Here is a 57,014-nt window from a genome sequence, read left to right as displayed (position 1 = left end):
TTCTGGATATAGGCGGGATCGTTCATCGTGATCTGAAGGGAATTTAAAACAGGCGCGAAAAAGGGGTTTTCGCTGCAGATGTCCGCAATATGCCCCATCGTCAGGGCATAGCCCTTGCGGCGCTGCGCGACAATGCTGTCGCCGAGTTCCTTGATGGAATTCCAGTCGACCTTCATAATTTCCCCTTCAAAATGCTGGCGGGCGGCTTTATCCGGCTGGACGCCGGCCATGATGGCCTGTTCGAAAGCCTGCGCTGCGGATTGGAGCGCGCTGGCGCACCAGCCAAGAATTTTTCCTTCGCTCAGATTTTCGTTCTGCATGTTGGCTGCGTTCAGAAGCGCCCGTCCGCTTTCTTCCTGAAGCCCGAGCGTAATGGCCCCTTCAAAGGTCTGTTCCATCAACTCGCGGTGCAGAATCTGGTTTTTTTTCTGGTTGGCGAAACTGTTATAGGTTTCGTCTTTTTCGCTCAGGCGGCGGGGCGTGATTCCCGTCACTTCGGAGACAAGATATCCCGTGGCGCGGACATAAGGATTTTCACTTGTAAAGACAGCGGCCCCCAGAATTTCTTCCTCGTTGTGTCCGCGCCAGGCCATATCCTGAGCGGGCTCCGCAAAAGACCACCACTGGCGGATACTTGTTTCGTCAAAGGTGATGCCGACTTCCAGAGAAATCTGTTTGGCTGTTTCCACATATTTGCTGCGGGGGATTTTGTTTCGTTCCAGCTCGGAATAGACAAATTCGCTGGCTTCCATCGCGATGATAAAAGGAAAGTCTTCCGCGCGCTGGTGCGCAATCGGAACAAGCGAATTCCATCCGCGGCTCTGGGCTAGCGTGTTGATCGTTCCCGCATTCCCGTGCAGGCCGGTCATGACGGCGGCAAACACGTCTGCCTGCAAATTGGCTTTGGCCAGATTGATGGGAGAGCGTTTGGGAATCATGGGGCCGTTGTAGAATTTCCGGCGATGTTCCGGCCTTTGCCGGATTTCCGTGAGGTCGATCGCGTGCCAGGCCAAGTGATAAATATGCGTTTTGGCTTCGCTGATATCCGCATAATCGTCAATATTGATGTTAAAAAGGGCCAGGACACTGTCCTTGGAAGAAAAGCCGAGCATCGTTTTCCGGCTGGCCACGGCCATGCCTAAAAAGGAGGAGTGATCCGTTTCCAGGGTGCGCTGTAAAATCATCCGCCCTGTATCTCCTGCGGGGTGGCGGATGATCTCATGTTCGCTGAGCGCAATGCTTTCCCTAAGCTGGCCTTTGGTGTGGACGATAAAATGCAGCGTCAAATCTGTGTAGACGTCTTGAATCTGCCGCGCAATCAGGTTGCAGGCATGCTCGACATTATCAATCTGCAAAGACATGATTTTGGCCGCAGCCCCCCTTTCTTGCCTTAAAGTATAGGAAATTAAGGTTAACAGAATCTCAAGACAGGGCGCAAAAACGGGGAAAAACGCACTTGCAGGCATCTTTAAGTGTAAGGGAGACTGGACGGATGCGCGGAAAGGTGTAGGATGTCCGCTCGCAGTATAATCAGAGGATTTATATATCGATGGCACAAGGTGGTAAAAACTGGCTGGAAGGCAAGCGGGGACTTGTCATGGGCGTTGCGAACGAACGGTCGATTGCCTGGGGGATTGCGCAGGCGGCCCATGAAGCGGGCGCAGATCTGGCCTTCACGTATCAGGGGGACGCGCTGAAAAAGCGGGTTTGTCCGCTGGCGGAGAGCGTCGGGTCGGACATCATGGTGCCCTGCGACGTTACCGATATGAAGAGTGTCGATGAAGCCTTTGAAAATATTGAAGAAAAATGGGGGCAGCTCGATTTTGTCGTGCATGCGATCGCTTTTTCCGACAAAGGGGAACTGGACGGGCTGTATCTGGACACAACGCGCGATAATTTCCTGAAAACAATGGATATTTCCGTTTATTCCTTTACGGCGGTGGCGCAGCGGGCCGCCAAATTGATGAAGGAGGGCGGAAGTCTTCTCACCCTGACCTATTACGGCGCGGAGCGCGTCATGCCGCATTATAATGTGATGGGGGTGGCCAAGGCGGCGCTGGAGGCCTCCGTGCGCTATCTCGCGGCGGATCTGGGGGACCGGAATATCCGTGTGAACGCAATTTCCGCCGGTCCGATTAAAACGCTGGCAGCCAGCGGTATCGGCGATTTCCGCTATATCCTGAAATGGAACGAACTGAACAGCCCGCTTCGCCGGAACGTCACGATCGAAGATGTGGGCCGCAGCGGCCTGTTCCTTTTGTCCGATCTGGGCAGCGGGGTTACGGGGGAAGTCATGCACGTGGATAGCGGGTATCACACCGTGGGCATGTGCAGCGTGGACAGCGCCGCCGAAACGGCCGAGCTTTTAAGCTCTATCGCACCCAAAAAACCCAGGGACGAAGCGGCTTAAAGGCATAAAAGGGTACGGTTTATGGGCCTTTATCTTTTAAAAAGCCTCGTAAGTTAAACCGCGCCTTTCCAGATATCCCCGCATGTCATTGCGTGCACCTTTCATCCTGAGGGAGGTTGCAGGGGCTGATAAGTTTAAATGTGCTGCAATGTCTTTGGTTTTCTCTCCGTCCCATTTCATCATCATCATGATCCGGTTTTGGCGATCAGGCAGAGCATTGATCGTTTTCATGAATATTTGACGTATGCCTATCCTTTGGGCGCTCCTGTGGGCGCTGCGTGTTGTGTCCGCTCTTCTATCTACATGCTCGGCAGGGGGTGGTTGGTTTTCCGCATAAACAAGCGCTTCGGCATCCCTTACCGTTTCTTTTGTAAAACCGTTTTCCATCCTTTCGCGCAAGATGGAATATGCAAGCTTTTCCTCGCTTAACTCTTTGTACGCCTCTATGGCATCGCGCATTGTACTTCCATATATATCCAGCCTCCGGCTGGTGTCCTGAAAAGAGCCGTTAATGCGAAATATGGCGAAGGGGGTTAACATGCTGCCTTTTTCAGGGGCATAATTTCTAAGAACCTGAGCAAGGACAAAATTTGCGTCCCCGATAGCTTCTGCGTGCAGCAGCGTGTTTCGGATAAATCTTCCGTTCGCAAGCCGTTCAGTCAGCCTTAAAAGCTCCGTAGCGAGGGCGTTATGGGCCGGGGAGTTAAAGACTTTTCCGCTTTCAACCCAATTTTCATAGGACATCTGGAGTCTATCTGTCATTCTTTCTTCTTTTATCGTTTTTGAGTTTTGTAACGATCGAAACACAAAAAAACATTTACGTAACGTTAGTTTTTATGTCAAGTTTTTTGTGTACTACGTCAACAATAAAACCCTGTGCCCTTCCGGGCGTGTATGGTAAAAAAGCATATGTCTGGTAATCGTTTCGGCACATTATTTCAATATCAAAGCTTCGGGGAGAGCCATGGCCCGGCCATCGGGTGCGTGGTGGACGGCGTACCGCCGCGTATAGCCTTGTCGGAAGCCGATATCCAGGCCTTTCTGGACCGCCGGAAACCGGGGCAGAGCAGGTTCACGACCCAGCGCAAAGAACCGGATGAGGTGAAAATTATCTCCGGCGTGTTTGAAGGGCGAACGACAGGCACGCCGATCGGCCTTTTGATCGAAAATGTCGACCAGAAATCAAAGGATTACGGGGAGATCAAAGACAAATTCCGCCCCGGCCATGCGGATTTCACCTATGAGGCCAAATACGGCATCCGCGATTATCGCGGCGGCGGGCGCTCTTCCGCGCGGGAAACGGCCATGCGCGTGGCTGCGGGCGCCATCGCCCGAAAAATCTTAAATAATGCTATTAGCGACAATGTGTCTATTCGTGGCGCCGTGGTGCAGGTGGGTCCGCATAAAATCAACCGGGACAATTGGGACTGGGCGCAGGTGGAACAAAATCCGTTCTGGTGCCCCGATCAGGAGGCCGTTGCGGTCTGGGAGGATTATCTGGAAACGCAGCGCAAAAAAGGCTCCAGCGCGGGGGCGGTCGTGGAAGTGGTCGCGCGGGGGATTCCCGCAGGATTGGGCGCGCCTGTCTATGACAAGCTGGATGCGGATCTGGCCAAAGCCATGATGAGTATCAATGCCACCAAAGCCGTTGAAATCGGGGCGGGGTTTGATGCGGTCGAATGGGGCGGAGAGCAAAACGCCGACGAAATCCGCGCCGGGGAAGCCGGCGCACCGGACTTCCAGTCCAATAACGCAGGTGGAATCCTCGGCGGGATATCTTCTGGGCAGGATATCGTCGTGCGGGTGGCATTTAAACCCACCAGTTCGATCCTGATGCCCGTAAAGACGATCGACAAAAATGGTGCTAATTGCGACCTTGTTACTAAGGGGCGACATGACCCTTGCGTCGGCCTGCGCGGCACGCCCGTTTGTGAAGCCATGATGGCGTGTGTCCTTGCCGATCACTATCTCCGCCATAAGGCGCAGTGCTTGTAAGGTAAAAATAAGGAGCAGGTTTTTATTTAATGGGAAAATATGCGCCATTACGGGAACATTTATTAAACAGACAGCAAAAAGTCTGGCACGCACACTTTACAGAGATTGAAAAAATCATTGGCCAGTCGCTTCCAAAAAGCGCAAGGCATTATCACGCTTGGTGGGCAAACCAAGAGTACAGTCCGCAATGCTCTGCTTGGTTAGAGGAAGGTTGGATAACAAGTGATATTGATTTGCCCAATGAAACGGTTGTTTTTAAAAAGGATAGAACGGGCAAAATAAAAGGTGCCCGCAAATCTTCTGATCAAGCAAGGGAAGGTAATGTTTCAGAACCTTCTTTTCATTCTTGGGATACAAATAAAATTGTAACCTGTTCTTTGGGAATGGAGTGGTGTCCTATTGGGCAGGTACAGCTTGATAAAATAGGCCGCATAGTTTTCCCTGACGTAAAAAAAACGCCTGCTTTATATCGTTTTCGTATTCGAAAAAGTCGAAAAGAAACGATGTATATCGGGGAGACTGTTAATTTAAAACGCAGGTTTGGAAATTATAGGAATCCTGGCTCGTCTCAGCAAACGAGCAAGCGTATAAATAAAATTCTTGTAACCATGTTAAAAGAAGGGGCAGAAATTTCTGTATCTGTTATGATGTCGGGCGCATGGGTTGATAAAGGAAATGGTCAAGAAGTTTTGGATTTATCATCCAAAGTAGCCAGATGTTTTCTGGAAAATGCAGCTATTTTAGAAGAGCACGCATTGGATGTAGAAAGTTTAAATAAAGCAAATTTATAGTGTCTATTCATCTGCTTGTTTTAATGAAAGTAGGACGTTCAGAGTAAGAAAGGCTAACTTCATGTCCCTAAATCGCGGATCCCTTTTTTACAAACCGAAACCCCGGACCAAAGAAATCCGGCGTAAGCGCTGGAACTGGCCCGTCATTATCTGGGAGGCGGTAAAAAAGAGCTGCATGGTTATCGGCGCGGTTGTCCTGTTTTCCGCTTTTACGGGCGCGGTGATCAGCACAAAGGTCGTCCGGCAATCGGCCCCGTCTCTGCCGGGCGAGATGATCCTGTTTCTGGATTTAAAAGACGGGCTCGGCGAAACCTCTCGAAGCCCTAGCCTTTCGGATCCTTTCCCTTTCCACCGCCCGACCGTTCGCGTCATTGTGGAAGCCCTTGATAACGCCCGTGAAGATGAAGACGTTCACGGTCTGGTGGTCAGTGTGGCCGGCGGCGGGCTTTCTTCCGCGCATGTTCAGGAAGTGCGCGCCGCCATCAAGCGGTTCCGGGCGAGCGGGAAGTTCGCCAAAATTTACGCCACGTCCTATGACGGTTTCGGGAGCGGGCTCGGCGTTTATTATCTGGCGTCCGCGTTTGATGAAATCTGGATGCAGCCTGTGGGCATGCTTTCGATTGCGGGAATCGGGTTTGAAATGCCTTATGCCCGCGCAGCGCTGGACAAAATCGGGGTCCGGCCCGATTTCTACCAGCGGGAAGAATATAAAGGCGCGATGGAAAATATGACGGCCAGAAAAATGTCGGGGCCGAGCCGCGAAATGCTGGGCTCTATCGTTAAAAGTTTATCCGGACAAATGCTTTCCGAAATTTCTGCAGACCGGAACATGGCGCCGGCAACCCTTAAAAAATATATCGATCAGGGAATCCTGACAGGGCCGGAGGCACTGGAGGCGGGGCTGATTGACCATCTGGATTACGCCGATGTCCTGATGTCGCAGGCACGGGAAAAAATTACGGGCGAAAAAGATCAGGATAAACCGGACCTCGTTTCGCTTTCCCATTACCATGCATCCAAACAGGCAAAAATTCTGGCGCGGGGCGAAGAAGAAATCGCCATCGTGTATGCTGTCGGCGCGATTGTGCCGGAAGCGCATGAAGGCACGGCGGGCGCAGACGAAATTTCCGCCGCCATCAAAGAAGCGGCAAAAGATAAAAAGATTAAAACCATCGTGCTGCGGATTAATTCGCCGGGCGGAAGCCCGACCGCGTCTGAAACCATCCGCCGTGAAATTGTGCGGGCGAAGGAAAAAGGGAAAAAGGTGATTGTTTCAATGGGGCCGGTGGCGGCCTCCGGCGGATACTGGATCGCGGCGGATGCGGACCGGATTTTCGCGCTGCCTGCGACGCTGACCGGGTCCATCGGCGTGGTGATGGGGAAATTTTCCCTTCAGGGGGTCTGGGATAAAGTCGGGGTCCACTGGGACGATATCAGCTGGGGAAAAAATGCGGGGATGTGGTCTTTTAACCGGGGCTTTAGCGATAGCGAAGGCACGCGCATGAACGCCCTGATCGAGAGCGTCTATCAGGCCTTTCTGACGCGCGTATCGGAGGGACGGAAAATGCCGAAAGCGGAGGTTCGGAAAATTGCCAAAGGCCGTGCATGGACAGGGCAGCAGGCGCAGGAAATCGGCCTGGTAGATGAACTGGGCGGCCTGGACGATGCGCTGGATTATACCGCCAGGGATCTGGGACTGAAAGACCGGAGCGAGCTGAAAATCGTCGTTCTTCCAAGGCCGCAACGGCCGATAGAGCAACTGCTCGAAATGCTTGGCGGACAGGTGGCACTCGGAAAGTTTATGGGCAAGTTTTTTGGCGCGCATAGCGAGACGCTGGATCGACTCGAACCGTTTCTCACAAAAATGGAAAATTCCGCGCGCGAAGATTTCAGTGTCTATGACGGCGATCTGGAGTTTGTGCGGTAGGTTTTGGATTTTTACGTCGGTCTGACGGCCTTCTCGAAATGACGGTTATTGGAGGATCGTTTTCACAATATCCCGTGCGGTGAGTTGTGCCTGTTCATATTGTTTTTCGGGGGCGTTATGATCCTGAAATTTATCGGGCAGGTGCATCGTGCGGACTTTGAGGTTTCCCCCATTCTTTTTAGAGTCCAGAAGGCCCTCGCGGGAGAGAAATTCCAGCACGAAACTGCCAAAGCCGCCGACAGATCCTTCTTCAATCGTGACGAGCGTTTCGTGGTTTTTCGCCAGCGCGCGGATTAAATCTTCATCCAGAGGCTTGGCAAAACGCGCATCGGCAATCGTGACGGAGGCGCCTTTGGCTTCCAGCATTTCGGCGGCCATTTTGCATTCCTCAAGGCGGGTGCCGTAAGAAAGCAGCGCGATATCGCTTCCTTCTTTAACGACGCGGCCTTTCCCGATCTTGAGAATTTCCGCCTGTTCCGGCAGTTCCAGACCGACTCCTTCGCCGCGCGGATAACGGAAGGCGATCGGGCCGTCATTATAAGCGGCGGCAGTGGCCACCATATGCACCAGTTCGGCTTCATCCGAAGGGGCCATTAAAACCATATTCGGCAAGCAGCCCAGATAGGCGGTGTCAAAACTGCCCGCATGGGTCGCGCCATCGGCCCCGACCAGCCCGGCCCGGTCAATGGCAAAGCGCACCGGCAAATTCTGAAGGGCGACATCATGCACAAGCTGGTCATAGGCGCGCTGCAGGAAGGTTGAATAAATCGCCGCAAAAGGCTTAAAGCCTTCGGCGGCGAGCCCCGCGGCAAAGGTCACTGCGTGCTGCTCGGCAATGCCGACATCAAACATGCGGCCTGGAAATTCCGCCCCGAATAAATCCAGCCCCGTGCCGTCGGGCATCGCCGCCGTGATTCCCACGATTTTTGGGTCTTTGCGGGCCTCCTGAATGAGGGCTTTGGCGAAGACTTTGGTGTAAGGCAGGCGGGCGGATTTTGGTTTATGTTGACTCCCGGTAACAATGTCGAATTTAGCGACCCCATGCATTTTGTCCGCCGCATTTTCTGCCGGATGATAGCCTTTTCCCTTCTGGGTGATGACGTGAATCAGGACGGGGCCGGAGCTTTTGTTATCGCGTACGTTCCGCAGGACGGGCAGCAGATGATCCAGATTGTGCCCGTCGATCGGACCGATATAGTAAAATCCCATTTCTTCAAAGAGCGTGCCGCTGCCCATCGCCATGCGGGCGCTTTCTTCCGCCCGTTTGGCAGCATGGCGGAGGGGCGGTGGTAACATTCCGGTCATTTTTTTACCCATTTCCCGCGCGCTGATATAGGGACGGGAGGACACAATCTTTGTCAGGTGGCGGCTGAGCGCGCCGACGGGCGGGGCAATCGACATATTGTTGTCGTTTAGAATGACGATCATTTTGCTTTTGGCCGCGCCCGCATTGTTCATGGCCTCGTAAGCCATCCCGGCAGACATGGCGCCGTCCCCGATCACGGCGATGATGTTGTTGGTTTTGCCGCTCAGGTCGCGCGCGGCGGCCATTCCCAGCCCTGCGGAAATAGAGGTGGAGCTATGGCCTGCGCCGAAGGGGTCATAAGCGCTTTCGCTGCGCTTGGTAAAGCCGGAAAGTCCGCCGCCCTGCCGCAATGTATGGATGCGCTCGCGCCGCCCGGTGAGGATTTTATGGGGATAGCATTGATGCCCGACATCCCAGATCAGGCGGTCTTCGGGCGTGTTAAAAACGGCATGGATGGCCGTGGTGAGCTCAATGACGCCAAGACCCGCGCCCAGATGCCCGCCGGTTTTGGAGACGGTTGCAATGGTTTCCGTGCGCAGTTCATTCGCAAGCTGCTTGAGCTGCGTATCGTTAAATCCGTGCAAATCGGCCGGAAGGCTGATCCGGTCCAGAAGAGGCGTTTGACTCTGCATGTTCTGAGAGCCTTCAACAGTTTGAAGCTGCACTTTTGTCATGGAGGCTATTTAAACCATTTGACGGTGTAAAAAGCCAAGGTTTTTCTTCAAAGGAGGTTTTGTCGAGGTGTTCTTTGCCTGAGAATACGGAAACCTGCCCGTCAGGCGCGCAAAACGACGAGCGTCAAAATCGTCAGAGCGGTTTAATAGAAAAGATCAGATCAAGAAGGAAACATCCTGGCTGCCAGAGTATGATTAAAATCATGGCTTTTTTCCATGTCGACAACATGTTTCGGCACAACCACCATGACAGGAATTCCCAGTTCTTCCCTTGTTGTATAAATACGTTGAAAAGGAACCGTCGCTTTTCCTTGCGCCTCTTTTTCCGATAACTCAAACCCCATCGGATCAACCAGCAATCCAAAGTCATCGAGAGAAACACAAGAAGAAGCACGTTCTAAAAACTCCCTAACCTTTGGCAGTACCGCATCCCTGTTACGTCTGCCGTACGTAGAAAAAGTTTTGCGGATAAGCTCTTCTATCTCCGTATTTATACTGACGGACATTTCTGCAAGAAACAGTTTCAGCAAGTGTTCCTGTAACCTGTTGCGGGTTCCATCAAGATTCTCGCTATGGAACAAAATATTATGCCCGGAAAAACCGTGCTGCGTTTTTAAGACATCTTTTTGTAAGCTATCCCCTTCTAACGCAACTGTCAGTTTTTGCCGGGACACCAATCTGGCCCATAAGACGGCATAACATGAAGAGTTTGCACTCCCTTCAAAAAATTTCCGCATACCGGGCCCTTGATTAACAATTTCAGGAATACGCCGACTGTTGCTGAAAAGAAGCTTGAAACGGGTATCCTCATTGTATCTGTCCGGAGACAGGTCCACATCAGGTTCCGGCAATCTATTAACGAGGGTTTTCAGATGTTCCAGCGTCGCAGCCATTGAATCCTTAAGCTTTGACCGGTATCGCAGATCAGCGGCAATATACTGCATTTGCCTCACCATGAGATCAAACGCCGCCTCTATTTCCTTATTTGTTGCCGTATTGCCGTTGCTGCAAGAGTGACTGTCTTTGGTAAGACGCTTTGTAAAAATCTGTTTTAAAAGCATACTCTTGCCTCTTATTTTTTATATTACATAATTTATAACATGCGTCTTACCAAAAAGCTATCGACAACATAGTAGAGAACCCTAATATACTGTCGAGAGTTTTTTTTAGAAGAGTTTGTTTTTTATGTCAACTGCTTATTAAGCGCGGCGTTCCAGCACATACATTGCCAGTTCCTTGAGCATTTCCGCCCGCCCGTCGAAAAGATGCAGGTGCCGGATGGCCTGGTGCACAAGCATTTCGGCGCGCGCTTTGGCCTGTTCTTTTCCCATCGTGGAGACGAAGGTGGCCTTGCCGGATTTTTCATCCTGATTCGCAGGTTTTCCCGTTTCCGAAGGGTCTGCTTCCACGTCCAGAACGTCGTCCGTGACCTGAAAGGCGAGCCCCAGATCATGGGCATAGCTGCGCAGGGCGCGGCGGTGCGGCTCATCCGAGCGCCCTAAAATGGCCCCGGATTCGCAGGCAAAGGCAAAGAGCGCACCCGTTTTCATGCGCTGCAGGCGGCTGATGGTGCCCAGATCAAATTCGTTTTTCTCCCCGATCAGATCGAGCATTTGTCCGCCGACCATGCCGTGGCCTCCGGCGGCCAGCGCAAGCTGGTGCACCAGTTCAATCCGGACATGGGGGTCCGGGTGGGTTTCGTTGTCGGACAGGACCTCGAACGCCAGCGTTAAAAGCGCGTCGCCGGCTAAAACGGCCGTTGCTTCGTCATACTGGATATGAATGGTCGGTTTTCCCCGCCGAATGGGGGAATTATCCATGGCCGGAAGGTCGTCATGGACCAGGGAGTAGCAATGCATGAATTCCAGCGCCGCAGCGACGCGCCGCGCCCGGGCCGGGTCCACATTGAACAGCAGCGCCGAATGCATCACCATGAAGGGCCGCAGGCGCTTTCCGCCGGCCAGAACGCCATAACGCATGGCGTCGTAAAGACGGTCTTCCGCCAGATCCGTTTTGGGCAGCAGCCTTGAAATTGTTTTCTCAACGGTCGCCGCCGTTTCGTCCATCGCGTCCTGCAGCCGGGGGGAGGCGTCTCTTGGGGAGGGGGCCATTTTTTTCTATCTCCGATTTATTGTTGTATATCAGAGGCTTCGACGGATATTTTTCCGTCAGGCCCAACCGTTATTTTCTCGATTTTAAGTTGTGCTTCATGCAGCTTTTTTTCACAATGTTTTTTTAAAGCCGTTCCGCGTTCATATGCGTTAATGGATTGATCCAGCGTCACTTTTCCGTCTTCGAGGTCGCGAACAATCTCTTCCAGCTCCGCAAGGGCCTCTTCAAAGGTCATTTTTTCAACGTCACTGTTTCCGCTCATCTGAAGCAACTCTTTTTTAACTTTAAGACGGGTGAGTGTATGTCAGATAAGCTTATTTCTCAAGGCTGATCGTCAATCTTTGCAAAACAAACCACACAAAAACTATGTATAATAATAGGAGGTAAAGAAGAAAATAAGCGTATTTTATAAGGAGGGATCAATGGGTAGAGAGCAAAAAGTAGAAACGCAAAACAACCCGTTGAAAAGTATGAGTTTTTTAGCGTGGCGCGTATCAAAAGCAAAAGAAATGCAGCAGCGGAAGGAAATAAACCGCAGCCTGTTCGGGCGTGATCGTCAGCGCGGCGCAACGCAGCATTAAGCGGCTTTCCATCTTTACTTACTTTCCGGCCCTGTTATAGGCCAGTTGTTCCTCGGCCAGTTGAAACCCGATCAGGATCGTGTAATCCGGCAGGCTGCCGTCTTCATTAAGAGGCATGCGCTGCGTGATGGTGTCCGTCCGGGAGATTTCGTTTTCTTCCGCCCCGTATGATACAGAAGCCGCGAAAAGTTCTTTTGCCAGAATGTTCCCGTCCGGGCCGGACACGGCAACAAAATAGGGAAACGCGTAGCTGGGCTTGTCCGTCTCGCGGATGCGGGCTTTGGGACCAAGCCTGCCGTCAAAGGAAATATCAAGCCTGACGGCCAGTTCTTCTTCCTTATAGGTGCAGTGCCTTTGTACGCTGCGGATACGCAGGCGGGAAATTTCCGTTTTAGGGGAAGGGTTGGACAGGTCGGGAAATTCGACGATCTCCTGTAAGTCCGGCGTAATTTTTGCCGGCGGACAGGCAGGCGGCCCGAACAAAGGGGATGTGCCGGCATCGGCTGTTTGCTGCTTTTGACCGGCATGTTCCAGTGTTTGACAGGCGCATAACGTCAGCAGGCCGAAAAAGGAAAGGAAAAGCCGTTTCATGGGGAAAAGACTACTGTGAGAGGTAGCGCAAAACAAGGCTTTTCACTGGATTTTGAAGAAGCGCTCTTGTAAGAAGAACCTGATGACGAAACCGCCCTTGAACATCCTTCTGGCCGCGCCGCGCGGTTTTTGCGCCGGTGTGGACCGCGCAATCCAGATCGTTGAAAAGACGCTGCAGAAATACGGCGCGCCCGTCTATGTGCGTCACGAAATTGTCCATAATAAATTTGTCGTCGAGTCCCTGCGGGCCAAAGGCGCCGTTTTTGTCGAGGAACTGGATGAAATTCCCGATGATGGCGCACCGGTTGTTTTTTCGGCTCACGGGGTGCCGAAATCCGTGTCGGAAAAAGCGCAAAAGCGCAAAATGTTTTATATCGATGCAACCTGCCCGCTGGTGAGTAAGGTCCACAAGGAAGCCGAAAAACATTTCAACGAAAAGCGGCAGATTGTTTTGATTGGCCATGCCGGGCACCCGGAAGTCGAAGGCACGATGGGGCAATTGCCGCAAGGGGCCGTTATTCTGGTGGAAAAGGTCGAAGATGTCCGGCAGTTGAAGGTGGAGCATCCCGACCGGCTGGCCTATTGCACCCAGACAACCCTGTCGGTCGATGATACGGCGCAGATCGTCGCTGCGCTTAAGGAGCGTTTTCCGAAAATTGCCGAGCCGCATAAAGAAGATATCTGTTACGCTACGACAAACCGGCAGGCGGCTGTCAGGGAAATTGCCCCGAAGGTGGATGTCCTGATGGTGATTGGCGCGCCCAATTCTTCCAATTCAAACCGCCTGGTGGAGGCCGGTAAAAATTACGGTTGCGGGAAAACGTTGCTTGTCCAGCGCGCCGCCGAAATTGATTGGGAAGCTCTTGGAAAGATGGAAAGTCTCGGTTTAAGTGCGGGGGCGTCCGCGCCGGAAGTCCTGCTGGACGAGGTGATAGATGCGGCCAAAGAGCGCTTTGAGGTGCGCGTGAAAGAGCTCGCTATCACGCAGGAAGATGTCGTTTTTAATATTCCGCGTGTGCTGCGGGAAGAAGTGGCTTAAGAAGGTTTGGTTATGCCGATTACGATTACAGAATTCAACGACATATCGCACAAGGTTATCACCCTGATGGGAATGTCCGGTGTGGGAAAGACCTATCTGTCTACGATGCTGGCGGGGCAGGGATGGAAGCATTATTCCTGCGACTACGAAATCGGTACGCGCTATCTGGGCGATGAAATTGTACGCACCCTTTCGGCTGCAAGGGGAGAAAGCGTTCAAAATGAAATTACGGCGGAAAACTTATCCATGCTGTCCGAATATGTCGGCAGGCTGGGGGACCCCCGAAAAGGCGGCCTGCCTTTGGAAGAGTTCAAACGCCGCCAGCAAAAATATTTTGAAGCGGAATGCCGGAGTCTCAGCAAGTTAAAGGAGGTCGTGCAACAGGCCCATCAGGACGGCTTTACAAGCGTGGTGAACGATTCAACGGGAAGCCTTTGCGAAATAGACGATAAAACGCTTCTGGACAGCATCGATGAAAATTCGTTGATTGTTTACATCAAGGCCAATGCCGAAGAGGAAAAAGAAGTTTTAAAACGGGCGCAGGACTACCCGAAACCTCTGTTCTTTTCACCGGAGCGGTTCGATTTCTGGCTCGAAGAATATCAAAGCGACAGGAATATCCGTGACGTGGAAGAGATGGATCCGGACGATTTTTCCCGCTGGGTTTTCCCGCGCCTGTTCGAAAACAGGCTGCCGAAATATCAGCGCATCGCGGATAAATACGGCACGACCATCCCTTCCGAAGCCTTCCAGAATATCGCGAGCGAGAAAGAATTTCTGAAGGTCATCGTGGACCATCTTGAGGATTGACGTGCGGATTCAAATTTACACCGACGGCGCATGCAGCGGAAATCCCGGTCCGGGCGGCTGGGGCGTTTTGATGCGCTGGAACGGGCACGAGAAAGAACTCTCCGGCGGGGAACCGGAAACAACTAACAACCGCATGGAAATGACGGCCGTGATTAAGGGGCTTGAAGCGCTCAAAAAAGAAAGCCGTGTGGCCCTGTATACGGACAGCAAATACGTCAAGCAGGGCGTCGAGGAATGGCTGGCCGGCTGGAAAGCGCGCGGCTGGAAAACGGCCGCGAAAAAGCCGGTCAAGAATCAGGACCTTTGGGAGCGAATCGATTCGCTTCTGGCCGTGCATGAGGTCGAGTTTCACTGGGTCAAAGGCCATTCCGGCCATGTTGAAAACGAGATTGTGGATAAGCTGGCAGTCGCAGCGATTCCAAAGGCTTAAAAGTTTCTATTCACAGAAAATCCACAGCTTATCCACAAACCGGATTGGCGCGTTAAGGTTCCGTTAAGAGATCCTGAACACAGTGGTAGTGAGAAACTTTTTCCTCGGTTTCCCCGCTTATGAATGAAAGGAGATACTTCGATATGACAGAGCATGTCCTTAAGAGCAACGACAACAAAAAACACCGGAACAATCATACGGTGCTTCCCATTCCCCTCATTGAAAACGGCGCCAGAATGGAGATGGAAATCTATACCCGCTTCATGCGGCATTTGCGGATGGTGCCCAACAGCCGCACGGAAATCAAAGTTCTCTCCGCGATCCAGTTCACCGCCGACATGATGGATTTGACGGATGCGCTGGTGGCCAAAACGCTGGTGGATATGGGGCTGTACGCGCCAAGGCGCGCTTTTCCCGCCAGCTATCTGGAGCATGTGGACCGCAGCCTGATGCGCAGCGGGTGGGAGGTCGGTGGCCCGAGCGCCTCCACGCTGGCGCTGAAAAAACACTGGGATAAAATCGGGGAAGACCGCTTTGCCGCCTTTCGCCGGGAGTATCCGAAAGTGGAAGAGCCGGCGACGGTTTAGGTTTTTTAACACGAAGCACTTGAAGCTTTCACGAAGACCACAAAGAAGAAAAAAGCGCAGCAAAGCTGCGCAGAAAAGAGGATTCATGTTCTTCGTTTGGCTTCTTCATCTTCGTGTTAAAAACAGGGTAGAAATAAAGAGGCAGATCAATCGTTAAAGTCCCATTTATGGCGCCCGAGGGGGGTATAGTCCTCCCCTTCGGGCGTGTTTCTTTTCGACAGGCCGGACCCGCCTTCTCCCTCTCCGAGCAGGCGGCCCATCAGATCGTGGAAACTGAAGTCCGAGGAAACGTCCGTGTAGCTGCCGTAGGAGCGGGCGCGTTTTTGCGTGGCTTTGGTCATGATCTCCCGCCACACCCGCGCGGGCGTCGCGCCGCCTGTGACCCGCTTCATGGGGCTGTTGTCGTCATTGCCGAACCAGACGGCTGCCGCATAGCGGTCCGTAAAGCCGATAAACCACGCATCCCTGAAATCCTGGGACGTGCCGGTTTTCCCTGCGGCGATATAGGGCCCTTGCGCGCCGCGCCCCGTTCCGTTTTCCATGACGGATTGCATCATGGTGGTGAGGTCATACACGTTTTGCCGGTCTGCAACGCGGCGGATCTGGTGGTGCGCCGGGCGTTCATAATAGACTTTGTCTTCGCTGTCTTTAATGCGGATGATAGAGAAAGGCTCGACCGCCATGCCCCCGCGTCCCAAAGACGCGTAGGCTGTGGCCATCTGGATGACAGGGACGCCGGAGCTTCCCAGCGCCAGACTTAAGTCGGGCTCAAGGTCGGCGGTAATGCCAAGCCGCCGGGCCATGCCGATGACGGCGGGGGGCTTTACCTCACGCATCAGACTGATCGCCACGGTATTGAGGGAATAGGTAAGGGCTTCGATCATCGTGACTTCGCCGTAATATTGTCCGCCGTAATTTTTGGGGCGGTAACGGCCTGTGGTGATTTCTTCGTCTACGATGGTATCGTCGATTTTCCAGCCTTGTTCCAGCGCGGTCAGATAGACAAAAGGTTTGAAGGAAGAGCCGGGCGGGCGCAAGGCGTTTGTGGCCCGGTTAAATTCGCTCATCCCGTAATCCCGTCCGCCAACCATGCCCACAATGGCCCCGTCCAGCGTCATCACGATCGCCGCCCCTTGTCCGATATCTTTTGCCGCCCCTTCAAGCAGCAGGGCCTTGGTGATCGATTCTTCCGCTTCTTTCTGGATGTCTTTATCCAGTGTGGTTTCGATAACGAGGTCCTGCGTGACAGGGCCGATAAGGTCTTCGATCTGGGCCACGATATAATCCGTGAAATAGCGGATTGTCTCGCCGCTGGAAGGTTTTTTATGCGGAGACGGCGGCAGGTTGTTGAGCTTGTCGACTTCCGCCTGTTCAATAAATCCGGCCTCGACCATGGCGTTCAGGACCACTTTTGTACGCTGGGCGGAGAGGACCGGGTTGGCGCGCGGGGAATAGCGCGAAGGCGCCTTGAGAAGGCCGGCAAGCGTGGCGGCTTCCCGCAAGGTGAGTTCCTGAACGGTTTTGCCGAAATAGACGCTGGCGGCGGCTTCAATGCCATAAGCGCCGGAGCCGAGATACACGCGGTTGAGATAGGCGCTTAAAATTTCGTCTTTGGTCAGTTTGTGTTCCAGCCAGATGGCAAGCATCGCTTCCTGAATTTTGCGTTTGAGCTTGCGTTCCCGGCTGAGGAAAAGGTTTTTGGCGAGCTGTTGCGTAATGGTCGAGCCGCCCTGCACAAAGCCGCCTTTGATAATATTTACCGCAAAAGCGCGCGCGATGCCGATCGGGTCGATGCCGCTATGCTCGTAAAAACGGCGGTCTTCCGTGGCCAGAACCGCATAGACGACATGCTGCGGGATGTCTTCAACCGTGACGCTTTTGCCTTTGATATCGCCGTAACGGTCTAAAACGGTGCCGTCATTGGCTTTGATAATAATCGTTGGGCGGCGCTCAAAGACCATATCTTCGGTAATATCCGTGAGTTCCTGCGCATAAAAGACCATCAACCCGCCCAGAAACAGGCAGGCCCACAACCCCAGCACAATTCCCCATTTCAGGAGTTTGAGCATGAGACGTCCGAGCAGGCTCCGTTTTCCGTTGTTTTTTTTCTTTTTGGTTTTTTTGGCCATGGGCGCTAGAGGTAAAGGAAAATAAAGGCAGAAAAAAGGACTTTATCCGGTTTCAGGTGCAGTCAAGCCAGTAACGCCGCATGGCGGGAAATTGTTCCGTTTCGCTTGTTTCGTCTTCGAATTTTCCCCCACAGGATTCGATGATCTTGATCCCGGCCGCATTGTCGGGCGAAACGGTCAGGAGCGCCTTGTCAATGCCGAGATAATTGATGATGGGGATCGCTTTTTTCAAAATCTTTTTACCGAATCCTTTCCCGCGGATGGACGGGCGGATGACAAAGTGAACATGGCCGCCCCATTTTTCCAGATGCCAGTTCAGGCGGTGACGAATATCGACGGTGCCCAGATAGTCTCCATCCTTGACCATCCAGACGACGGTTTCGCGCACGGGCTCCACCCAGTCCTGATAGGGCTGGTGGGGGTAACCCTTTTCGGCGCGCAGTTCCTTGATGAATTGGTCGAAATTGGCGTTCAGGCGGGCAATATCCTGATAGAGGTAGCGCTTTTCGGCGTGGTACTCTTTCAGGGCTTCCAGATAACTGTCTTTATATTCGGCCAAAGGACGGATTAATTTCGACGCGGTCATGTCACATTACCTCACAGGTATTAGAGCGTACTAAATTAAGAACACAGACGCCAGCCCCAGAAACCCGAAAAAGCCGACAATATCCGTAACGGTCGTCAAAAAGACGGTAGAGGACAGGGCCGGATCGCTTCCTATCCTGTGTAGAAAGACAGGAATTCCTGCGCCGAAAATGCCCGCGACGACAAGATTTATCATCATGGCGCTGGCGATAATCACGCCCAAAACGGGACTGCCGAACCAAAACCCGGCGATCCCGCCCATCAGAATGGCAAAGCCCGCACCGTTAAGCGTGCCCACAAGCGTTTCTTTCCAGAGGACGCGCAGCATATTCGTCCCGGAAAGTTCTTTCGTGGCCAGAGCGCGCACAGCCACCGTCAATGCCTGCGTGCCCGCATTCCCGCCCATCGAAGCCACAATAGGCATCAAAATGGCCAGGGCGACAATCTGTTCCAGCGTGGCATCAAAAAAGGAAATGACAACGGAGGCCAGAATGGCCGTGAGCAGGTTTACAAAAAGCCATTTAAACCGGCTGCGGGTGGTCGAAAGAACCGCGCGGTAAAGGTCGTCGCCTTCCACACCCCCGAGCTTTAGGATGTCTTCGTGGTGTTCTTCGTCGATCACGTCGAGGACATCGTCAATGGTAATGACCCCGAGGAGCCGCCCGTTGAGATCGACAACCGGCGCCGAGGCCAGATTTTCCCGCCGGAAAATATGCGCCACTTCTTCCTGGTCCATATCGGCGGGAACCGTGTGCAGCGTATCCAGAGTAAGGTCCTGAATTTTTACGCTTCGCGGGGAACGGACAAGACGGTTGAGCGGGATTTCCCCGATAACATGATAGGCCGGGTCGATGACGATCAGGTCGAGGAAATCCTCCGGCAATTCCTCGGCCGCCGCGCGCAAATAATCGATCGTTTTCCCAACTGTCCAGAATTGCGGGATGGCCACATATTCCCGCTGCATCAGGCGGCCGGCGGACTCTTCGGGAAATGTCAGCCCTTCTTCAATGGCAATCCGGTCCTGCCGGGACAGCTTGCGGAGAATTTCTTTTTGAAAAGCGGGATCAAGGGTTTCGATGATATCCAGCGCATCGTCACTCTCCAGTGCCGAGATAATATAGGCAACCTTTTCTGCGGGCATCTCGGAAAGCGCCGCGCGCTGAAGTTCGGAATCCAGTTCCGAGAAGACGTTCGGATCAAAGTCCTGCGCGTATTTTTGAAGAAGCGCGTTCCTGTCTTCTTCGTTGACCTTGTGAAGCAGGTCGGACGTGTCCGCAATGCTCAGGTCATGGATGTGGGCTGTGAGTTCCTCCGTCTGTTCTTCGTGTAGCTCATCAATAATTTCCGCGATGGTTTCATCGCTCAAACCGATTTCGTCAATGGCTTCTGCAGGAGGTGTTTCAGAAGAATTTTTGGTTTCTACCATCTTTTTTCTCTCTTTTCATTTTTTAAAGGGAGACTTTTTTAAGCGGTTCTACTTTCTTTTCTTCTTCTGCCACCTGGGCCTGAACACAGGCCAGGGCGGTCACGTTGAAAATGCCGCGCGGCGTAACGGCAGGCGTCAGGATATGGGCCGGTTTGGAAACCCCCAGCAGGAGGGGTCCCAGAGGAATGCCGTCTCCGAGAATTTTGACGATATTGAAGGAAATATTTGCCGCCTCCAGATTCGGCATGACCAGAAGGTTCGCCTGTCCGACCAATGTGGAGTTCGGCATCAGGATTTTCCGGATATCCTTGGACAAAGCCGTATCGGCGTTCATTTCCCCGTCAATTTCAAGGCTGGGGTCCCGTTGCTTGATATCACGGCACGCCGCGCTCATTTTAGAGGCGCTTTCGTCGTTGTAGTTCCCGAAATTGGAGTGGGACAGGAGGGCAACTTTCGGGACGATTCCAAAGCGCCGGATTTCTTCGGCTGCCATAAGCGTCATTTCCGAAATTTGCGGAATGCTCGGGTTCGGGTTGACGTGCGTGTCGCAAATGAAGAAGGTTCCTTGCGGCATAATCAGGGCGCGCAAAGCCGCCGCCGTTTCCACGCCGGGTTTCAGGCCGATCACGTCAATAACGGGTTTCATATGGTCCATAAAGTTTCCAACGCATCCGCAGATCATGGCGTCCGCCTCTCCATTGTGCACAAGGAGGGAGCCGATAACGGTTGTGTTGGTGCGTACCACATTTTTCGCCATGGCCGGAGACACGCCCCGGCGTTCGGTGAGGGACTGGTATATATCGCAATATTTGTTGTAGCGGCGGTCATCCTGCGGATCGACGAGTTCGAAGTCTTTGTCAACCTGTATGGGAACCCGCATGCGCTTGATCCGGGTTTCAACGACCTCGCGCCGTCCGATGACGACCGGTTGCGCAATGCCGCCATCCAGTACAAGCTGCACCGCGCGCAAAACGTGCGTTTCCTCTCCCTCGCAAAAGACAACGCGCCGCGGGTCCGTTTTGGCCCGGGCATAAATCGGGCGGATAACCATGGCGCTGCGGGTAAAGAACTGGCGCAGTTTTTCACGGTAGGTCTCAAAGTCGTCAATGGGGCGCGTGGCGACGCCGCTTTCAATGGCAGCCTTGGCGACGGCAATCGGAAGATCGGTCATCAGCCTTGTGTCGAAAGGTTTAGGGATAAGGTATTCGGGGCCGAACTCCAGATTTTCATCGCTGTAAACGGAGGCGACTTTTTCCGTCGGTTCCCGTCTTGCGAGTTCCGCAATGGCCTTGACGCAGGCAATTTTCATTTCCTCATTGATGGCCGTGGCGCCAACGTCCAGCGCGCCGCGAAACAGGAAAGGAAAGCATAAAACGTTGTTGACCTGGTTGGGGAAATCCGAGCGGCCCGTGCAAATCACCGCGTCGGGTTTTCCCTTGCGGGCTTCGTCGGGCATAATTTCCGGCGTGGGGTTTGCCAGCGCCATGATAAGCGGCGCATCCGCCATTGTCTTGACCATTTTGGCATCCAGCATATTCGGGCCTGACAGTCCCAGGAAAATGTCGGTGCCTGAAATTGCGTCTTTGAGTTCGCGCGCGTTGGTGTCCACGGCATATTTTTCTTTATATTTGTCCATGCCGTCTTTGCGGCCTTTGTAAATAATGCCTTTTCGATCGCAGACCGTGATGTTGTCTTTGGGCATGCCCAGACTGACCAGCAGGTTCAGACAGGCCAAAGCTGCAGCGCCCGCGCCGTTGGCCACCAGTTTGACGTCCGTAATTTTTCGCCCCGTATATTCCAGCCAGTTCAGGATGGCGGCGGAGGCGATAATCGCCGTGCCGTGCTGGTCGTCGTGGAAGACGGGAATGTTCATCCGTTCCCGCAGCCGTTTTTCAATTTCGAAACATTCGGGAGCCTTGATGTCTTCGAGGTTGATGCCGCCGAAGCTCGGTTCCAGGCGGGCGACGGTATCGACAAAAGCTTTCGGATCTTTTTCCTCGATTTCGATGTCAATCGCATCAATGTTGGCGAATTTTTTGAACAGGACGGCCTTCCCCTCCATCACGGGTTTGGAGGCCAGCGGTCCGATGTCGCCCAGCCCCAAAACGGCCGTTCCATTCGTAATGACGGCCACAATGTTGCCGCGGGAGGTGTAGTCCAGCGCTTTTAAAGGGTCTTTTTCAATTTCTTCGCACGGCGCAGCCACGCCGGGAGAGTAGGCCATCGCCAGATCATGCTGCGTCGTGAGCGCCTTGGTCGGGGCGACGGAGATTTTTCCCGGGGTGGGATGTTTATGATAGTAAAGGGCGTTTTCCCGAAAATTGGCTTCTTTTTTTGTCATGTCCTGAATGCCCCTTTGGAATATGTTGCCGGCGAAACCAGAGCGGTCCGTTCCACGCCGCAGTCTACGTGGCGCCCTTAATTTTAAATATAAGGAAACAAAATGGTGCGGCCGAGAAGACTCGAACTTCCACGGGATTTCTCCCACAAGATCCTTAGTCTTGCGCGTCTACCAGTTCCGCCACGGCCGCACTTCATTTTGCTCCACAAGATGTCTAGCCAAACTTGGCCGGAAGGTCAATAATAGCCTTCATGTCTGCCCAGTGGAAAATGTCGCAAAAGCCGGTGGCGTATGAAGAGGCGCTCCGGGAAATGGAAGCGCGCGTGGAAGATATCCGCAGAAAAGGCGCTCCGGATATGGTCTGGCTTCTCGAACACCCTCCCCTTTATACCGCCGGCACCAGTGCCCGGCCCGAGGATTTGCTGCAGCCGCGTTTTCCCGTTTTTGAAACGGGCCGGGGCGGGCAATATACGTATCACGGGCCGGGGCAGCGCGTGGGATATGTCATGATGGACCTGAAAAAACGCCAGTCCGCCCCCGACATCAAGGAATATATCCGGCAACTGGAAGAATGGATTATTTGCACGCTGGAGGTTTTCGGCATTCAGGGCGAAAGGCGGGACGGGCGCGTCGGGATATGGGTGGTAAAGCCGGGTGGCGCAGAAGCCAAAATTGCGGCCATTGGCGTGCGGGTCCGGCACTGGGTGACCTATCACGGTTTTTCGATCAATCTCAATCCGGATTTGTCTCATTTTGACGGCATCGTCCCCTGCGGGATAAGGGCGCACGGCGTGACCAGTTTCGAGGATTTGGGCGTAAAAGCCCGTATGGACGAACTGGACGGGGCCTTGCAGGAAAATTTTGACAAGGTTTTTTCTTGACGGGGGAAAGTGTTATGGATTAGATAGCAAAATTATCCATAATATTTTTTTGTCTCACATAAGGAGAACATCTATGGCCGACAGTCCCCGGTTTATTGTAAGCCCGAATCAGGAAAATTCCGGTCTGCGCGTGATGGATATGGATGGCAGATACGCGCTGCCTCATGTGCAAAAAGATTTCGAAATTAACCCTTCTTTTCTGTTTGTTTCCGAAAGCTTCCCTTTTACACAGCCTGACAGGAAAAAGCCGGCGAGGGATTACCACTATATCGGGGTGCGGGTCCGGCATCCGGTTGCGGTGGTCGGGATGCTTGTGAGCGGGAGGAAAGAAATCGCCGACTCTACGGGAAAGAAAGGCGATACTGTTATTGCCTTTGACGAAAGCGTGTGCGGCCAGACAGCGATATACAGACAGAACAAAATACTGGCGCCCGGTGATTTGCTGCTTGGCGAGCAGGGCTGTTTGGCCGAAGGCAGGTTTGTGCGCTGGTACGGTCTGGCGCAGGACGACCTGCAGGCAAGCGGCTGGCAGCTATGGCGACGATGTTTTGAAGAGGTGCCGGCTTCTTCCGGATTCTACCAGGTGAGTGACTGCGCCGAGGGATTTTGGGAGCAGCAGGAGAGCATCAGAAAATGGCCGGACATTCTGAGCAGGGTGGCGCATCGGGACGATATTGGGGTACTTGTCGATCTTGGGAAGATGAAAAGGCCCCTGATGTATGCGCGCTGGGCGGGCCTGAACCCTTAATTAATCCGCTGCGATGCGCCTTGTCTGGCTTTCGACATAATCCGCGCAAAAACGGATGAGCTTTTCAATATCTTTTTGGAAGCTTTCAAAAGAGGGGCTTTTTTCGAAAGTCTCTTCGTTCATGTAGAGGGATTTGCAGATTTCAATCTGGAGGGAATGGCGGCCTGCCGCAGGCGAGGAATAGCGCCGGACAAGCTCCACGCCCTTATAGGGGTCGTTAATAGACACGTTGTAACCCATCCTTTTCAGGCAGTCGCGGACGGCATGCGTAAAATCCAGATCGCAGCTTGTACCGCTGCGGTCTCCCAGCACAAAATCCGAAGGGCCTTTGAGCGGGATAGAAATGCTGTGCGAGGCCATGGAATGGCAGTTGATATGCCAGACCTGTCCATACGCGTTATGCGCCTCATCCAGCAGCGTTTCCAGCATGTCATGGTAGGGGCGGTAACAGGTGTCGATCCGGCGCCGGACCTCTTCAACGCTTAAGGCGCGGTCATAGATGGGGATGCCGGGCTTCACCAGACGGTGGATGAGGCCGATTCCGGCATAAGAGCGCACAGAAGGATTTGTTTCGTCCGGCCAGGGCGCGGCCAGGAGTTTTTCATCAATGTCCAATGCGCAGCGGTTGGCATCTATGTAAGAGCGCGGGAAGTTCGCGGACAGGAGCACGGCCCCGGCGTCCGGCGCGGATTTGTAAAGCTCATCGACATATTTGTCTTCTATTCCCGATAGCAGGGCATGGTTGCAAGCGTAATGAAAATCGTCGGGATAAACCGTTCCGCTATGGGGAGAATCAAAGACAAGGGGGACAGGCGGGGTGGAATCGTCCGGTCTTAAAACGTTGAAAACATCTTTCATCCTTCCATTTTAAGCGTGAAGGCTTAAAGATGAGAAGCTTTTAATTTTCGCTTCGTTTCTGCGGTTCTTCGCGTTATGTTCGGGAGATAATAAAGGAAGTGTGAGAAAATGTTTGATATTCGTGCGATACGGGAAAATCCCGGTCATTTTGACAAGGAAATGAGCCGCAGGGGGCTGGAAGCGCAAAGCGCGGTTATTCTAAAGCTGGATGAGGAGCATCGCGCCGTGCAGACCGAACTGCAGACCATTCAGGCGCAGCGGAACGACAAGTCCAAATCCATCGGGCAGATCAAGAAAGAGGGCGGCGACGCGCAGGCCGTGATGGAGGAAGTCGCGGCCCTGAAAACCCGCATGGGGGAACTGGAGGACCGGGACCGGGAACTGGGCGAAAACCTGAAAAAAATATTGTCCGGCATGCCGAACATACTGGGCGCGGATGTGCCCGAAGGCGCGGATGAAAACGATAATGTCGAGGTGCGCAAATTGGGCGAGCCGAAAGATTTCGGCGGGCAGGCCAAAGAGCATTTCGAGATCGGCGAAGCGCTTGGCATGATGCATTTCGAAACGGCGGCCAAGCTGTCCGGCTCCCGTTTTGTGCTGATGCAGGGGCCGCTGGCCCGGATGGAGCGTGCGCTGGCGCAGCTTATGCTGGACACCCAGACGGGCGAGCACGGCTATACGGAAGTCTCCCCGCCGCTTTTGGTGAACAATGCGACAGTGTACGGCACGGGCCAGCTTCCGAAATTCGCGGAAGATTTGTTCCAGACGACGCGGGGGGACTGGCTGGTGCCCACGGCCGAAGTGCCGCTGACCAATATCGTGGCGGAGGAGATCGTCGAGGAAGAAAGCCTGCCGCGCCGCTATACCGCCTTTACGCCCTGCTTCCGTTCCGAGGCGGGCAGCGCCGGGAAAGATACGCGCGGGATGATCCGTCAGCACCAGTTCTATAAAGTCGAAATGGTGAGCATTGTGAGCCCCGAAGACAGCGAGGCGGAACACGAACGCATGACGGGCTGCGCCGAAACCATCCTGAAAAAACTGGAGCTTCCCTTCCGCACGATAGTCCTGTGCAGCGGCGATACGGGCTTTTGCGCGCGCAAGACCTATGATGTTGAGGTCTGGCTGCCGGGACAGGGCCGGTACCGGGAGATTTCAAGCTGCTCCAATTGCTGGGATTTCCAGGCACGGCGCATGAACGCACGCTGCCGCGCGAAGGGGGAAAAGAACACGCGCTTCGTGCATACGCTCAACGGTTCCGGCCTCGCGGTCGGGCGGACGCTGATTGCCGTCATGGAAAATTACTATGATCCGGCAGACGGCGGCGTTTTTGTCCCCGAAGTCCTGAAACCCTATATGGGGGGGCTGGACAAGATTCTTCCAATGACTCACAATAAGCAGGAAATGAAAGCCGCTTCGTAGAGGAAGGGAGCGAACGAACCTGTCTTGATCGCCCGTCAGAATAAAATTATCCGCCTGATTATGGACCTGCGCAAAGCGGGGATCTGCGACGTCGATGTGATGAGCGCGATGGAGCGCGTGCCGCGCGATATCTTCGTGCCCGACGCCATGAAGGATCAGGCATGGGAGGATATCGCCCTGCCTATCGGGCGGGGGCAGACCATTTCCCAGCCCTATGTGGTGGCCGTTATGACGCAGGCGCTGGAGCTGTCGGACCGGGACAAGGTGCTGGAAATCGGGACGGGATCGGGCTATCAGGCGTGCATTCTGGCAAAGCTCGCCCGCCGCGTTTACACGATTGAGCGGCATAAGGCCCTTCTGGAAGGAGCCGAGGAGGTATTCGAACGCCTTGGAATCCGGAATATTACAGCCATTTGCGGCGACGGGATGCAGGGCTGGCCGAAAATAAACGGGATTCAGCAAGCGCCCTTTGATAAAATTATTGTCACCGCCGCTGCAAGGGAAAAGCCGCCGCCGGCACTGCTGGACCAGTTAAAGGTCGGGGGAATCATGGTCATTCCGGTCGGCGGGCCGGGCGCGCAGGTCCTGAAAAAATACAAAAAGGAATCCGAAGATACCTATTCTATTCAGGACATCGCGCCCGTGCGCTTTGTCCCGCTGCTGCCTGACGTGGCACAGGAAGGGGAAGCGGCATGAGAAACGATTTGTCATTTCGAGCGCAAGCGAGAAATCCCGGATACCGGCATGAGATTCCTCCGCGCATTCGCGCGTTCGGAATGACAGTGCTGTTGATTTTACTGGCGGGCTGCTTCGGCACGCAGGCGCCGGCGCCGAGCATCAGTTACGGAACGCAAAAAGGGGCGGGAAGCGCCGGGATTCACACGGTTTTAAGCGGGGACACGGTTTATAATGTCTCCAAACAATATCAATTGCCGATGCGCGATATCATTGTCCTGAATCATCTAAGCCCGCCATACCGGTTGAATGTCGGCTACCGGATGAAACTTCCGCCGCCGAACGAATACCGGGTGCAGTCCGGCGATACGCTCTACGGCGTGGGAAGGCTTTTCGATGTAAGCGTGAACCGTCTTGTAAAACTCAACAATTTACGGCCGCCTTATGTGATTTCGCAGGGGCAGGTTTTGCGGCTTCCTTCGCCTTCCTCTCCTTCATCTTCTCCTTCCTCCCGGTCTTCGTCCCCTAAACGAGAGGGCGGCGCCGCGCAAGCGCAAAGCGTCAAAAGAAACGAAGGCGAAAACGTGGTTCCTTCGAGAAAGCCGGTTTTGCAAAAGGCCTCGGCAGCGCGGCCCAAACTTCCCGACAAAACGCCAAAGCGCTCCGGCAATGCAAAATTCATGCGGCCTGTGGAAGGAACGGTCCTGTCGTCTTACGGGCCGAAAAAAGACGGGCTGCACAATGACGGGATCAATATCAAGGCGCCGCGCGGCGCGCCCGTTCGTTCGGCGGAAAACGGCGTGGCGGTTTATACGGGCAATGAGCTTGAGGGGTACGGAAACCTTGTGCTGGTGCGGCATGAAGGCGGCTGGATGAGCGCGTATGCCCATCTGGATAAAATCCTGATCAAGCGGGGTGATACGCTGCGGCGCGGGCAGTCTTTGGGGACGGTCGGCTCCAGCGGACAGGTGGACAGCCCGCAGCTTCATTTTGAAATCCGGCGCGGCACAAAGGCCGTCGATCCGCAGAAATATCTCTAAATTTTATTGACATAATTAAAATGTTTCTTTATTCCGGTTCGGATGTTTACGGAACAGCAGAAAATATTCAGACCGCATTACGAGCCCCTGAAAACGGCAGAGGTTGCGCAAAAGGCTGTTGATGCGGCATTGCAGATGTTAAGGAAGACGCAGAGTGTCGTTCTGGCTATGGGGGAGGACCATATCAGTTCGGCTCAAAATATCTCGCAGGCCTTGGCTTTGAAGGCTCTCGTTGCGAATAAGGAAAAGGTTACGCTCTTTATGGAACTCCCGCACAATGTTCTTTCCTGGGTTTTGCGTCGTCGAGGGTTTCAAGCGGACCATGTGGCAAAATTGGTGAAGGCGGCGGCTGTCGATAATGCGAATGGACACATGTCAGCGCGCGCTCTTTTGGATAGTGGGCGTTCTTCTTTTGGAGCCACTTTATTGCTCACATCCGCACTTTACCACGACGTCAAAATTGTTTTTGCTGATGCGGCTAGAGAATATACAGACCAATTTGTTTTGGATCTTTCTGATTCCACGACAAGGGAGATTATGAAGGATATAGGGCTTGAGAAGGACAAAATTGAGTGTGCGAAGCCTGACGGGATGGAAGTTCGTAATCGGCATATGACAGGGATTATAAAAAGGGAACTGAAAAAAACGGGCGGCGTAGGAATATTGGCCACGGGTTTCGTACATCTTCATGGGGTTGAGGAGGCACCAAACGTTTGTTTGCACAAAAGGAGCTTGTCAGCCCTCTTTGAAAATGCCTGTATTCCTTCTGTAATGGTCAATATGTGTTCAAATGTAAAATTTCCGCCTGATTACACGGCGCCGGAGAAAACGCAGCGCCATATGTTTCTAAAACCCTGTTTTTCCGCGCCTTTAAAAACCGAAATCAGGGCCTGTTTTTAGGTTTTTGCCGTTTTTTCCCCTCTTGCCTTTGGCGGCGTAGCCGTTATAGTCCGTGTCAATATTCTCAAACCAACGGGGGAAGCATGTTTATTTCAACGGCTTATGCGCAGGAGACCGAAAGCGCGACAATGATCGAAGTTCCGACGCCCGAAGCCGCAGGGGCCGGGACGGTTCCGGGCGCCCAGTCCACCTTTGCGTGGAATATGGGACTGATCGCCATTCTTGTGGTGATGTTTTACCTGCTCTTGATTCGTCCGCAGCAAAAACGGTTCAAGGAGCATAAGGAGATGCTCGACGGCCTCAAAAAAGGCGACAAAGTCGTCACGGCCGGGGGATTGATCGGCAAGCTCGACAAGCTTATCAGCGATGAAGAAGTCCTGGTGGATCTGGGCAACGGCATCAAAGTAACCGCTATGCGCAACACGATCCAGACGAAAGTCGAGAAGTAGCTTCAGCCTCATGGTTTACCTTCCCAGATGGAAAATAATCTTGATTGTCCTGGTGTGCGCGCTGGGGTTCGCCTATAGCGCGCCAAATCTTCTGGGCGAGGGGGGACGCGCATGGGTGAAAAGCGCCTTGCCGTCATGGATGCCGCACCAGACTGTCAATCTGGGACTGGACCTTCAGGGGGGATCGCACATCCTGCTGGAGGTGGATCTTTCCAGTGTCATGAAGGAAAGGACGCAGGATCTTGTTTCCAGTGTCCGGCCTGATCTTCGAAAAGAGAAAATCGGCTATAAACGCATCGGCGCGATTTCCGGCGGGATGCGGCTGACCTTGCGGAACGTGTCCGATGCGGACAAGGCCAAAAAGATTATCCGCGGCGTTGACAGGTCTTTGGAGATATTGTCTTCGGAAGGCGGGATTATTGAAGCGAATTTTTCGGAAGCCGCGATCAAGGATATTCAGGACCAGACGATCGCCCAGTCTATCGAGATTGTCCGCCGCCGCGTCGATGAAACGGGCACCAACGAACCCATCATCCAGCGTCAGGGGGACAACCGGATTGTGGTCCAGCTTCCGGGCCTCGACGATCCGCAGCGGGTCAAGGACCTTTTGGGGAAAACCGCCAAGCTGTCTTTCCATCTTGTGAATATGGAAGCGGGCGCCAAACTGCGCAGCGGCGGCGGCACGCTGGTTTTGCCGATGCAGGAAGCCCCCACACAGACGATGGAGTTGCAGCGGCGCTCTATCATTACCGGCGATATGCTCGTCAATGCGCAGTTTTCGCCGGATCAGAACGGGCAGCCTGCCGTTTCTTTCCGCTTTAACGCCGTGGGCGCGAAACGCTTTTGTGACCTCAGCCGCGCAAACGTTAACCGGCTTTTTGCGATTGTGCTGGATAATGAAATCATCAGCGCGCCGGTCATCCGTGAAGCGATCTGTGGCGGCTCTGGCCAGATATCCGGCAGTTTTTCCGTGAAGGAAGCCAGCGATCTGGCGCTTCTCCTGCGGGCGGGGGCGCTTCCGGCGCCGCTGAAAATTCTGGAAGAACGCACGGTCGGACCGTCGCTTGGCGCCGACTCTGTCGAGGCGGGCAAGATGGCCGCCCTGATCGGGCTTTTGTTTGTCCTGATCTATATGAGCGTGAATTACAGCCTGTTCGGGGTCTTTGCCAGTGCGGCGATGATTGCCAATCTGGCGCTGATTTTTGCCATTCTTTCGGGTTTGCAGGCGACACTGACCTTGCCGGGGATTGCGGGGATCGTGCTGACCGTCGGGATGTCGGTGGACGCCAATGTGCTTATTTTCGAACGCATTCGTGAGGAGCTTCGCGGTGGCCGCAGCGCGCTTTCCGCCGTGGATTCGGGCTTTAGCAAAGCGCTGGCGACCATTATCGATTCCAACCTCACGACGCTCATTGCGTCGGTCATTCTGTATTCCTTTGGGACGGGACCGATTAAGGGATTTGCCGTGACATTGGGGATCGGTATCCTGACATCTTTTTTCGCGGCCATTATGGTGACGCGTTTGATGGTGGTGGTCTGGCTTAGAAACAGAAAACCTTCCGACTTGCCGGTATAGGAGAAAAAAATGAAGGGCTTGAGACTGATACCGGAAGACACGCATATCGATTTTATCGGGCACCGTTTTTTTGCCTATGCGCTTTCGCTGGTTGTGGTGTTTGGTTCCCTGTTTTTGGTTTTTACCAAGGGGCTGAATTTCGGCATTGATTTTACCGGCGGGACGCTCATTGAAATCCGGGTGGAACAGGCGCCTGACCTTGCGGATTTGCGCGGAAACCTGAACAGTTTGTCTCTTGGGGGCATTTCGCTGCAGGAATTCGGGGAGCCTACGGATCTCCTTATTCGTTTGCCGGAACAGCCCGGCGGGGAAGAGGCGCAAAAAGCCGCCATTGAAAAAGTCCGCGTGGCGCTGGATGAAAAGTTTGAAAATGTCGATTACCGCCGCACCGAATTTGTGGGGCCGCAGGTCGGGAAAGAGCTGAAGAAAAAAGGGCTGTATGCCGTTTTGTTTTCCATGCTCGGGATTCTGGCTTACATCTGGCTGCGCTTCGAATGGCAGTTCGGGCTGGCGGCGATTGCCGCTCTTTTACACGATGTGATCGGAACGGTCGGGCTGTTTGCGCTTACCGGGATGTCGTTTGACCTGTCGTCTCTCGCGGCCGTTTTGATGATTGCAGGCTATTCCATCAATGACACGGTCGTGATCTTTGACCGTATCCGCGAGACGTTGCGCAAATATAAGAAAAAGCCCCTGCCGGAAATTTTAAACCGGTCTATCAATGACACCTTGTCGCGCACGATCGTGACGGGCCTGACGACCCTGCTGGCGCTCGTGGCGCTTTGGGCGTTCGGCGGGGAAGTCGTGCGGAGCTTTGTCAACGCCCTGATTTTCGGGGTCGTTATCGGAACGCATTCTTCCATTTTTGTCGCAGCGCCGCTTCTGCTGTATCTGAATATTCGCAAGGCCGGCCCTGAAGAGACATCAGAGTCTTGATTTTAAACAAGAATTGGCAGTACTATCCTCTGTAGTCTTCACAGGTGAGGAACGTTTTCCATGCGCGCATTTAAATCTGTTATGTTGGCGGGAACGGCCGTTTTGGCCCTGTCTGCCTGTTCTTCGAATCGCGGTCCCGGCGAAATCGGCAGCCGTGACGATATTATCATCCGCAATATGGGGGATGAGAAGGCGCCGCCGCCGGCCCCTGTGTCCGCGCCGGAGATTTCCAGGATTGAGGAAGCCGCGCCGGCAGAAGAAACGGCTTCGGACATGGCTGCTGAAACGGCCCCTGACTTCGTGCCTGCGCCGCCGGACGAGTCCGCAGCGCAAATGACGGAACAGGAAGAGCCTCCCGCCGGAGAGGTTGAGGACAGCGTAGAGGATGACGTGGATGTAAGAGAGCAGGTTATTCCCCGCGAACCCGAACCGGATGTTGTGCCGGAAGAATCAAGTGAGGCTGCGGGCCCGATGGGAACAGTTGAAATGCGCGCGCCCTCTCCTGTTGCAGGGGCTTCCGACCCTGCATCTCCTGTACCCGCCGCGCCGCCGGAAAACGTTCCGGATGCGCCGGATTTGGTAGATTTGTCGGAGGTTGATATGGCGGTTTTGCCGACCAAAACGCCGCAGGAAATTATGGATGTGCAGGAAGCGCTGAAAGAGCAGGGCTTTTACGAAGGCGCGCCGGACGGCAAAGTGGATGCCAAAACATTGAATTCTTTGATGCGGTACAAGGCGTCCAAAGGCGCTCTGCCCGCAGGAAACAAGCCATTGCCGGCGCCTTTGCCCGTTTCGCAGGAAACACAGGAAGCGGTAGAAGAGCCTCCCGTTGCCGCTGCGCCGACGGCTTCCCGGCCCGTGGCCGCGTCAATGCCAACCGTCTTCAAGGCGGGGGCTGTGCGCATGAATGATCCGGCGCTTATCCGGGCAGCGCAGACGGCTTTGACCGCGAAAGGGTTTTATGACGGTTCTGTAACGGGGGAAATGGATACCGCGCTTCTTAATGCGCTCAGCCGCTATCAAAGCGCGAATCTTCTTGCGCCGGGCGGTCTGAACGAAGAAACGCTGAAATCCCTCGGCGTGATGGAATAGGGTACAGCGGCGCGCGTGCACGATCTTACTCCTCTTATCCGGTCAGACTCTCAGGTGATTCAAGGGTATAAAGGCGGCGTGTTTCGTGTAAGCGGGCAAAGATACGACACGCCTATCCTTGTTTTTTCCGATCATGTCCAGATCTGGAATTTCGAAGGACTTCCCGAATATTTTTCGATGGAAGATTTTCAGGATCTCATCGCCCTGTCTGAAACGCTCGATATCGTTCTTTTGGGGACGGGGGATAAGAGTATATTTTTTCCACAGGGCTTGCGCCGGGACTTAAAAGCCAAAGGCGTGAATATGGATGTCATGGATACAAGTGCGGCCTGCCGCACATATAACGTTTTGATGGCGGAAGGCCGCCGCGTGGCGGCAGCCTTGCTCCCCGCATCTTAAAGACAGCTTTCCACGAATTCCCAGTTAATCAGGTTGTCGACAAATGTTTCGACATATTTGGGACGCGCATTGCGGTAGTCGATGTAATAGGCATGCTCCCACACATCGCAGGTCAGGAGAGGGGTTTTACCTTCCGTGAAAGGAACACCCGCATTGCCCGTTTTGACAATTTCCAGCTTGCCGGTGCCTTGATTCAGAACAACCCATCCCCAGCCGGAGCCGAATTGCGTCACGCAGGCTTCAACAAATTTTTCACGAAAACTGTCATAGCCGCCCAGATCGGAATCGATTTTGGATTGAACGGCCGTGGGAAGAGAGGTTCCACCGCCATTCGGTTTCAGACATTTCCAGAAAAAACTGTGATTCCAGTGCTGGGCCGCATTGTTGAAAAGCCCCTGATTCTGTTCTTTCGCGGCATTTTTCACCACTTCTTCCAGCGTATCACCCTGATGAGGCAGTCCTTCGAGAATCTTGTTTCCATTGGTGACATAGGCGTTGTGGTGTTTGTCGTGATGAAACTCGAATGTTTCGGCCGACATATAGGGGGCCAGCGCATCATAGGCAAAAGGCAGGTCCGGAAGATCAAAAGCCATTTTTTTCTCCTGTTTGTTAGGGACTTTATATCTACCCCGAAATAAAAATAAGTTCAATACAGGGAACAAAATGAAGACGAACCGTCCTGAGCGCTGTTTTTTGATCCGGGAGGCGCTTTTTTCTTAATGTAAAATATTAAGAGGGGCATATTCCCAAAAAATAAATATTTTTCAACAGCTCAGCAGAATTAGATAATCTCCAGCTTCAGGGGATTTGCGCGTTTAGGGTAAAATCGAAACGGCCGGTCCCACTGTTTTAAGGGGTGCATTAAGCATCTTTGGATTTTATTGAACCGGATCAGCCGGGTCAAAAAACAAGGGTATTTTTCGGGGCGGGTGCTTTTCAAAATTTTTATCGGGAGAGGCCCGTTTCATTTCAGGGTCAGGTTTCAGGCTGCCTGCTTCTCATGGGTCATGAGCCAGCTTTCAAAATCACGTAAAGCGCGGGCAGACAAAGCCTGTTTTTTTCGACGCCCCTTTTCTTTCCCTTTAAGGCCTTTGAGGTCTTCTTTCGGGACGGTTATATCCGGGAAGAGTCCGAAATTGACATTCATGGGCTGAAAGGTTCTGGCGTTGGCGCCGCCCGTAACGTGATTTAAAATAGCGCCCATGGCGGTCGTTTCAGGAGGTGCAGCAATTTCTATTCCTAACCTTTCTGCTGCGGCAAAGCGCCCGGCAATCAGGCCGATTGCCGCGCTTTCAATATAACCTTCGCAGCCGGTAATCTGACCCGCAAAACGCCACGCGGGACGATTTTTCAAGCGCAGCATTTTATCCAGCAGGCGGGGGGAATTGATAAAGCTGTTCCGGTGGATGCCGCCCAGCCGGGCAAATTCGGCGTTTTCAAGCCCGGGGATCATGCGCAGGACTCTTGTTTGCTCCCCGTGTTTCATTTTTGTCTGGAATCCGACCATGTTATACAAAGTGCCGAGTTTGTTATCCTGGCGCAGCTGGACAACGGCGTAGGGGCGCTCGTTCTTTTTTGGGTCGGTAAGGCCCACGGGCTTCATCGGGCCATAGCGTAGCGTATCTACCCCGCGCGACGCCAGAACCTCAATCGGCATGCAGCCTTCGAAATAGGGGGTGTTTTTTTCCCAGTCTTTAAATTCTGTTTTTTCAGATTCCAAAAGTGCTTTTATAAAAGCAAGATACTGTTCTTTATTCATCCCACAATTGATGTAATCCGAGCCGTTTCCTTTGTCATAGCGGGATTGGAACCAGACAGTATCGAAATCAATACTGTCTTTATGAATGATCGGCGCAAGGGCATCGAAGAAAGCCATATTTTCCTCGCCGCCAACGTCCTGAACCGTTTTTGCCAACGCGTTTGACGTTAAAGGGCCTGTCGCAATGATGACGCTGGACCACGCGTCAGGGGGAGATGTTACCTCTTCGCGCCGTATCGTAATGAAAGGATGTTGTGTCAGGGCTTCCGTGACGGCATGCGAAAAGACCTCCCGATCGACGGCCAAAGCACCGCCCGCAGGTACGGAAGCTTTGTCTCCTTCGCGCATAATCAGGGAATTGCTGCGCCTCATTTCCTCATGTAGAAGGCCCACGGCATTGTTTTGCGCGTCATCGCTCCGAAAAGAATTGGAACAGACAAGCTCCGCCAGATTTTCTGTTTTGTGCGCATCGGTCATTTCTACGGGGCGCATTTCATGCAAAATAACCTCTACGCCTCTTTCCGCAATTTGCCACGCGGCTTCCGAGCCGGCCAGTCCGCCGCCGATAATATGAACAGGGTCTCTTATCATAGCGGCTGTTTTATGCGGTTTTGTTTTATGAGACAAGAAGATTTAGGTATTTTGCCGGAATAGGGTACCATGTAATATGGAAGAGGGAGAAACAACAGGAAGGATTGCAGGATATGGGTGAGGGATTGTCCAATAGCCGGTTTTACATGTGGCGCGCTGTTGTGGCCATGGCGCATGCCGATGGCGTTGTAACCCCGCAGGAAATACATTTTTTGCAGGACTCGGTGAAGGATATTGAGATGAGCGAGGGGCAGATACAGGTTTTAATGGCCGATCTGGGAACGCCGCAGGATATTTACATGATGTTTTCGCAGATTACCGATCCCCGGGATAAAAAGGATTTTTTCAAATTTGCCCGTGTCCTTTCGTGGTCGGACGGGGATTTCGATGCGCAGGAGAAGCATATTGTCGAGACCCTTGAAAAAATCCATATGGATGAATCAAGCCGGCTTCTTTTGCGGGAAAGCAAAATGGAAATCCAGGAAATTCCCCTTGAGGCGGATCAGTGGACAAAGACCATTCGCAACAAAGGTATTCTGTCCCTTTTGGGAGAAGAACGTTAGCGGAAAAGTCTTTCTTCTTGTCTCTCACACATCCATCCGTTTTTATCGCCGGGGCGCTTTGCCATGGTGACCATTTTATGCAGTTTTGAGTTTTAGGTGTTTTGCCGGAACCGGAATAGGGTACAATACAAAGAGGGGAAGAAACGACAAGAGGGATTGTAATCTATGGGCAAGGGACTATCTGCCAGCCGGTTTTATATGTGGCGCGCTGTTGTGGCCATGGCGCATGCCGATGGAATTGTAACCCCGCACGAGGTTTATTTCCTGCAGGATTCGGCAAAGAATCTTGATATAAGCAAGGGGCAAATCCAGATTTTGATCGCCGACCTCGGAACGCCGCAGGATATTTACGTGATGTTTTCGCAGATCACCGATCCGCGCGATAAGAGGAATTTTTTCAAATTTGCCCGTATTATTGCGTGGTCGGATGGGGATTTTAATGCGCAGGAGAGACATATTGTCAGTTCCCTTGAAAAAATTCATATGGATGAATCAAGCCGGCTTCTTTTGAATGAAAGCAAAACGGAAATCCAGGAAATTCCTCTTGAGGCGGACCAGTGGATAAAAATGATTCGCAATAAGGGCATTTTGTCCCTTCTGGCGGCGGAAAGTTAGGGGAAAAGTCTTTCCCCCTGTATGTCCCGCATTTCTGTCTGGATTTTTGTCTGTGTCATTGGATTTGTCGGGTATCCTTGTCCGTCAAAGCGCAGCGCCACGTTCCTGTCGGACATGCTGACCCCTGACATGCGCACAATAATATCCCGCCAGCCATTTGTTTTGTGCTCGCTGACAACCAAAGGTCCGCGAATGCGCGTTATTTCAGACAGGAGAGAAAAGCCTCCATGCTGCGCTTTGAAAACGGTCATGCTGCACCCCCCGGGGCCGCACCAATAGCTGTGCGGCAGGGTAAAAAGTACAAGCCCTTCGCGCAGGCCGTCCCCGTTCATATCCAGCCTTGCGTATTGAAAACGGGAATTGGGCGGCCCTTTTTGTGCTGCGATGTATTCGCGTATATCAGCCATCAGTCTTGCATCGCCGGGGTCCTTTGCGGCTTCGGGAAAGGCTGTCAGGCCGGGAGGTTCTTGTTGTCTTTCGCCGCAGGCTGACAAAAGAAACACGAAAAGGAAAGAAGAGCAGATAAAAAGGGGTATCCTCATATCGCCCCTAGTCTTTTAAGGTGTTCATCGAAAATTTTTGTTGTTTCCTGATACAGGGCCAAAAGCTCTTCCAAAGGCTTCGAAAGATCCTCAATTTTTCCCGATTTAATGTCGTTCATCAACTGTATCGAAAATTCGGAAAGTTTTACCATGCCGAGATTTCCGGATGTGGATTTGAGCGCATGCAGTTCTTTCGCAATGTCTGCGGGATTGGGCGAGGCCGCGGAAAAAATGAGTTTTTTCTTTTCAAAGTCTGATTTGAAGGAACTGTAAACGTCTGTAATTTTATCTTCTCCGATCAGGCCTATAAAGGTATAGAGCTGCATTTCGTCAATTAAAAGATCCGGTCGCAAGTTTGAAATTTTGGCCTGTTCCTGCACGTTTTTAAAAAGATGTTCCGGAGCAAAGGGGTCGAAGTCGTCTGAAAAATTCCATTCTTCCAGTTTTTGGAAAAGCTCCTCTGCGGAGACAGGTTTGGTGATGTAATCATCCATCCCGGCTTCAAAAGCCGCTTTGACTTCTTCGGGAAGCGCATGGGCCGTCAGCGCCAGAATAGGAAGCTCTTCATGCGACAGACCGAGGTCTTTGCGGATGATCTTTGTAGCCTCCAGACCGTCCATTTCCGGCATTTGGATATCCATAAGGACAAGGTCGAACTGCCCCGTTTTTACGGCTTCCACGGCCTCTTTTCCGTCCCGGGCCACTTGCGCGCTGTGGCCCATCTGGGCCAGCATGGCCACGGCCACTTCCTGATTCATGGGAATATCTTCGGCAACAAGGATAAGCATCTGGTTTGCGGCTTTTGGAATTGCCCCCTGAGGCAGGGACGGCGTTTCTTCTTCTTTGACAGAATATTCCTCAACGGGGATTTGTAACGAAAAAACAGTTCCTTCTCCGGGGGCGCTTTGGAGCTCAATCCTTCCTTCAAGGGCCTGGATAATCTGCTTGACGACAGAAAGCCCCAATCCCGTCCCCCCGAAAGTCCGTTGTTTATGATGAGTTTCCTGCGAGAAGGGCTTGAAAATTTCCTCGTGTTTTTCCTCGGGGATGCCTATTCCCGTATCTGAAACTTTAATCTTCAGAAGAAGGGCGCCGTTTTTTTGAGGGGTGCAGTCCGCCTCGAAACGGATCTCTCCTTCTTGCGTGAATTCAACAGCGTTGGTGAGCAGGTTCAAAAAGACCTGCTGCAGCCTGTATTGGTCGCTGATAAGGGTTTGGGGGACAGAATTTCTTATATCGACGGAAAAGGTTAAATGTTTTTTTCTGAGTTCGGGAATGATGATCTCCCGGCAGATGTTGACAATGGCCGTCAGGCTAAAAGGGGCTTTTTCAATATAAACGTCTTTGGATTTTTCGTTTTTGGAAAACTCCAGAATATCGTCAATGAGGCGCGTCAGGGTCTGGCCGGCGGATTTCATGTTTGCAACGCAGTGCGTCTGGTATTCATCCAGCGGTGTTTGTTTCAGCAGGTCCGCAAAACCAAGGATACCGTTTAACGGCGTGCGGATTTCATGGCTCATCTTGGCCAGAAATTCGGACTTGGCTTTGAGGGCTGCATGTGCTTCTTCCTGACTGCGCGCCAGGGCTTGTTCTATTTCCTTCCGGTTCGTGATGTCGCGGATAATAGCGTTAAAAAAATGCTGGTTTCCAATGAATGTGTCACTGACGGACAGTTCAATAGGGAAGGTTGAACCGTCTGCCTTTTGGGCGAGCGTTTCCCTTGTCTTCCCTATGATGTTCTTTGTCCCGGTTTCAAGATAGTTCAGGATATATTGATCGTGATCCTGCGCATAAGTCTGCGGCATGAGTATCTTCACATTTTGTCCCATCGCTTTTTCGGCGCTCAGGCCGAACATCTCTTCGCATTTAAGGTTGAAACCGCAGATGATGCCTTTTTTGTCGATGGTCACGACGCCGTCTGCCGCATTTTTCATCAGGTTTTGACAATCGGGTTCTGCCGTGGGGGTATTTTTATTCGGGACGGTTTTATTCATTGTGTGTTTATCAATAGTTTGATTTGTCTTTTTACCGGAATTCGAACATAATCGAAGGCAAGGGTATTACAGCTTAATCCCGAAAAGCGTGCAACAGACTTCATAACACCTGTGATTGTTATCCGAAATATTTTAACTTTTTTGTTCGTTTTCCTTTTTCCTGCTCTGGCTTTCGCGGCGGACGGGGGAGGGCATGACGGCGCACCTTCCGGTATGCTGACACATCCGGGGGCAGTGCTGTGCCTGATCGTTTTTATCTTGTCTTACCTGGCGGTCTTGGTCGAGGAAAAGACGCATTTACGCAAATCAAAACCTGTCATGCTGGGCGCCGGCATTATCTGGGTCATCATCGGGATAATCGCGCCGGAATACGGGATCGACCACCACACGCTTCGCAGCGCTGTTTTTCACGGACTGGAGGAATATGCCTCTCTCCTTTTGTTCCTGCTGGCGGCGATGACCTATATCAGCGCCTTGCAAAACAGGCGGGTATTTGCCGTTTTGCGGGCAAAGCTGGTGCAGGCGGGGATGAATATGCGCCAGCTTTTCTGGGCGACGGGGATCTTTGCTTTCATGCTCTCTCCGATCGCGGACAACCTCACCACGGCGCTGGTTTTAGGCGCGGTGGTCATGGCCGTGGGGGCCAACGATCCGAAATTCGTGGCGCTGGCCTGTATCAATATTGTGAGTGCAGCCAATGCCGGCGGAGCTTTTTCCCCGTTTGGCGATATCACAACCCTGATGGTCTGGCAGGCAGGCAAGGTGCCTTTTCTTGAGTTTTTTCCGCTGTTCTTTCCCTCTCTGGTCTGTTTTCTGGTTCCGGCCTTTATCATGAGCTTTTTTATCAGGCCGCATAAACCGCTCGCGCTGAAGGAAAATATCAGGATGAAACGCGGGGCGAAATTCGTTATCTTTCTGGGGCTTTGCACGATTTGCATGGCGGTCGGCTTTGAACAGTTTTTGGGCTTGCCGCCTTTTATCGGAATGATGACGGGCATGTCCCTTCTGATGATAACGGCCTTTTTTATCCGCAAGATCGGTCGAAAAAGGGACGAAGAGTTTGACGTGATCGAGCTGGTTGCCGCATCGGAATGGGATACGCTTTTGTTCTTCTTCGGTGTGATTTTCAGTGTAGGCGGTCTCGGGTTTCTGGGGTATCTCGAAATTGCGTCCAGCACTATGTATGAAGGATGGGGGGCGAGCTATACCAATATCGCTCTGGGCGGTGTATCGGCTCTTGTGGACAACATCCCTGTCATGTTTGCCGTGCTGAGCATGGACCCCGATATGGACCAGTTCCAGTGGCTTTTGGTAACGCTTACCTGCGGCGTGGGCGGAAGCCTCCTGTCTATTGGCTCGGCGGCGGGCGTGGCACTGATGGGCGTGGCGCGCGGGCAATACACGTTCCTGGCGCATTTGAAATGGACGCCTGTTATTGCGCTGGGATACGGCACGTCCATATGGGTCCATTTTTTGATGAACGGCTAACGGCTAGTTTGTCGGGCGAATGCTGCAGGCATACCCGGTGCCCCCGAGGAAAATAGAGGCATCGACTCCCTTGTTCCAATAAGTGGCGCCGCCCCCTTCATATTTGGCGCCGAGCGGGCTGCCGACGCGTTTCATATCGTAGGTTTTGCCGTGGAAGACAAGAACCGCTTCCGCAGGGGAATAAATGGTGACACGGGCACTGTCGCCGGAGAGGCATTCCAGCTTTTGCGCCGTTGCAACGGGGGAGCGCTTATATGTTTGCAAAGGAAGCGGCGCAGCTTTTGTGATTGAGGCCGGTTCTCCCTTATGCGGCGGCAAAGGGGGCGTTTCGTGAGGAGATGAGGCGGAGGACAGCGCAGGAATATCCGGGAGGCACGAGGCCGTAATCATGGCGGAAGCTATCATCAACCCAAGGAAAGCGGAGCGAATGCGCATGCTTTTTATCCTTTCCACCGCAGTTTCGGCTCACGCGCGGCTTTGACTTCATCCAGTCTTTCGCACGGCGCCGCCTGCGGATAACTGTGAAACTTATCAACAGAGCCGTCACGAATATCCGCGACCATCTTTTTCATGACACGGATGAACCGGTCCAGCGCGTCTTTGTTTTCCGTTTCCGTCGGTTCAATCAGCATGGCGCCGGACACGACAAGAGGAAAATAGACCGTCATCGGATGCATGCCGTATTCAATAAGTCCCTTGGCCATGTCGAGCGTCGTGACGCCGGAGTCTTTTTGTTTTTTGTCTGTCAGAAGGCATTCATGCATGCAGGGTCCTTCGAAGGGCGCGTCAAAATCGTCCTTTAGCCGGGAGAGAATATAATTCGCGTTCAGAACGGCGTCTTCAGAGACCTGCTTTAATCCGTCCGATCCGTGGGAGAGCATATAGGTGAGCGCGCGGACCATCATGCCGAATTGGCCGTGAAACCCTTTTATTTGCCCGCAGCCGCTCTCACGCTCGGTTTCCGCTTCAAAACGATACAACCCGTTTTCGCTTGTAACGAGGGGGGACGGAAGGTACGGCGCAAGGTCTTCCGTGACACAAATAGGGCCGGCGCCCGGCCCGCCGCCGCCATGAGGCGTGGAGAACGTCTTGTGCAAATTGATATGCATGACATCGACTCCGAAAGAGGCGGGGCGGACTTTCCCGACCAGCGCATTGAAATTCGCACCGTCACAATAGAAATATCCGCCGGCGTCATGGAGGAGATTCGCAATTTCCAGAATTTCCGTTTCGAACAATCCGCAGGTGTTCGGATTTGTGACCATCATGCCGGCAACATCCGTTCCGTTGCCCAGAGCTTCTTCAAAGGCCTCTCTTGTAATGCGGCCTGTCTCTTGCGTCGGGATGACCCGGATTTGATAACCGCACATCGTTGCCGTGGCGGGGTTCGTGCCATGCGCGGAATCCGGTACCAATACAACGTTTTTGTGCGCATTCCCCTTCATTTCATGGGCGCGTTTTATGGTCATCATGCCTGCCAGTTCGCCTTGCGCCCCGGCCGCAGGGGTAAGGCAGATACAGGGAAGTCCCGTGAGTTCCGCCAGTCCTTTTTGCAGCCTGTCCATGACTTTGAGCGCGCCCTGAACCGTCTCCGCAGGCTGAAGCGGATGCAGGTTCGCAAAGCCCGGCAGGCGCGCCATTTTCTCATTCAGGCGCGGATTGTGCTTCATGGTGCAGGAACCCAGCGGGAAGAATCCACTGTCAATCGCATAGTTTTTGGTCGACAGCCGCGTAAAATGCCGCACCGCTTGCGGCTCGCTGACTTGCGGCAGGCCTATTTTCCCGCGCACCGGCTGTCCCGTCCGGGCGGGCATTCCGGCGACCGGCGGCAGGTCGACACCGGGCGTGTCGCTATGCGCCTTTTCCCATAGCAGGGGTTCCTCGAAATTCAATCCGCGCGTCTTGCCGATAGAGGATTCGTCTGGTTCGTTCACGCCGCGTTCCTCGATGATAATGCCATGGGCTTGTTCTGCCCGTCTAAAAGAAGGATTTTAGGCTGGAAGTTTTCGGCCTCTTGCGCGTCCATGCGGGCATAAGCGCAGATAATGACAAGATCGCCTGCCTGTGCCAGACGGGCGGCGGCCCCGTTAATCCCGATAACGCCGCTGCCGCGCGGCCCTTCGATCGCATAGGTCGTAAAGCGTTCGCCGTTATGGATATTAAGGACATCGACCTGTTCATAGGGCTGGATGCCCGATGCCTGCAAAAGGTCCGGATCAACTGTGATGGAGCCTTCGTAATGCAGGTCGCACTGCGTCACGGTGGCGCGGTGTATTTTGGCTTTTAGCAGGGTGAGGATCACGGGCAGGCCTCCTTTAAGGCGTCACAAAATGCGCCGATATCGGCATCGGTGGTCAGTTCTGTCGCACTCACCAAAAGGCGGGATTTTTCAAGCGGCAGGCCCGCAACGATCCCTTTTTGGGCCAGTGTTGACACCAGTTTATCCATATCTGAAACGCCCGTTATCGAAATGGTAAACTCGTTGAAAAAACACTCGTTTTCTACTTTGACCCTCTTGATATCCTCAAGGGCGTCGGCGAGGGCGCAGGCCCGTTCATGGTTCAGCGCGGCGAGGCAATGAAACCCGTCTTCCCCAAGCAGGCTCATGTGGATTGTGAACGCCAGTGCGCAGAGTCCCTGATTGGTGCAGATGTTGGATGTGGCTTTGGCGCGCCGGATATGCTGCTCCCGCGTGCTTAAGGTTAAAACGTAGCCGCGTCTTCCCTGTGCATCGACCGTTTCACCGCACAGGCGTCCGGGCATTTGCCGGACAAATTTTTCGCGGCAGGCGAAAAACCCCAGATGCGGTCCACCGAAGCTCATGGGCAGGCCGATGGACTGGCCTTCTCCGCAGACGATATCCGCGTTTTCCGGCGCAGGGAGCATACCCAGAGAAACAATCTCTGTGACGACGACAATCAGCAGCGCCCCGCTTTCGTCGCAAAGCGCGCGCCACGTATCGTAAGTGTGCGGGGTGCCGAAAAAATCCGGCGATTGCACGATAAGGCAGGCGGTATCGTCCTGGACCTCGCCGGAGAAGCGATAGCTTTGCGCCGTTTCGTTATTGTGCAGATAGGTGCGCAGCACGGAGAGATATTGCGGGTTGATGTCGTTCCCCAGGCAGACCTTGTTGCGGCCTGTGACACGCATGGCCATTAACGCCGCTTCCGCCATGGAGGTGGCGCCGTCGTACAAGGAGGCGTTGGCAATATCCTGCCCTGTCAGCCGGGCTATAAAAGTCTGGAATTCAAAAATCGCCTGTAGCGTGCCTTGTGCGATTTCCGGCTGGTAGGGCGTGTACGCGGTCAGGAATTCGCCGCGCTGGACAAGATGGTCGACGCTTGCGGGAATATGGTGGTTGTAACAGCCGCCGCCGAGAAAAAACGGGCCGTCGGAGGCTGCATGATTTTCCTTTGCATAGGCGCCCATAATCCGCTCGACTTCGATTTCTCCCTTGTGAGGAGGCAGGTCCGCCTGTCCCTGCACAAAGGCTCCGGCGGGGATGTCGCGGAAGAGATCGTCAACGCTTTTTACCCCGATAGCTTCAAGCATTTCAGCGCGGGCTTTGTTCGTTTGCGGCAGGTAACGCATTTGAGATGCTCCGGTAATTTACGCCAGCGAGTCCGTAAAACTGCTGTAAGCGCTGCTATCCATAAGGTTTTCCGCGTCCGCCGGATTGTCCATCCTGATTTTGATGATCCAGCCTTTTTCGATGTCCTCTTTCAGGTCATCCAGATTGTTTTGCAGGTTATCGTTGACCGACACGATCTCGCCGGCGACGGGGGCGTAAATTTCGCTCGCGGCCTTGACGGATTCGACAACGGCGAAATCCTCTCCCTTGCTAAGCTTGCGCCCTTTTTCCGGCAACTCCAGATACACCAGATCCCCCAGCGCATGGCGGGCATAGGTGGTGATCCCGATGAGCGCCGTGTCCCCTTCCGTCTTGATCCATTCATGGTCGTTTGTATATTTCATATCGTTCATTTTTATGCTCCTCATGCGGCCTGTTTCTTTGCCGCTTTTGTCTTGGGGGGGATAAAAGGGAGGGGGGCGACAACGCCCTCAATGTCCCGTCCCCGAACCCGGACCGCAATTTTCGTTCCTGTTTTTGCTGATGCGGCTTCAATATAACCCTGACCGATGGCCTCTTTCAAGGTGGGAGAAAACCCGCCGCTGGTTAATTCACCGATTTTTTGCCCGGAAGAAGGCGCGTAGATTTCCGCGCCTTCGCGGGCAATGCCCTGTCCGGTCAGCTTTATTCCGACGCGGCGGCGGGCGGGGCCGCTGCGCAGTTCCTCAAAAATACGCGCCGCGCCGATAAAGCCGGTATGGTTCTTTTTTCCCATGATCCATGTGATGTCGGCCTCCACCGGAGATGTCGTGGCGTCGATATCGTGCCCGTAAAGGGGATAGCCCATTTCCAGACGAAGGGAGTCCCGCGCCGCAAGGCCGACGGGTTTCGCCAGATCATGCCTGAGAAGTCCCGTCCAGGCGCGCTGCCCTACATCGCCGGGCAGGCTGAGTTCAAACCCGTCCTCGCCCGTATAGCCCAGCCGGGAGACAAGGATATCCTTCCCGCAGGGGCTTTGTGTCAGCATCATATGCATATAAGGCAGGTCCGATACGTCGCATTGCAGGGTGTCTTCCAGCACACGCGCCGCCTGCGGCCCCTGCAGGGCGATCAGGGCGCTGTCTTCCAGATGCGTCAGCGTCAGATCGTCGGGGAGGTGGTTTTGTATCCATTCAATATCCTTGTCCTTGCACCCGGCATTGATAACGGCAAAGAACCTGTTTTCCTCCATGCGGGTGATGATGAGGTCGTCGATGATTCCCCCCTGTTCGTTGGTAAGGACGGTATATTTTGCTGCGCCCTCTTTCAGGGTTGAGAGCGGCGAAGGGGTGAGCGTTTCGAGAAAAGCTGCGGCGCCGGTTCCCTCGATGATGAGTTGCCCCATATGGGAGACGTCAAAAAGCCCGGCATGTTCGCGTGTCCAGTTATGTTCTGCCAGAACGCCGTCTGTGTACTGGATCGGCATTTCGTACCCTGCGAAGGGCGCCATTCTGGCGCCAAGCTCGATATGCTGCGCATGGAGGGGGGTTGTTTTCATAGGGTTTCTTCCTGTTTCCGGTCGAGGGGAACGCCGTATAAGTCATATTCATCGGCGTCCTCGATTGCAACCTTGATGATATCGCCTGTCTGGACATTCCCGACATCGCGCAGATAAACATTTCCGTCAATTTCGGGCGCATCTCCACGGGAGCGCGCATCCGCGCCGCCCTCTGCCACATCGTCGATGATAACGTCGAGCGTTTTGCCGATTTTTTGCTGCAGCTTTGCTGCGGAAATTTTTTGCTGCGCCTCCATGAATCGGGCGTAACGCTCTTCTTTGACCTCTTCCGGGACCGCGCCGTCCAGTTCGTTTGCTGCGGCGCCTTTCACGGCCTCGTATTTAAAGCAGCCCACACGGTCCAGCTGTGCTTCGGCCAGCCAGTCCAGCAGGATTTGGAAATCCTGTTCCGTTTCCCCCGGAAACCCGACAATAAAGGTCGAACGGATCGTTAAATCCGGGCAAATGCCGCGCCATTCCCTGATCTGCGCGAGCGTTTTGTCCTGCGTGCCGGGGCGGCGCATGTTTTTGAGCACGTCCGGCGCGGCATGCTGGAAGGGGATGTCTATGTAAGGAAGAATCTTTCCGTCCGCCATGAGGGGAATGACGTTGCTGACATGGGGGTAGGGGTAGACATAGTGCAGCCGCACCCAGATGCCCAGCTCTCCGAGGGCTTCGCAAAGATCCTGGAATTTTGTGCGCCATTTGCGGCCTTTCCACGAAAATTCCTGATATTTGAGGTCCAGCCCGTAGGCGCTTGTATCCTGCGAGATGACCAGAAGTTCTTTCACTCCGGCGCGGGCGAGGTTCTCTGCTTCCGCAATGACGTGATGGATGGGGCGGCTGACCAGGTCCCCGCGTAAAGACGGAATAATGCAAAAAGAGCAGCGATTGTGGCAGCCTTCGGAGATTTTCAGGTAAGCGTAGTGGCGGGGCGTGAGCTTCAGCCCTTCTTCCGGCACAAGGTCCATATACGGGTCATGAACCGGCGGGATGGCGTCATGAACGGCGGCGACAACGTCTTCATAGGCATGGGGGCCGGTGACGGCCAGAACGTCGGGAAATCTGGAGGTGATCTGTTCCGGCTCCCCGCCCATGCAGCCCGTTACGATGACCCGTCCGTTTTGCTTCATCGCCGTGCCGATGGCCTCGAGGGATTCCGCTTTGGCGCTGTCCAGAAACCCGCAGGTATTCACGATGACCGCGTCCGCGCCGTCGTAATCGGGGGAGAGTTCATAGCCCTCGGCCCGGAGTTTGGTTAAAATCCGCTCCGAATCCACCAGCGCCTTGGGGCAGCCGAGAGAGACCATGCCGATTTTCGGGGCCGTTTTTGTCATGTTTTTTGGATCCTCGTCAAATCCGGTCTTTGCCAAATTGGCGGAGAAGGGGGGATTCGAACCCCCGAAGGGCGTGAACCCTTACTGCTTTTCGAGAGCAGCGCATTCAACCTCTCTGCCACTTCTCCTTAAATATCTTCTTCTCTAAAGCAAAAGGGTTATAGACCAATGCGCTTGCCTTTGGCAATATGCGTCGGGAAAGGAAAGACATATGGATTTAGCAGCTCTGGGCACATACGCCATGACGATTGCCGTGCTGGCGCTCAAACCCGGGCCGGGGGTTTTGGCCGTTGTGACAAAAACGGCAGGGCGCGGGGCCGCCGGATTCCTTTCCTACATGTCCGGCGCGACGCTGGGAGAGGTCGTTTATCTGGCCCTGGTCGTATTCGGCGCCGTTGTTTTTGCGGAAGAACTCCTGTTTGTGTCCATTTTTCTCAAGGCGCTGGCCGGTGCCTATCTGATTTATCTGGGGGTGGGCACGTTGACCAAACCTCTGGCGCTGGACGTGGATTTTCAAAAAACGGCGTCTTTAAAGGATAACTGGGAAGATTTTACAACGGGGCTGATGCTCACATTGTCCAATCCCTTTGTCATTATTGTTTTTGGCGGAATTGTACCGAGCGTCATCGGCACACAGGACGTGAGTTTTGCCAATTTCGGTATTCTGGCCCTCGTGACGGTGGTGGTCCAGATTTCCATTGATTTCATGTATTGCGTGCCGGTTTTTGTATCACGCCGTTTTTTCAGGGGTAAAACGCTGGAAGGGCTTCGTCTGGCTTCCGGCATGGCGATGATCCTGATCGGTTTGTATCTGGGCTATTCCGCGCTGCCGGCGGAAGACCTGCTTTCTGTGTTTTAAGGGAGGCTTTTGGAAGAAATAATGGATATAGCAGCAATGATCGCTTTATTTACGGGGGTGGCCCTTTTGGCGGCAAAGCCGGGGCCGGGGATGTTAACTGTGGCATCGAAAGCCATAAGCGAAGGGCTGGAGAGCGTCCTGTTTTTTATGGCCGGGACCAATCTGGTTAAAATTCTTTTCTTTTGCCTTGTCGTTTTCGGGTACCAGTTCATTCCGGACGACATTGTTTTTATCTCTATCATGTTGAAATCCGCCGCTTCCGTTTATCTGATATGGCTTGGGATCAAGGGGCTGCAGAAATTCGATCTTGATTTGCCGGGGAACGTCAGGGAGCAGGCCAAAACCGGATTTTGGGATAATTTCAGCGCAGGGTTCATGCTGACCGCCAGCAATCCTTTCGATATCCTGTTTTTTGCGGGGATATTGCCGACGCTGTTTGATCTGCAGACCGTGGGAGCGCCGGATATCGCGCTGGCGGCCTTTATTATTGTCTTTGCCGATGCGATTGTGGCGCTGTCCTACGCGGTGCCGCTTTCCATGACACGCAATCTCTTTTCGGAAGCGGTGCTTCGAAAAGTGAATACGGGGGCCAGTATCGGGATTATTCTGGTCGGGTTGGTGATCGGCTATTCGGCCCTGCCGGCGAAAGACCTGCTTTCTGTGTTTTAAGGGAAGCGGCCGGGCGTCATTCCGCATACATCATGGAGAGGTATTTTTCGCCCTCGTCGCAGAAAAAGGTCAGGATGTTTTTGACGTCCGGATGGGCTTTCTTCACTTTCCGGGCGGCCAGCAGGTTGGCGCCGGAGCTTGGTCCCACAAAAAATCCGCGGGAAGAGGCCAGCTTTTTTGTTTCTTCAATGGCCCGGTCCGAATCCACGCAGATGACTTCGTCAACCAGATCCCTGTGCCGTTCGTAGATGGTTGGGATGAATCCGTCTGAAATTCCCTCGATTTTATGGTCCGCCACCATGCAGCAGGTCAGGGTCTGCGATTCCGAAGGCTCCATCGCAAAAACCTTCAGGTCCGGGTTGTGCCATTCCTTGAGCGCAAGCGCCGCGCCGATAAGCGTGCCGCCAGTGCCCACGCCCTGCACCACAGCGTCTATTTTAAGGCCTTCGGGCAGTTGGGTAATCACTTCCTTTCCAAGCCAGTCGCGGTTTTCCTCCACGTTCCATTCATTGTCGAATTGCTGCGGACAGTAATAGCCTTCCTGTTTTCCCAGCCGAATGGCTTCTTCGCGCGCTTTGTTCACCTGGAAATGGCCGACGAACCTGATTTCCGCCCCGAAGCCGCGGGAGATCATGACGCGCTCGCTCGTATAGCCGTCGGGCATCAGCACCAGCATTTTATAGCCCTTGGCGGCGGCCACCATGCTGAAAGCGTTTCCCGTGTTGCCGCTTGTGGCTTCCACGATGGTGTCGCCGGGTTTCAGCAGACCTTCTCTTTCGGCTTTTTCGACAATGTGTTTGGCCATGCGGGATTTGATCGAGCCGGAAGGGTTCAGGAATTCCGCCTTGGCGTAGATACCCTCTTCAACGTTCAGAAGAGGGGTGTTTCCGATCAGGTCAAGAATATTGCGTGTTATCATAGAAGGTCCTTTAAGATGTAAAGCTGTTCCAGCGCTTCTTTGGGGGTGAGGTCGTCCGGGTTGATCTCTTCCAGTTTTTGCGCGATTTCGGAAAAATTTTGCTGCGGTTCCTGTTCTTGCCATTGTGCGGTGAAAAGGGGCAGGTCGTCCGCCAGTTTTGCCAGGGCGCCGGACTGTTCCCCTTTGTTCAGGAGGTCCAATACGTTTTGCGCCCGTGCGACAACGTTTTCCGGCAGTCCTGCCAGCCGCGCCACATGGATGCCGTAAGAGCGGTCCGCCGCGCCCTCGGCGACGCTGTGGAGGAAAATCACGTCGCCTTTCCACTCCTTGACCTGCATCGCGTGGCAGGACAGGGCGCTCAGTTTCGCGGAAAGGCTGGTCAGTTCATGGTAATGGGTTGCAAACAGCGCCCGGCAGCGATTGGTTTCATGAATTTGTTCGACGCAGGCCCAGGCAATGGAGAGCCCGTCGAAGGTCGCCGTGCCGCGCCCGATTTCGTCCAGAATCACAAGGGAGCGCTGTGTGGCCTGATTGAGGATTGTGGCGGTTTCAACCATTTCGACCATAAAGGTGGAGCGTCCGCGCGCCAGATCGTCCGCCGCGCCCACACGGCTGAAACAACGATCGACAAGCCCGATATGCGCGGATCTGGCCGGAACGAAGGCGCCCATCTGCGCCAGAATGACGATCAGGGCGTTTTGGCGCAGGAAGGTGGATTTACCCGCCATGTTCGGCCCTGTGAGCAGCCAGAGTCTTTGTTTTTCCCCCAGATCGCAATTATTGGGGACGAAGCTTTGGGCCTCTTTGCGCAAGGCTTCTTCCACGACGGGATGCCGCCCGTCCCTGATATCAAAGGCCAGCGAGTTGTCTATGGTTGGCCGGATATATTGACGGTTCACGGCGAGATGCGCGAGGGATGCGGCAACGTCCAGCGCAGCAATCGCGCGGGCGATCCGGCCGATATCCTGCGCAAGCGCACAAATTTTCTGTGTGAATTCGACGAAAAGATTTTGCTCTATGGCAAGGGCTTTGTCGGCGGCGCTCGCAATATCCCGCTCCAGTTCGACAAGGTCCGCCGTGGTAAAGCGGACATTGTTGGCCAGGGTCTGCCGATGGACAAAGGGGTTGTCGGGCGCGGTTTCCCCTTTGCGTATCAGGAGCTTATCCGCGTGACGCGCTGTGACGTCGATGTAATAACCCAGCATGTTGTTATACGCGATTTTGAGGGTTTCAATCTTTGTTTCTTCACGGTATCTGGTTTGAAGCGCTGCAATCAGGCGTTTGCTGTCGTCGCGCATGGTGCGGAGCTGGTCGAGTTTTGCATCGTATGCTGCGGCAATAAAACGTCCTTCATGGGTTTGGGCGGGAAGCTCGGTTTCCAGCGCTGCCGACAGAATGTCTGAGAGTTTTTTGCAGTCCTCGTTTTGCTGCAGGCCGGTTGTCAAGGGTTCCAGAGAGGGCATGTCCGCCTTCTGCAGCAAAGCGCGCAAGGTTTCGGCGTTTCGCAGGCCGTCCCGTATCATGCCCAGATCCCGCGGCGTGGCGCGCCCGATGGTCAGCCGGGCCAGGGCGCGTTCCATATCCGGCACGTCTTTAAGCTGCTCGCGTAAAGCCTCCCGCAGGGGAGCCGCACCGGAAAAGGATTCAATCTCATCCTGCCGCGCGTGAATCGTCTTGATATCCGTTAAGGGGGAGGACAGGCGGGTCTGCAGCAATCGTGCTCCCGCGCCCGTTATGGTGCAGTCAATAACATCCAAAAGGGAGCCTTTGCGTTCGCCGGAGAGAGTGCGGGTCATCTCCAGATTGCGGCGGGTTGCGGCATCGATTTCCATGCACGCGCTTCCGCTGAGTTGCTGCAGGCGGGAGAGGTGCGGTATTTTGCCTTTTTGAGTGCGCTCCACATAGTCGATCAGGGCGCCTGCGGCTGCAATTTCAGCGCGGCTGAACGCACCAAAAGAGTCCAGCGTGCCTACGCCGAATAGCTGTTCCAGCCGTTTCTGGGCGCTTTGCGAGTCGAACAGGCTGGAGGGTTGCGGCGATACTTTCTCGCGAAAGGCGGCCAAAACATCTTTGGTTTTTTCGTCTTGCGCCAGACGTTCCGGGAGCAGGATTTCGCTGGCCTCCACACGCTCCAGCGCGGCGGCAAGATTTTGCAGGGCAACGGGTTGCACCAGAAATTCACCGGTGGAAAGTTCCAGCCAGGCCAGCGCGAACTGGCCGCCGATGTCGGACAGGGCCGCCAGGTAATTATTGCTGCGCGCATCCAGAAGCGTTTCCTCGGTCAGGGTGCCTTTGGTCACCACGCGCACAACGTCACGCTTCACAAGGGATTTGGAGGCGGGTTTGCCTTCCTTTTTGGTGCGGACCCTTGATTCTTCCGGGGTTTCCGTCTGTTCGCAAATCGCCACGTTAAAGCCTGCGCGAATGAGTTTTGCGAGGTAGGGCTCATAGGAATGATAGGGCACCCCGCACATGGGGATATCGTTGCCGCCGCTTTTCCCGCGCCGTGTCAGGGTGATGTCCAGCGTTTCGCTGGCTTTGAGCGCGTCCTCATGAAAAAGTTCGTAAAAATCCCCCATGCGGTAAAAAAGCAGGCAGTCGGGATACTGCTCCTTCAGCGCCATATATTGCGCCATCATCGGCGTATGGCCTGCGGCGATAAACGCGCTTTCGTTTTTTTTGGCGGTCTGGGACATGGGGACTGTTTTACGACAAGAAGCCCCGGATGAAAAGAGCGATCAGCCGGATGTCCCCGTGGAACCGAAACCGCCTGTGCCGCGATCCGTTTCTTCAAGGGATTCTACAATGTTCCATTCGACATTGGCGTGACGGGCTACGACCATTTGGGCGATGCGCATACCGCGTTCGATCGTGAAGTCCTCGCTGCCCAGATTGGCCAGAATGACCTTGATTTCGCCGCGGTAATCCGCGTCGATCGTGCCGGGAGCGTTAAGGACGGTAATGCCGTGCTTGAGCGCCAGGCCGGAGCGGGGGCGGATTTGTGCTTCGTAACCGGGGGGCAGGGAAATGGACAGTCCTGTGGGCACAAGGGCCCGCTGTCCCGGCGCAATCTCGATTGCTTCATCCAGCGCCGCCGAAAGATCCATCCCCGCAGAATCTTCCGTTGCATAAGTCGGAAGGTTCAGGCCGACGGCATGCTCGTGCGGGAGAAGGGCGACTTCTACCCTGTTGATCTCGTTATCATTATGTCTGTTGTCGGTCATTATTCAGCCGCTTCCTGTTGTGGGTTTTCGGTGTTTGTTTTATCAAAAAATCGCGCAATATGCTGCACCAGTTTTTTCGCGATATTGTCTTTTGAGCTTTTCGGCCACTCAACAATATCTTTTTCCGTGATTAGATAGGCATGATTCTCTTCCGATCCAAAGACATTTTCGTTTTGACCGCTGATTTCGTTGGCGACGATCCAGTCACACCCTTTTGCGTCTCGTTTGGCGCGTGCGTTTTGGAGAAGGTTTTCTGTCTCGGCCGCGAAGCCAATGACCAGTTTTGGACGCTGCGGATTCGGTTCAGACAGGCGGGCCAGTATGTCGGTGTTCTCAGTAAGATTGAGGACGGGCGGCGATGTCTTTTTCCCTTTTTTTATTTTCGAAACGGCCGGGTTTGACAGGGTCCAGTCGGCCACGGCCGCGGCAGACACAAATATGTCTGCAGGAAGCAATTTTTCGCAGGTTTCCAGCATTTCAGAAGCTGTTTCGATACGTACCGTTTTTATGTATTCGGGGTCAGAAAGGGCTGTTGGACCGCTTACCAGTGTGACGGCGGCGCCAGCCTCGGCCAGCGCTTTGGCAATCGCGTGTCCCTGCTTTCCGGAAGAGCGGTTGCCGATGAACCGGACCGGGTCGATCGGCTCGTAAGTCGGGCCGCTCGTGACAAGGGCTGTTCGGCCTGCCAAAGGTTTGTCTTTTTGAAAATAGGTGAGGACGGCATCCAGGATATCCCGGGGCTCGCTCATGCGTCCGTACCCGGTTTCGCCGCAGGCCGTTTCCCCCTCTTCGGGTCCGCAAAAGAGGATGTCGCGCCGGGTCAGGGTTCGGATATTTTCCTGCGTGGCTTTGTTCATCCACATCATGGGGTTCATGGCAGGACAGACCATCACAGGCTTGTCCGCTGCGAGCAATGTGGCTGCAGCAAGATCGTTTGCGCGCCCCTGGGACAGTCTTGCCAGAAAGTCAGCGCTGGCAGGGGCGACAACGATCAGGTCGCACGCGCGGGAGAGGCGGATATGACCCATTTCCGTTTCATCTTTCAGGGAAAAAAGGTCGGTATAAACGGTGTTTTCGCTGAGCGCAGCAATGCTGAGCGGGGTTATGAATTTTTCGCCGCCCCGGGTCAGGATGCACCGGACCTGCGCCCCTGATTTTCGTATCAGGCGGATAAGGTCCGGCGCTTTACAGGCGGCAATGCCGCCCGTAATCACCAGTAAGATGCTCTTGCCTCTCAGCACGTTATCCTCTCCGAAGAAAAGCCCCGTTTCGTCTAAACAAAACGGGGCCTTGTCTTTTAAAAATCTTCAATTTGGTTTCACACGTTCCTAGAACATGCCTTCGACAGCGTCCTGTGCTTTTTCTTCAGCGGCGTCTCCGGCAGCATCTTCAGCGGCGTCTTTGGCGTCTTCGACAGCTTCTGTCGCTTCTTCCATGGTTTCGCTTTCAGGAGCGGGCGCTTGCTCGGCAGCATCTTCTGTTGCGGCTTCCGTGGCATCCTCCATCGCGTCGGTTGCAGAATCCATGGCGTCTTCAGCCGTTTCCTCTACAGCATCGGCAGCGTCCTGAGCCGTTTCTGCGGCACTTTCATAAGCATCGGCCGCAGCTTCCGTCATGCTGTCGGCAGCATCCGTTGCCGCTTCGGTTGCGCTTTCGACCGCATCGCCAACGGTTCCCAGAAATTCCCCGCCGGCAGCAGGCTCAACGCCCGCAACGCCTGTGGAATCATCGCCCGTCACATTGTTATAGATAACCTGCATGGCCGCAACGCCGGCAAACAAGACAACAGCGGCGAATACGACTGATTTAACGATATTGTTCATTGTACTGTTCCTTCCTTATTCTTGACAGTTTTCCCCCACTTGAGGGCCAGCCCAGTAACGCCCCCAAGCGCCCCGACAAAGCAATCTCAATGAAAGTAATGGGGCCATATATAAGGAAGAATCGCCCGCAGATGCAAGTATTATTTTTTGCGCGAAAGGCTTACCTATGAAAATTATTGTTTCGTTCCTTTGTGAATAGCCACAACCCCGAAATTCAAATTTTCAAAGGAAACGTTCGAAAATCCGGCCTTTTCCATGCGCGCGGCAAGATCCTTCTGCGCCGGGAATTTACGGATGCTCTCAACCAGATATTGGTAGCTCCCCCGGTCCTGCGCGACAACCGCGCCGATTTTCGGAATGATTCCGTAGGAAAAGCCGTCGTAAAGCTTCGAGATCAGGGGGTTTTCAACATGCGAGAATTCAAGGCAAAAAAACCGCCCGCCGGGCTTCAAGACGCGAAAGGCCTCTTTCAGCGCCGTGTCAATGCGCGTCACATTGCGCAAACCGAAAGAAATCGTATAGACATCGAAACGGTTATCCGGGAAAGGAAGATCTTCGGCATTGCCCGTCACCCACTCAAAATCATCCAGCCAGCCCCGGTCTATGGCCCTGTTCCGTCCAACGCGAAGCATATCGGTGTTGAGGTCGCACAGGGTGATTCGCGCATCCGGTCCCGCTTTTTTCCGGAGCCTGAAGGCGATATCGCCGGTCCCGCCCGCCACATCAAGATAGTCCATATCTCCCTGCGGCCGGATTTTGCGCACCAGATGGTCCTTCCAGAGGCGGTGTATCCCGCCGGACATCAGGTCGTTCATCAGGTCGTAATTGTCCGCAACGGAGTCAAAAACACCGATCACACGGCTCGTTTTTTCTTCCGGCGTAACGGTCTCGTCGCCAAATTGCGTGCTTTCCGGGTTTTGCGCAGGGTTGTTTTGAGTCATGAGGAGGGTTCTAACACAGCTTGCCCGCCGAAGCCAAGGCGAAGGCGCACGGCCCCGGCGTTTTTCACAGCCAATCCAATAGTTCGTTGGCCAAATTGAAAAAATTCCTGCTTATCCCGCTGGTTTTGTTTGGTTTTCCCAATAGTTCGTTCGGAAGGGGCGGCGCGGCAATCCAGACTTTCGCCTTTTGGCTCTGGATTGCTTCGCTCCCGATGGTCGCTCGCAATGACGGGAGGAATACCCCGCCGCCTGCAGCGGAGTCGTTCATTTTTTGTGTTCTTTGGAGGTTTTACGTGGAAGGTCATAAGAAAGAATAGGATAAAAATCCTAGAAAGTCAATACGCCCCCCTTGCCGCCCCTCATTTTCTAAAAATACCTTGTCTTTCGTCATTGCGAGCGACCATCGGGAGCGGAGCAATGACGAAATTGAGGGGGTTAGTCGAAATATCTTTTAAGTTTAACGTTATGAAGATCCTTCGACTGTGCTCGCCAAAGCTCGCTCCGCTCAGGATGACAAAACGGGTCGTGACTCGACCTGATCGCAGAATGTTCTAAAATCACAGCCAGGAAATAAAACTCTTGGCGTTCCTGACGGGCTTGGTGGTAAAACCAACAGCATGAAATTACTAAAAGCGATGGCAACGGTGGCGGGACTAACGGGCGTAAGCCGGATTTTCGGCTTCGCGCGCGACATCCTCACCGCCGCCATTCTGGGCGCAGGACCGGTGGCGGACGCCTTTTTCGTGGCGCTGAAACTGCCAAATTTTTTCCGGCGCGTTACGGCGGAAGGGGCTTTTAGCGTTTCTTTCGTGCCGCTTTACAGCGAAAAACTCACCAAAGAAGGAGGCGAGGGCGCAGACCGGTTTGCCTCCAACGCGTTCGCGGTGATGTTGAGCGTTCTTATCCCTTTTACAATTCTGGCGTTGATCGCCATGCCGTGGATTATTTACGCCATTGCGCCGGGATTTGAAAAAGGGCAGATGCGCTATGACCTGGCGGTCGATCTCAGCCGTGTGACCTTTCCTTATCTGCTTTTGATGTCCCTGACGGCCCTGATGGGCGGGGTTTTGAATGCGCGCGAGAGATTTGCGCCTTTCGCCGCCGCGCCGATTTTCTTTAACCTGAGCCTGATCGGCGCGCTTTTGCTTTTTACGCCCGTCATGCAAACGCCCGGCCATGCGATGGCGTGGGGCGTGTTTCTGGCGGGTATTCTCCAGTTTGCGTGGCTGCTTCTTTCCATTCGCCGTGCACGGGTGAAGCTTGAAATAAAGCGCCCGTCTTTCGACGGGGACATGAAACGGCTTTTTAAACTGATGGGGCCCGGCGTGATCGGCGCGGGGGTTGTGCATATCAATTTGTTTGCCGACGTAATTATCGCTTCGCTTCTGGAAGAGGGGTCCATTTCCTATCTTTATTATGCGGACCGGTTGAACCAGCTGCCGCTGGGGCTTGTCGGGATCGCGGTCGGCACGGCGCTTTTGCCCATGCTCTCCAAAGCGTTTGCCGCCGGGGATTCCGCTCTGGCGCAAAATCTTTTCAACCGGGCCATGGAGGTCTGTTTGCTTCTGGCCCTTCCGGCCGCCGCCGCGCTGTTTGTCGCGGGAGAAGAAATGGTGCGCGTTTTGTTCGAGCGCGGAGAATTCACGCCCGACAACACCCTTAAAACGGCAAATGTTCTAAAAGGCTATGCGATCGGGCTGCCGGCCTACATCTGCGTGAAGGTTTTTTCCTCCGCCTACTGGTCCCGGCAGGATACCGTGACGCCGGTCAAAATCTCAGTGGCATGTACCATCTTAAATATTGTTCTGGCACTGGCCTTCAGCCGCGTGATCGGCGTGGCGGGGATCGCGCTGGCGACGGGGCTGGCAGGGTGGC

At 53.8% G+C, this 57,014-nt stretch carries 56 protein-coding genes and 2 tRNA genes (2 of these 58 cut by a window edge); 27 read left to right on the top strand and 31 right to left on the bottom strand.

The genetic code is table 11. From position 1 onward, the window contains the following. On the bottom strand, positions 1-1,361 hold the 5' portion of the coding sequence (locus H6853_08695) for a hypothetical protein (GenBank protein ID USO03583.1). Its footprint begins 286 nt before the window's first position; 1,361 of the gene's 1,647 nt are visible here — the first part of the coding sequence; its start codon is at positions 1,359-1,361; its stop codon lies beyond the left edge, outside the window. Positions 1,362-1,549: 188 nt separating this feature from the next. On the opposite strand from H6853_08695, the gene fabI reads away from it, so the two are divergent. Beyond that, positions 1,550-2,410, top strand: coding sequence for an enoyl-ACP reductase FabI (gene fabI / locus H6853_08690; protein USO03582.1), 861 nt, complete (start codon positions 1,550-1,552; stop codon positions 2,408-2,410). A 36-nt stretch (positions 2,411-2,446) separates the two neighbouring features. On the opposite strand, the gene H6853_08685 is transcribed toward fabI, so the two are convergent. Next, entirely contained in the window at positions 2,447-3,172 is a 726-nt protein-coding gene (locus H6853_08685; GenBank protein USO03581.1) for a hypothetical protein, read from the bottom strand. Positions 3,173-3,319: 147 nt separating this feature from the next. Between H6853_08685 and aroC the strand changes: the two genes are divergently transcribed. From aroC to sppA, 3 genes are all read left to right on the top strand, one after another. After that, positions 3,320-4,405, top strand: a complete 1,086-nt coding sequence (gene aroC / locus H6853_08680; protein USO03580.1) for a chorismate synthase — start codon at positions 3,320-3,322, stop codon at positions 4,403-4,405. A gap of 29 nt (positions 4,406-4,434) precedes the next feature. Further along, positions 4,435-5,196: a hypothetical protein gene (locus tag H6853_08675; GenBank protein ID USO03579.1), complete on the top strand. Its 762-nt coding sequence runs from the start codon at positions 4,435-4,437 to the stop codon at positions 5,194-5,196. A gap of 61 nt (positions 5,197-5,257) precedes the next feature. Then, positions 5,258-7,123, top strand: a complete 1,866-nt coding sequence (gene sppA / locus H6853_08670) for a signal peptide peptidase SppA (protein ID USO03578.1) — start codon at positions 5,258-5,260, stop codon at positions 7,121-7,123. Between the two features lie 45 nt (positions 7,124-7,168). Here sppA and H6853_08665 read toward each other — a convergent pair whose 3' ends face one another. From H6853_08665 to H6853_08650, 4 genes are all read right to left on the bottom strand, one after another. Next, positions 7,169-9,061, bottom strand: coding sequence for a 1-deoxy-D-xylulose-5-phosphate synthase (locus H6853_08665; GenBank protein USO03577.1), 1,893 nt, complete (start codon positions 9,059-9,061; stop codon positions 7,169-7,171). 203 nt (positions 9,062-9,264) lie between these two features. Continuing rightward, complete coding sequence (locus H6853_08660; protein USO03576.1) at positions 9,265-10,164, bottom strand: hypothetical protein; 900 nt, start codon at positions 10,162-10,164, stop codon at positions 9,265-9,267. A 138-nt stretch (positions 10,165-10,302) separates the two neighbouring features. Beyond that, the gene (locus H6853_08655) at positions 10,303-11,214 is read right to left on the bottom strand and encodes a polyprenyl synthetase family protein (GenBank protein USO03575.1); all 912 of its coding nucleotides are present in this window, start codon (positions 11,212-11,214) and stop codon (positions 10,303-10,305) included. A gap of 17 nt (positions 11,215-11,231) precedes the next feature. Then, positions 11,232-11,477, bottom strand: a complete 246-nt coding sequence (locus tag H6853_08650; GenBank protein USO03574.1) for an exodeoxyribonuclease VII small subunit — start codon at positions 11,475-11,477, stop codon at positions 11,232-11,234. Positions 11,478-11,637: 160 nt separating this feature from the next. Here H6853_08650 and H6853_08645 point away from each other — a divergent pair, with 160 nt between their 5' ends. Beyond that, on the top strand, positions 11,638-11,796 hold the full coding sequence (locus H6853_08645) for a hypothetical protein (GenBank protein USO03573.1): 159 nt from the start codon (positions 11,638-11,640) through the stop codon (positions 11,794-11,796). A gap of 18 nt (positions 11,797-11,814) precedes the next feature. Here the strand turns inward: H6853_08645 and H6853_08640 are convergent, their stop codons facing one another. Further along, positions 11,815-12,387, bottom strand: coding sequence for a hypothetical protein (locus tag H6853_08640; GenBank protein USO03572.1), 573 nt, complete (start codon positions 12,385-12,387; stop codon positions 11,815-11,817). An 82-nt stretch (positions 12,388-12,469) separates the two neighbouring features. On the opposite strand from H6853_08640, the gene ispH reads away from it, so the two are divergent. The 4 genes from ispH to H6853_08620 all read left to right on the top strand — a co-directional run bounded on the left by ispH (position 12,470) and on the right by H6853_08620 (position 15,253). Further along, complete coding sequence (ispH, locus tag H6853_08635; GenBank protein ID USO03571.1) at positions 12,470-13,426, top strand: 4-hydroxy-3-methylbut-2-enyl diphosphate reductase; 957 nt, start codon at positions 12,470-12,472, stop codon at positions 13,424-13,426. A gap of 12 nt (positions 13,427-13,438) precedes the next feature. Next, on the top strand, positions 13,439-14,236 hold the full coding sequence (locus H6853_08630; protein ID USO03570.1) for an ATPase: 798 nt from the start codon (positions 13,439-13,441) through the stop codon (positions 14,234-14,236). Further along, positions 14,232-14,666, top strand: coding sequence for a ribonuclease HI (gene rnhA / locus H6853_08625; protein ID USO04652.1), 435 nt, complete (start codon positions 14,232-14,234; stop codon positions 14,664-14,666). The genes H6853_08630 and rnhA overlap by 5 nt, the downstream gene beginning before the upstream one ends. A 143-nt stretch (positions 14,667-14,809) precedes the next feature. Then, complete coding sequence (locus H6853_08620; protein USO03569.1) at positions 14,810-15,253, top strand: hypothetical protein; 444 nt, start codon at positions 14,810-14,812, stop codon at positions 15,251-15,253. A 146-nt stretch (positions 15,254-15,399) separates the two neighbouring features. Here the strand turns inward: H6853_08620 and H6853_08615 are convergent, their stop codons facing one another. From H6853_08615 to H6853_08595, 5 genes are all read right to left on the bottom strand, one after another. Next, positions 15,400-17,382 (bottom strand): PBP1A family penicillin-binding protein, encoded by a 1,983-nt coding sequence (locus H6853_08615; protein USO03568.1) that lies wholly within the window; start codon positions 17,380-17,382, stop codon positions 15,400-15,402. A 52-nt stretch (positions 17,383-17,434) separates the two neighbouring features. After that, positions 17,435-17,968, bottom strand: a complete 534-nt coding sequence (locus H6853_08610; protein USO03567.1) for a GNAT family N-acetyltransferase — start codon at positions 17,966-17,968, stop codon at positions 17,435-17,437. A gap of 30 nt (positions 17,969-17,998) precedes the next feature. Continuing rightward, positions 17,999-19,393, bottom strand: a complete 1,395-nt coding sequence (gene mgtE, locus H6853_08605; protein ID USO03566.1) for a magnesium transporter — start codon at positions 19,391-19,393, stop codon at positions 17,999-18,001. 22 nt (positions 19,394-19,415) lie between these two features. Continuing rightward, positions 19,416-21,734, bottom strand: coding sequence for an NADP-dependent malic enzyme (locus H6853_08600; GenBank protein ID USO03565.1), 2,319 nt, complete (start codon positions 21,732-21,734; stop codon positions 19,416-19,418). 103 nt (positions 21,735-21,837) lie between these two features. Continuing rightward, positions 21,838-21,924, bottom strand: a tRNA-Leu gene (locus H6853_08595). Positions 21,925-21,985: 61 nt separating this feature from the next. Between H6853_08595 and lipB the strand changes: the two genes are divergently transcribed. Beyond that, positions 21,986-22,615 carry a lipoyl(octanoyl) transferase LipB gene (lipB, locus tag H6853_08590; protein ID USO03564.1) on the top strand — a complete coding sequence of 210 codons (630 nt, stop codon included), beginning with the start codon at positions 21,986-21,988 and terminating at the stop codon, positions 22,613-22,615. A 73-nt stretch (positions 22,616-22,688) separates the two neighbouring features. Continuing rightward, positions 22,689-23,363, top strand: coding sequence for a hypothetical protein (locus tag H6853_08585; protein ID USO03563.1), 675 nt, complete (start codon positions 22,689-22,691; stop codon positions 23,361-23,363). Here H6853_08585 and H6853_08580 read toward each other — a convergent pair whose 3' ends face one another. Next, positions 23,364-24,221 (bottom strand): N-formylglutamate amidohydrolase, encoded by an 858-nt coding sequence (locus tag H6853_08580; protein ID USO03562.1) that lies wholly within the window; start codon positions 24,219-24,221, stop codon positions 23,364-23,366. Positions 24,222-24,329: 108 nt separating this feature from the next. Between H6853_08580 and serS the strand changes: the two genes are divergently transcribed. From serS to H6853_08535, 9 genes are all read left to right on the top strand, one after another. Next, positions 24,330-25,640 carry a serine--tRNA ligase gene (gene serS, locus H6853_08575; GenBank protein ID USO03561.1) on the top strand — a complete coding sequence of 437 codons (1,311 nt, stop codon included), beginning with the start codon at positions 24,330-24,332 and terminating at the stop codon, positions 25,638-25,640. A 27-nt stretch (positions 25,641-25,667) separates the two neighbouring features. After that, positions 25,668-26,336: a protein-L-isoaspartate(D-aspartate) O-methyltransferase gene (locus tag H6853_08570; protein USO04651.1), complete on the top strand. Its 669-nt coding sequence runs from the start codon at positions 25,668-25,670 to the stop codon at positions 26,334-26,336. After that, on the top strand, positions 26,333-27,355 hold the full coding sequence (locus H6853_08565) for a peptidoglycan DD-metalloendopeptidase family protein (protein ID USO03560.1): 1,023 nt from the start codon (positions 26,333-26,335) through the stop codon (positions 27,353-27,355). Before H6853_08570 ends, H6853_08565 begins: the two co-directional genes overlap by 4 nt. Before the next feature lie 42 nt (positions 27,356-27,397). Beyond that, positions 27,398-28,255 carry a hypothetical protein gene (locus H6853_08560; GenBank protein ID USO03559.1) on the top strand — a complete coding sequence of 286 codons (858 nt, stop codon included), beginning with the start codon at positions 27,398-27,400 and terminating at the stop codon, positions 28,253-28,255. 128 nt (positions 28,256-28,383) lie between these two features. Then, positions 28,384-28,704, top strand: a complete 321-nt coding sequence (yajC, locus tag H6853_08555; protein ID USO04650.1) for a preprotein translocase subunit YajC — start codon at positions 28,384-28,386, stop codon at positions 28,702-28,704. Between the two features lie 10 nt (positions 28,705-28,714). Continuing rightward, positions 28,715-30,280 (top strand): protein translocase subunit SecD, encoded by a 1,566-nt coding sequence (gene secD / locus H6853_08550; GenBank protein ID USO03558.1) that lies wholly within the window; start codon positions 28,715-28,717, stop codon positions 30,278-30,280. 9 nt (positions 30,281-30,289) lie between these two features. Next, positions 30,290-31,216 carry a protein translocase subunit SecF gene (secF, locus tag H6853_08545; protein USO03557.1) on the top strand — a complete coding sequence of 309 codons (927 nt, stop codon included), beginning with the start codon at positions 30,290-30,292 and terminating at the stop codon, positions 31,214-31,216. Between the two features lie 60 nt (positions 31,217-31,276). Further along, positions 31,277-32,308, top strand: a complete 1,032-nt coding sequence (locus tag H6853_08540) for a peptidoglycan-binding protein (protein USO03556.1) — start codon at positions 31,277-31,279, stop codon at positions 32,306-32,308. 15 nt (positions 32,309-32,323) lie between these two features. Then, a complete protein-coding gene (locus tag H6853_08535; protein USO03555.1) occupies positions 32,324-32,707 on the top strand; it encodes an Mth938-like domain-containing protein in 384 nt (127 codons plus the stop codon). On the opposite strand, the gene H6853_08530 is transcribed toward H6853_08535, so the two are convergent. Both H6853_08530 and trmFO read right to left on the bottom strand, forming a co-directional pair. Continuing rightward, complete coding sequence (locus H6853_08530) at positions 32,704-33,300, bottom strand: superoxide dismutase (protein ID USO03554.1); 597 nt, start codon at positions 33,298-33,300, stop codon at positions 32,704-32,706. The two genes, H6853_08535 and H6853_08530, sit on opposite strands and share 4 nt — an antisense overlap. A gap of 389 nt (positions 33,301-33,689) precedes the next feature. After that, positions 33,690-35,057, bottom strand: coding sequence for a methylenetetrahydrofolate--tRNA-(uracil(54)-C(5))-methyltransferase (FADH(2)-oxidizing) TrmFO (gene trmFO, locus H6853_08525; GenBank protein USO03553.1), 1,368 nt, complete (start codon positions 35,055-35,057; stop codon positions 33,690-33,692). A gap of 113 nt (positions 35,058-35,170) precedes the next feature. Between trmFO and H6853_08520 the strand changes: the two genes are divergently transcribed. Together H6853_08520 and H6853_08515 are read left to right on the top strand one after the other, a co-directional pair. Beyond that, positions 35,171-35,620, top strand: coding sequence for a TerB family tellurite resistance protein (locus tag H6853_08520; protein ID USO03552.1), 450 nt, complete (start codon positions 35,171-35,173; stop codon positions 35,618-35,620). A 165-nt stretch (positions 35,621-35,785) separates the two neighbouring features. Then, the gene (locus tag H6853_08515; protein ID USO03551.1) at positions 35,786-36,235 is read left to right on the top strand and encodes a TerB family tellurite resistance protein; all 450 of its coding nucleotides are present in this window, start codon (positions 35,786-35,788) and stop codon (positions 36,233-36,235) included. Here the strand turns inward: H6853_08515 and H6853_08510 are convergent. Further along, positions 36,232-36,642 carry a hypothetical protein gene (locus H6853_08510; protein ID USO03550.1) on the bottom strand — a complete coding sequence of 137 codons (411 nt, stop codon included), beginning with the start codon at positions 36,640-36,642 and terminating at the stop codon, positions 36,232-36,234. The genes H6853_08515 and H6853_08510 overlap by 4 nt on opposite strands. Positions 36,643-36,773: 131 nt before the next feature. Continuing rightward, a complete protein-coding gene (locus H6853_08505) occupies positions 36,774-38,771 on the bottom strand; it encodes a response regulator (GenBank protein ID USO03549.1) in 1,998 nt (665 codons plus the stop codon). Between the two features lie 213 nt (positions 38,772-38,984). Here H6853_08505 and nhaD point away from each other — a divergent pair, with 213 nt between their 5' ends. Then, positions 38,985-40,259 carry a sodium:proton antiporter NhaD gene (gene nhaD / locus H6853_08500; GenBank protein ID USO04649.1) on the top strand — a complete coding sequence of 425 codons (1,275 nt, stop codon included), beginning with the start codon at positions 38,985-38,987 and terminating at the stop codon, positions 40,257-40,259. Positions 40,260-40,262: 3 nt separating this feature from the next. Here nhaD and H6853_08495 read toward each other — a convergent pair whose 3' ends face one another. The 8 genes from H6853_08495 to H6853_08460 form a co-directional block, all read right to left on the bottom strand. Continuing rightward, positions 40,263-40,694: an MliC family protein gene (locus H6853_08495; GenBank protein ID USO03548.1), complete on the bottom strand. Its 432-nt coding sequence runs from the start codon at positions 40,692-40,694 to the stop codon at positions 40,263-40,265. A gap of 5 nt (positions 40,695-40,699) precedes the next feature. After that, on the bottom strand, positions 40,700-42,214 hold the full coding sequence (gene gcvPB, locus H6853_08490; protein ID USO04648.1) for an aminomethyl-transferring glycine dehydrogenase subunit GcvPB: 1,515 nt from the start codon (positions 42,212-42,214) through the stop codon (positions 40,700-40,702). Further along, positions 42,190-42,561, bottom strand: a complete 372-nt coding sequence (locus H6853_08485) for an aspartate 1-decarboxylase (protein ID USO03547.1) — start codon at positions 42,559-42,561, stop codon at positions 42,190-42,192. The genes gcvPB and H6853_08485 overlap by 25 nt, the downstream gene beginning before the upstream one ends. Next, positions 42,558-43,850: an aminomethyl-transferring glycine dehydrogenase subunit GcvPA gene (gene gcvPA / locus H6853_08480; GenBank protein ID USO03546.1), complete on the bottom strand. Its 1,293-nt coding sequence runs from the start codon at positions 43,848-43,850 to the stop codon at positions 42,558-42,560. The genes H6853_08485 and gcvPA overlap by 4 nt, the downstream gene beginning before the upstream one ends. Before the next feature lie 18 nt (positions 43,851-43,868). Further along, entirely contained in the window at positions 43,869-44,243 is a 375-nt protein-coding gene (gcvH, locus tag H6853_08475; GenBank protein USO03545.1) for a glycine cleavage system protein GcvH, read from the bottom strand. An 11-nt stretch (positions 44,244-44,254) separates the two neighbouring features. Then, complete coding sequence (gene gcvT, locus H6853_08470; GenBank protein USO03544.1) at positions 44,255-45,367, bottom strand: glycine cleavage system aminomethyltransferase GcvT; 1,113 nt, start codon at positions 45,365-45,367, stop codon at positions 44,255-44,257. Further along, complete coding sequence (gene rimO / locus H6853_08465; protein USO03543.1) at positions 45,364-46,704, bottom strand: 30S ribosomal protein S12 methylthiotransferase RimO; 1,341 nt, start codon at positions 46,702-46,704, stop codon at positions 45,364-45,366. Before rimO ends, gcvT begins: the two co-directional genes overlap by 4 nt. Before the next feature lie 38 nt (positions 46,705-46,742). Then, positions 46,743-46,832, bottom strand: a tRNA-Ser gene (locus tag H6853_08460). Between the two features lie 83 nt (positions 46,833-46,915). Between H6853_08460 and H6853_08455 the strand changes: the two genes are divergently transcribed. Both H6853_08455 and H6853_08450 read left to right on the top strand, forming a co-directional pair. Continuing rightward, positions 46,916-47,563, top strand: coding sequence for a LysE family translocator (locus H6853_08455; GenBank protein USO03542.1), 648 nt, complete (start codon positions 46,916-46,918; stop codon positions 47,561-47,563). A 21-nt stretch (positions 47,564-47,584) separates the two neighbouring features. Beyond that, a complete protein-coding gene (locus tag H6853_08450; protein USO03541.1) occupies positions 47,585-48,232 on the top strand; it encodes a LysE family translocator in 648 nt (215 codons plus the stop codon). 16 nt (positions 48,233-48,248) lie between these two features. On the opposite strand, the gene H6853_08445 is transcribed toward H6853_08450, so the two are convergent. The 6 genes from H6853_08445 to ubiE form a co-directional block, all read right to left on the bottom strand. Then, positions 48,249-49,151: a cysteine synthase family protein gene (locus H6853_08445; protein ID USO03540.1), complete on the bottom strand. Its 903-nt coding sequence runs from the start codon at positions 49,149-49,151 to the stop codon at positions 48,249-48,251. Beyond that, positions 49,148-51,847: a DNA mismatch repair protein MutS gene (gene mutS, locus H6853_08440; GenBank protein USO03539.1), complete on the bottom strand. Its 2,700-nt coding sequence runs from the start codon at positions 51,845-51,847 to the stop codon at positions 49,148-49,150. The genes H6853_08445 and mutS overlap by 4 nt, the downstream gene beginning before the upstream one ends. A gap of 42 nt (positions 51,848-51,889) precedes the next feature. Further along, positions 51,890-52,375, bottom strand: a complete 486-nt coding sequence (gene dut, locus H6853_08435) for a dUTP diphosphatase (GenBank protein USO03538.1) — start codon at positions 52,373-52,375, stop codon at positions 51,890-51,892. Beyond that, entirely contained in the window at positions 52,375-53,616 is a 1,242-nt protein-coding gene (coaBC, locus tag H6853_08430; protein USO03537.1) for a bifunctional phosphopantothenoylcysteine decarboxylase/phosphopantothenate--cysteine ligase CoaBC, read from the bottom strand. Before coaBC ends, dut begins: the two co-directional genes overlap by 1 nt. An 87-nt stretch (positions 53,617-53,703) precedes the next feature. Then, positions 53,704-54,198: a colicin transporter gene (locus H6853_08425; protein USO03536.1), complete on the bottom strand. Its 495-nt coding sequence runs from the start codon at positions 54,196-54,198 to the stop codon at positions 53,704-53,706. A 173-nt stretch (positions 54,199-54,371) separates the two neighbouring features. Further along, positions 54,372-55,139: a bifunctional demethylmenaquinone methyltransferase/2-methoxy-6-polyprenyl-1,4-benzoquinol methylase UbiE gene (gene ubiE / locus H6853_08420; GenBank protein ID USO03535.1), complete on the bottom strand. Its 768-nt coding sequence runs from the start codon at positions 55,137-55,139 to the stop codon at positions 54,372-54,374. A gap of 20 nt (positions 55,140-55,159) precedes the next feature. On the opposite strand from ubiE, the gene H6853_08415 reads away from it, so the two are divergent. Beyond that, on the top strand, positions 55,160-55,456 hold the full coding sequence (locus H6853_08415; protein USO03534.1) for a hypothetical protein: 297 nt from the start codon (positions 55,160-55,162) through the stop codon (positions 55,454-55,456). Between the two features lie 300 nt (positions 55,457-55,756). Next, positions 55,757-57,014, top strand: partial view of a murein biosynthesis integral membrane protein MurJ gene (gene murJ, locus H6853_08410; GenBank protein USO03533.1) — the 5' portion only. The gene runs 284 nt beyond the window's last position; only the first 1,258 of its 1,542 coding nucleotides appear in the window; its start codon is at positions 55,757-55,759; its stop codon lies off the right edge, out of view.

Source organism: Rhodospirillales bacterium, assembly GCA_023898765.1.
Taxonomy (GTDB): Bacteria; Pseudomonadota; Alphaproteobacteria; order Micavibrionales; family Micavibrionaceae.
This window is presented reverse-complemented; position numbering and strand designations above follow the sequence as displayed.

Coding starts and splice junctions, on each gene's coding strand:
- fabI (USO03582.1), top strand. CDS start 1,550: ATGGCACAAGGTGGTAAAAACTGGCTGGAAGGCAAGCGGGGACTTGTC.
- H6853_08685 (USO03581.1), bottom strand. CDS start 3,172: ATGACAGATAGACTCCAGATGTCCTATGAAAATTGGGTTGAAAGCGGA.
- aroC (USO03580.1), top strand. CDS start 3,320: ATGTCTGGTAATCGTTTCGGCACATTATTTCAATATCAAAGCTTCGGG.
- H6853_08675 (USO03579.1), top strand. CDS start 4,435: ATGGGAAAATATGCGCCATTACGGGAACATTTATTAAACAGACAGCAA.
- sppA (USO03578.1), top strand. CDS start 5,258: ATGTCCCTAAATCGCGGATCCCTTTTTTACAAACCGAAACCCCGGACC.
- H6853_08665 (USO03577.1), bottom strand. CDS start 9,061: ATGCAGAGTCAAACGCCTCTTCTGGACCGGATCAGCCTTCCGGCCGAT.
- H6853_08660 (USO03576.1), bottom strand. CDS start 10,164: ATGCTTTTAAAACAGATTTTTACAAAGCGTCTTACCAAAGACAGTCAC.
- H6853_08655 (USO03575.1), bottom strand. CDS start 11,214: ATGGCCCCCTCCCCAAGAGACGCCTCCCCCCGGCTGCAGGACGCGATG.
- H6853_08650 (USO03574.1), bottom strand. CDS start 11,477: ATGAGCGGAAACAGTGACGTTGAAAAAATGACCTTTGAAGAGGCCCTT.
- H6853_08645 (USO03573.1), top strand. CDS start 11,638: ATGGGTAGAGAGCAAAAAGTAGAAACGCAAAACAACCCGTTGAAAAGT.
- H6853_08640 (USO03572.1), bottom strand. CDS start 12,387: ATGAAACGGCTTTTCCTTTCCTTTTTCGGCCTGCTGACGTTATGCGCC.
- ispH (USO03571.1), top strand. CDS start 12,470: ATGACGAAACCGCCCTTGAACATCCTTCTGGCCGCGCCGCGCGGTTTT.
- H6853_08630 (USO03570.1), top strand. CDS start 13,439: ATGCCGATTACGATTACAGAATTCAACGACATATCGCACAAGGTTATC.
- H6853_08620 (USO03569.1), top strand. CDS start 14,810: ATGACAGAGCATGTCCTTAAGAGCAACGACAACAAAAAACACCGGAAC.
- H6853_08615 (USO03568.1), bottom strand. CDS start 17,382: ATGGCCAAAAAAACCAAAAAGAAAAAAAACAACGGAAAACGGAGCCTG.
- H6853_08610 (USO03567.1), bottom strand. CDS start 17,968: ATGACCGCGTCGAAATTAATCCGTCCTTTGGCCGAATATAAAGACAGT.
- mgtE (USO03566.1), bottom strand. CDS start 19,393: ATGGTAGAAACCAAAAATTCTTCTGAAACACCTCCTGCAGAAGCCATT.
- H6853_08600 (USO03565.1), bottom strand. CDS start 21,734: ATGACAAAAAAAGAAGCCAATTTTCGGGAAAACGCCCTTTACTATCAT.
- lipB (USO03564.1), top strand. CDS start 21,986: ATGTCTGCCCAGTGGAAAATGTCGCAAAAGCCGGTGGCGTATGAAGAG.
- H6853_08585 (USO03563.1), top strand. CDS start 22,689: ATGGCCGACAGTCCCCGGTTTATTGTAAGCCCGAATCAGGAAAATTCC.
- H6853_08580 (USO03562.1), bottom strand. CDS start 24,221: ATGAAAGATGTTTTCAACGTTTTAAGACCGGACGATTCCACCCCGCCT.
- serS (USO03561.1), top strand. CDS start 24,330: ATGTTTGATATTCGTGCGATACGGGAAAATCCCGGTCATTTTGACAAG.
- H6853_08565 (USO03560.1), top strand. CDS start 26,333: ATGAGAAACGATTTGTCATTTCGAGCGCAAGCGAGAAATCCCGGATAC.
- H6853_08560 (USO03559.1), top strand. CDS start 27,398: ATGTTTACGGAACAGCAGAAAATATTCAGACCGCATTACGAGCCCCTG.
- yajC (USO04650.1), top strand. CDS start 28,384: ATGATCGAAGTTCCGACGCCCGAAGCCGCAGGGGCCGGGACGGTTCCG.
- secD (USO03558.1), top strand. CDS start 28,715: ATGGTTTACCTTCCCAGATGGAAAATAATCTTGATTGTCCTGGTGTGC.
- secF (USO03557.1), top strand. CDS start 30,290: ATGAAGGGCTTGAGACTGATACCGGAAGACACGCATATCGATTTTATC.
- H6853_08540 (USO03556.1), top strand. CDS start 31,277: ATGCGCGCATTTAAATCTGTTATGTTGGCGGGAACGGCCGTTTTGGCC.
- H6853_08530 (USO03554.1), bottom strand. CDS start 33,300: ATGGCTTTTGATCTTCCGGACCTGCCTTTTGCCTATGATGCGCTGGCC.
- trmFO (USO03553.1), bottom strand. CDS start 35,057: ATGATAAGAGACCCTGTTCATATTATCGGCGGCGGACTGGCCGGCTCG.
- H6853_08520 (USO03552.1), top strand. CDS start 35,171: ATGGGTGAGGGATTGTCCAATAGCCGGTTTTACATGTGGCGCGCTGTT.
- H6853_08515 (USO03551.1), top strand. CDS start 35,786: ATGGGCAAGGGACTATCTGCCAGCCGGTTTTATATGTGGCGCGCTGTT.
- H6853_08510 (USO03550.1), bottom strand. CDS start 36,642: ATGGCTGATATACGCGAATACATCGCAGCACAAAAAGGGCCGCCCAAT.
- H6853_08505 (USO03549.1), bottom strand. CDS start 38,771: ATGAATAAAACCGTCCCGAATAAAAATACCCCCACGGCAGAACCCGAT.
- nhaD (USO04649.1), top strand. CDS start 38,985: ATGCTGACACATCCGGGGGCAGTGCTGTGCCTGATCGTTTTTATCTTG.
- H6853_08495 (USO03548.1), bottom strand. CDS start 40,694: ATGCGCATTCGCTCCGCTTTCCTTGGGTTGATGATAGCTTCCGCCATG.
- gcvPA (USO03546.1), bottom strand. CDS start 43,850: ATGCGTTACCTGCCGCAAACGAACAAAGCCCGCGCTGAAATGCTTGAA.
- gcvH (USO03545.1), bottom strand. CDS start 44,243: ATGAACGATATGAAATATACAAACGACCATGAATGGATCAAGACGGAA.
- gcvT (USO03544.1), bottom strand. CDS start 45,367: ATGAAAACAACCCCCCTCCATGCGCAGCATATCGAGCTTGGCGCCAGA.
- rimO (USO03543.1), bottom strand. CDS start 46,704: ATGACAAAAACGGCCCCGAAAATCGGCATGGTCTCTCTCGGCTGCCCC.
- H6853_08455 (USO03542.1), top strand. CDS start 46,916: ATGGATTTAGCAGCTCTGGGCACATACGCCATGACGATTGCCGTGCTG.
- H6853_08450 (USO03541.1), top strand. CDS start 47,585: ATGGATATAGCAGCAATGATCGCTTTATTTACGGGGGTGGCCCTTTTG.
- H6853_08445 (USO03540.1), bottom strand. CDS start 49,151: ATGATAACACGCAATATTCTTGACCTGATCGGAAACACCCCTCTTCTG.
- mutS (USO03539.1), bottom strand. CDS start 51,847: ATGTCCCAGACCGCCAAAAAAAACGAAAGCGCGTTTATCGCCGCAGGC.
- dut (USO03538.1), bottom strand. CDS start 52,375: ATGACCGACAACAGACATAATGATAACGAGATCAACAGGGTAGAAGTC.
- H6853_08425 (USO03536.1), bottom strand. CDS start 54,198: ATGAACAATATCGTTAAATCAGTCGTATTCGCCGCTGTTGTCTTGTTT.
- ubiE (USO03535.1), bottom strand. CDS start 55,139: ATGACTCAAAACAACCCTGCGCAAAACCCGGAAAGCACGCAATTTGGC.